Raw genomic sequence first — 56386 nt, forward strand, 5'->3', positions numbered from 1 at the left:
TGGCGGCGAAACCCCCCTCCCCCTATCCCCCTCCCGCGAGGGGAGGGGGGACTCATTTGGTTTCTGGCGGAGGTCCAATCTCTCCCACCCCTCCGACCTCTCCCGCCCCGCGGAAGCGACCGCCCCACACCAAGCACCGCTGACAGGAAGGGCCGACCCGCATGCAGTCGATCAAGTCGAACGCCCTGGAGCCGACGCGGCTGGAGCTCGCCGCGCTCAACCCGGCACAGCGGGCGGTGCGGCTGCTGCCGGTCTACGGCCTGCCGATCCTGACCGTGCTCCTGATCCTGGTCTTCTCGCTGCTGCTGCCGCGCACCTTCCCGACCATGCTGAACCTGCGCTCGATCCTGGGCGACAAGTCGGTGATCGCGCTGCTGTCCCTGGCCGCGATGATTCCGATGATGGCGGGGCGGATCGACCTGACCGTCGGCTACGGCATCGTGCTGTGGCACATCGTGGCGATCGCGCTGCAGACCCAGCTCGGCCTCGACTGGGGCGTGGCCGTGGTCGTCGTGCTGCTGCTCGGCTGCGCCCTCGGCCTCGTCAACGGCCTGCTGGTCGAGATCGCGCGGATCGACAGCTTCATCGCCACGCTGGGCACCGGCACGGTGCTGTACGCCATCGCCCTCTGGTACACCGAGGGCCGCCAGGTCATCGGCGTGCTGCCGAACGGCTTCCTGGCGCTGTACACGCTGCAGGTCTTCGGCATCCCGATCGCCGCCTTCTATGTCCTGGCGGTGGGGCTGATGCTGTGGATCGCGGCGGAGTTCCTGCCGGTCGGACGCTGCCTCTACGCCATCGGCGCCAATCCGCGGGCGGCCGAGCTGAACGGCATCCCGACCCGGCGCTACGTCATCGGCGCCTTCGTCGCCTCCGGCCTGCTCGGCGCCCTCGCCGGCATCGTGCTGGCGGCGAAGCTCAGGATCGGCCAGGCCTCGGTCGGGCTCGAGTTCCTGTTGCCCGCCCTGGTCGGCGCCTTCCTCGGCTCCACCACGATCAAGCCCGGCCGGGTCAATGTCTGGGGCACGCTGATCGGCGTCGCCATCCTGGCGGTCGGCATCTCCGGCATCCAGCAGCTGGGCGGCGCCTTCTATGTCGAGCCGCTGTTCAACGGCCTGACCCTGCTGCTGGCGATCGGCCTGGCCGGCTATGCCCAGCGCAAGCGCGGCCTGGCCCGCCGCCGGCGTCCTGACGATGCCGAAGCATCGACCACAACCGGCCCCACGACGGCGGCCGGACAACCAGGCGAACCAGGGAGGATCTGAGATGGCGTGGCGTTCGGTATCGGCATCGGCCCTTCTGCTCACGGCCCTGATGGCGGCCCCCCTTCCGGCGGCGGCGCAGGACGCCGTGGCCGCGGCCAAGGCGGTGATCGAGAAGGTGACCAAACCCAACCCGCCCTGGGACGGGCCGACCAGCGGGCCGAAGCTGCAGTCCGGCAAGACCGTGGTCTATGTCTCGGCCGACCAGCGCAACGGCGGCGCCCGCGGCGTCGCCGAGGGCATGGACGAGGCGGCGAAGCTGGCCGGCTGGGACTTCCGCGTGATCGACGGCCAGGGCACCGTCTCCGGCCGGTCCGCCGCGATGAACCAGGCGATCGCGCTGAAGCCGGACGCGATCGTGCTGGGCGCGCTGGACGCCGCCGAGCAGGCGGCCCCGATCGAGGATGCGGCGAAGCAGAAGATCGTCATCGTCGGCTGGCATTCCTTCGCCAAGCCGGGGCCGAGCGACACGCTGCCGGTGTTCACCAACATCACCACCGACCCGCTGGAGGTGGCGCGGGCCGCCGCCTCCTACGCCATCGCCGATTCCGACGGCAAGGCCGGCGTCGTGATCTTCACCGACTCGGTCTACCGCATCGCCATCGCCAAGTCGGACGCCATGGCCGAGGTGATCCGCGGCTGCCCCGGCTGCAAGGTGCTGTCGGTCGAGGACACGCCGCTGAGCGACACCGGCACCCGGATGGGGCCGCTGACCACGGCGCTGCTGCAGCGCTTCGGTGACGAATGGACCTACGCGCTGGGCATCAACGACCTGTATTTCGACTTCATGGCGCCGTCGCTGGCCTCGGCCGGCATCGGCGGCGACGGCGTGCCGCACAACGTCTCGGCCGGCGACGGCAGCGAGGTGGCGTTCCAGCGCATCCGCGCCGACCAGTACCAGGTCGGCACCGTGGCCGAGCCGCTGCGCCTGCACGGCTGGCAGCTGGTCGACGAGCTGAACCGCGCCTTCGCCGGCGAGAAGCCCAGCTTCTATGTCGCGCCGGCGCACCTCTTCACCCCGGCCAACATCAAGTTCGATGGCGGGCCGGACAATGTCTACGACCCGGAGAACGGCTACCGCGACGCCTACAAGAAGATCTGGGGCGTCAACTGACCCGGGGGCGCCCTGCGCCCCCTTCCTCACAACCAGGGCAGAGCCAATGAGCGACCTCCCGACCCCCGACCATGCCCGGAATCTGACGCTGATCGGCCACAGCGACCAGGGCGGCCGCCCGGACGGCGTGCAGCTGATGATCCATCGCGGCCACGCCTATACCGGGCACATGTTCTCCAAGGGATTCAGCGTCATCGACGTGCGCGACCCGCGCGACCCCAAGGCCGTGGCCTATGTGCCGGCGCCGCCCGGCACCTGGAACATCCACCTGCAGACCCATGACGACCTGCTGCTGGTGATCAACGCCAAGGACATGTTCGCGGCGGCGGAGTTCCAGGACGAGCGCGCCTATTACAAGGGCGCGCTGGGCGAGAAGGTCGGCACCGCGGCGACGACGCAGCCGGCCGAGCGCAACTGGACCGCCGGGATGGCCGTCTACGACATCTCCAGGCCGGCGGAGCCGCGGCAGATCGGCTTCATGCCGGTCGACGGCGGCGGCGTGCATCGGATCTGGTACACCGGCGGCCGCTGGGCCTATGTCTCCGCCCTGCTCGACGGCTTCACCGACTACATCTTCATGACCGTCGACATGAGCGACCCGACCAGGCCGCGCGCCGCCGGCCGATACTGGCTGCCCGGCATGAACCTGGCGGCGGGCGAGACGCCGGACTGGCCGGCGCAGCGCCGCTACGGCCTGCACCACCCGATCATCCATGGCGACACCGCCTATGCCGCCTGGCGCGACGCCGGGCTGGTGATGATCGACGTGGCCGACCGCGCCGCCCCGAAGCCGATCGTGCACCGCAACTGGAGCCCGCCCTTCGGCGGCGGCACCCACAACTGCCTGCCCCTGCCCGACCGCGACCTGCTGGTGGTGCTGGACGAGGCGGTGCTCGACCACCAGGAGGACGGGGTCAAGCACATCTGGATGTTCGACATCCGCGAGCCGGCGAATCCCATCAGCATCTCCACCTTCCCGCAGCCGGACGAGGCCGACTACGCCGCCAAGGGCGGGCATTTCGGGCCGCACAATGTGCACGAGAACCGGCCCGGCAGCTTCGTCAGCTCCGAGCTGATCTTCTCCACCTGGCAGAATGCCGGAATCCGGGTGCACGACATCCGCGACCCGTTCCGCCCGGTCGAGACCGCGGCCCTGGTGCCGGCCACGCCGACCCGGCTGGTCGACCACCGGCCGAACCGGGCCCGGGTGATCCAGTCCTGCGACATCTTCGTCGACGCCCAGGGGCTGGTCTACGCCAACGACTACAATGGCGGCCTGTCGATCATGGAATACACCGGCTGAGCGGCCGCGTCGCTGCGTCTCTCCGCGATCAACCCGTGGCCATGGGCGGGGTCATCTTGCTATGAATGCGGGATCGTCCGGCCGGGGCGCGCCCACCCGGCCGGCGCGGAGAGAAAAGATCGATCGGGGAGACCCCATGAGCACCGATGCCAGCCTTTTTCCCGTGTCCGACGACTGGGCCAAGCGCGCCTGGGTGGACGAGGCCAAGTACAGGGCGATGTACGAGCGCTCCGTCCAGGATCCCGAGGCCTTCTGGGCCGAGCACGGCAAGCGGGTCGACTGGATCAAGCCCTTCACCAAGGTCAAGAACACCAGCTTCGACGGCGACGTCCATATCCGCTGGTTCGAGGACGGCACGCTGAACGCCGCCTATAACTGCATCGACCGGCACCTGGCCAAGCGGGCCGACCAGACCGCGATCATCTGGGAAGGCGACGACCCGAAGGACAGCCGCCACATCAGCTATCGCGAGCTGCACGAGCAGGTGTGCCGCCTGGCCAACGTCCTGAAGGCCCGCGGCGTCAAGAAGGGCGACCGGGTCACCATCTACCTGCCGATGATCCCGGAGGCGGCCTATGCCCTGCTGGCCTGCGCCCGGATCGGCGCCGTCCATTCCGTGGTGTTCGGCGGCTTCTCGCCCGACAGCCTGAAGGACCGCATCCTCGACTGCCGCTCGACCGTGCTGATCACCGCCGACGAAGGGCTGCGCGGCGGCCGCGCGGTGGCGCTGAAGGCCAATGCCGACGAGGCGCTGAAGAGCTGCCCGGACGTCGACAGCGTCGTCGTCGTGCGCCGCACCGGCGGCAAGGTCGGCTGGACCGAGGGCCGCGACATCTGGCTGCACGAGGCCGCCGCCCGGGTTTCCGCCGACTGCCCGGCCGAGGAGATGGGCGCCGAGGACCCGCTGTTCATCCTCTACACCTCCGGCTCGACCGGCAAGCCGAAGGGGGTGCTGCACACCACCGGCGGCTATCTGGTCTATGCCGCGATGACGCACCAGTACGTCTTCGACTACCATGACGGGGACATCTACTGGTGCACCGCCGATGTCGGCTGGGTCACCGGCCACAGCTACATCCTGTACGGGCCGCTGGCGAACGGCGCCACCACGCTGATGTTCGAGGGCGTGCCGAACTATCCGGACACCTCGCGCTTCTGGCAGGTGGTGGACAAGCACAAGGTCAACATCTTCTACACCGCCCCGACCGCGATCCGCGCCCTGATGCGCGACGGCGAAGGACCGGTGAAAAAGACCAGCCGCGCCTCGCTGCGCCTGCTCGGTTCGGTCGGCGAACCGATCAACCCTGAGGCCTGGCTGTGGTACCACCGCGTGGTCGGCGACGGCCGCTGCCCGATCGTCGACACCTGGTGGCAGACCGAGACCGGCGGCATCCTGATCACGCCCTTGCCCGGCGCCATCGCCCAGAAGCCCGGCTCCGCCACCCTGCCCTTCTTCGGGGTCAAGCCGCTGATCGTCGACGGCGACGGCAAGCCGCTGGACGGCGCGGCCGAGGGCAATCTCTGCATCGCCGACAGCTGGCCCGGCCAGATGCGCACGGTGTTCGGCGACCACGAGCGCTTCGTGCAGACCTATTTCTCGACCTTCAAGGGCCTGTACTTCACCGGCGACGGCTGCCGCCGCGACGAGGACGGCTATTACTGGATCACCGGGCGGGTCGACGACGTGCTCAACGTCTCCGGCCACCGCATGGGCACCGCCGAGGTCGAGAGCGCCTTGGTCGCCCACCCGAAGGTGGCCGAGGCCGCGGTGGTCGGCTATCCGCACGACATCAAGGGCCAGGGCATCTACGCCTATGTCACCCTGATCGCCGGCGAGCAGCCGACCGAGGAGCTTAGGCGCGAGCTGGCGCAGTGGGTGCGCAAGCAGATCGGCCCGATCGCGACGCCGGACCTGATCCAGTGGGCGCCGGGCCTGCCGAAGACCCGCTCCGGCAAGATCATGCGCCGCATCCTGCGCAAGATCGCCGCGAACGAGCACGAGGCGCTGGGCGACACCTCGACTCTGGCCGACCCGGCGGTGGTGACCGACCTGGTCGACAACCGGATGAACCGGGGGTAGGCGCTCACAGTCTCCGGCTCGCCATGAGGCCTGGGGCGGGCATAGTCTATTGTCTTGATCGCCCGTGTCCGGAGACCGCCATGTGGACCGTCCGGGATGCCAAGAACCAGCTGTCCGAGATTCTGCGGCGCGCCAGGGCTGGCGAGCCGCAGGTGATCGGAACGCGAGAGCCCTGCGTCGTCATCTCCGCCGAGGCTTTCAAGGCGTTGGCGAGAGCCGACGAGCAGCATCTCGGCCGCTGGCTGATTGAGCACGCGCCGTCCGGGACCGAGATAGAGCTGCCCCCACGCGATTGACCTATTATCGTCATCGCGAGCCCCGAAGGGGCGTGGCGATCCAGCGGCACCGCCCCCTGGATCGCCACGTCGGCTTCGCCTCCTCGCGATAACGGTTTTGGACGCCTCTTTGAACCCGGTCAGGCCCGGGCCGGCGCCTCGCGCAGCTTGACGTCCGCCCGCGGGCCGGCGCCGGGGCGGAGCAGCGTCACCAGCAGCGCCGCGGCAAGGCCGGCAGCGGCCAGCACGTAGAGCCCGGCGGCGGTGGACTGGAACCCCTCCTCCACCGCGGTCTTCACGTTCGGGGCGAAGAAGCCGCCGAGATTGCCGATCGCGTTGATCGCGGCGATCCCGCCCGCGGCCGCCGCCCCGCCGAAATAGCCGGTCGGGAAGGTCCAGAAGATCGGCTGCGAGGTGATGATCCCCATCGTCGTCAGGCACAGGGCCGCGATCGCGATCGCCGGCGGGGCGTTGGCCGAGATCACGAGCCCGGCCGCGATGCCCAGCAGCGAGACGAAGGCGAAGCTGCGGCGATAGCCGGTGCGCACCGCCAGCCCGGGCCAGACCGTCGCCGCCACGATGGCGCAGGCCCAGGGAATCGCCGAGACCAGGCCGACCAGGAGGCCGACCTTCATGCCCAGGAGGGCGCCGACCTGGGTCGGCAGGTAGAAGGCGACGCCGTAGCCGCTGATCTGGATCAGGAAGTAGATCGCCGCGAAGTGCAGCAGCCTGGGGTCGGTCAGCACCGCGCGGAAGCCGACGCGGCCGGCCGCCTGCTTCTCCCGCTCCTCCGCCGCGATCGCCCGGCCCAGCGCCTCGCGCTCGTCGGCCGGCATCCAGCGCGCCTCGGACGGGCGGTCGGTGAGGTAGAAATAGGCCCATATGCCGACCAGGGAGGCGAGCAGCCCCTCGATCAGGAACATCAGCTGCCAGCCATGCAGGCCGAACAGCCCGTCGAGGTCAAGCAGCACGCCGGAGATCGGGCCGCCGAGCATCAGCGCCAGCGGCGAGCCGAAATAGAACAGCCCCATCACCCGGCCGCGCGCCCTGGCCGGGAACCAGTAGGTCATGAACAGGATCGCGCCGGGAAAGAAGCCGGCCTCGGCCGCGCCGAGCAGCAGCCGGATCACCGAGAAGGAGGTCTCGCCATGGGCGAAGGCCATGGCCGCCGCCACCAGCCCCCAGGTCACCATGATCCGCGCCATCCAGACCCGCGCCCCGACCCGGTGCAGGATCAGGTTGCTGGGTACCTCGAAGGCGGCATAGGTCAGGAAGAAGATGCCGGCGGCGAAGGCGAAGACCGCGTCGCTGAGGCCGGTCGTGGCCTGATAGGCCTCCTTGGCGAAGCCGATATTGGCCCGGTCCAGATAGGCCATCATGTACATCAGGATCAGGAACGGCACGAGCCGCCACGTCGCCCGCCGGATCGCACGATCCAGCACGGCCTCCTCCGAGGCCGCTGGTGGTGTCGTCGTCATCTTGGCTCCCTCTCGGCTGTTTTGGTTTCGCCCGGGCCGGTCCGGGCGACGGGGCTACAGGACCTTGCCGGGGTTGAGCAGCCCGCGCGGGTCCAGCGCGTCCTTCAGCCGGCGCATCAGCGCCAGCTCCGCCTCGCTGCGCACATAGGGCAGGTACGGCTTCTTGGTCAGGCCGATGCCGTGCTCGGCCGACACCGTCCCGCCGAATTCGCGGACCATGGCGTAGACGGTCTCGACGATCTCCTGCTTCGGCTGCGGCTCGGCGCCGGGGACGCCGGCGACGATGTGCAGGTTGCCGTCGCCGATATGGCCGTAGAACAGCGCGAAGATGCCGGGCAGGCGCTGCTCCAACGCCGTGCGGCAGGCCTGGACGTAGTCGTCCATCCTCGCCACCGGCAGGCCGATATCGAAGGATTCGTGCGGGCCCAGCACCTGCTTGAACTCGGCCGCAGCGTCGCGCACGCCCCAGAAGGCGCGGATGTCGCTGATCGACTGCGCCACCGCCGCGTCGGCGATCACGCCCTCCTCGGCCTGGCGCTCGAGCCAGGCCTGGAAGCGCGGGCCGTCCACCGCCTCGTCGGTGCCCTGCGCCTCGACCAGCACGTAGCCGGCATGGCCGCCGGAGATCGGGCTGCGCAGGCCCGGCACCCGCGTCGTGACCACGTCCCAATAGTCCGGCCACATCACCTCGAAGGCCGACAGCAGCGGCCCCAGCCCGCGCCGGGCCGCGTTCAGCAGCTTCACCGTGTGCTCGTAGCTCGACAGGCCGCACAGCGCGGCCATGGTGCAGCCCGGCTTCGGGAACAGGCGCAGCACCGCCCGGGTGATCACGCCGAGCGTGCCTTCGCTGCCGATGAACAGGTGCTTCAGGTCGTAGCCGGCGTTGTTCTTGAGCATCTTGTTGAGGCTGGTGACCACCTCGCCGCCCGGCAGCACCACCTCGATCCCCAGCACCATCTCGCGCGCCATGCCGTAGCGGATCACCCGGTTGCCGCCAGCATTGGTCGAGAGGTTGCCGCCGATGGCGCAGGAGCCGCGGGCGCCGAGGTCGAGCGGGATGAAGAAGCCGGCCTCGTCCGCCGCCTGCTGCACCGCCTGCAGCGGCGTGCCGGCCCGCACCGTCATGGTGGCCGAGGCGGTGTCGATCTCCTCCACCCCGGTCATGCGCTCCAGCGACAGGGCGACCGAGCCCGCCACCGGCCGGGCGCCGCCGCACAGCCCGGTCAGCCCGCCCTGCGGCACCACCGGCACGCCGTGCTCGGCGCAGATCCGCATCGCCGCGGCCACGCCCGCGGTGTCGGCGGGGCGGACCACCACCAGCGGCCGCAGGGGGCCGAGCGTGCTCCAGTCGGATTCGTTGCGGGCCGGGATGTCGGGGCCGGCGAGGACCGAAGCGGCGCCGAGCGCGGCGGTCAGGGACGGGATGAGGGCGTCCGGGATCTGGGTCGCTGCCTCTTGCACCAAGCTGTCCTCCCTCGCGCCCGGACCTGACCGTCCAGGCTTCGCCTCGCCGGGATGCGATGCCTATTCCGGGCACCAAATCCACAGCCTCATGTCAGACATATCATCTGACATGTTAGTGAGGCAATGCTGAATGTCGGACAAATCGTTCGGGCACGTCCGAGCGTCACGCCAGTCGGCGCGGCGACCAGGCAACGAGAGGGGGAGAAGGAAAGCCGTCAGCCGAAGGCGCGCAGCGCCACCACCGCCGCCACCCCGACCAGGATGGTGGCGAGCAGAGGCAGGCGGGTGGCGGCGACCGCGGTGACCAGCGCCGCCGCGGTCTCGGGCCAGCCGGTGGCCAGCACCATCGGCGCGATGACCGCGGTCAGCACCGCCGGCGGCGCCGCGTCGAACGCCGCCTTCAGCCGACCCTGCAGCCGCAGCCGCCCGGCCAGGAACAGGCCGGAGATCCGGGTCAGGTAGGTGACGGCCGCCATGCCGAGGATGGCGGCCAGGGTGGTCGGATCGATGCTCATGCCGGCACCTCCTCGGGCTCCGCGGCCAGCCAGGCGGCGGCGATGCCGGCCAGGGCGCCGGCCGCGACATGCCAGGGCGGGCCGGCCAGGTGGTAGACCAGGGCGGCGGTGACCAGGCTGGCGGCGATGGTGAAGGTGCTGCGATGGCCGCGCCAGAAGCCGACGACCAGGCCGATGAACAGGGCGGTGAAGGCGAAGTCGGCGCCGATCCGGGCCGGATCGCCGATCGCCGCGCCGATCACGGCGCCGAGCGTTCCCCAGACCAGCCAGTTCAGGTAGAAGAAGCCGCCCATCCCCAGGAAATAGGCCGGCGTCAGCGCGCGCCCCGCGGCCCGCCGCTCCGCCATCGCCCAGTTCTCGTCGGCCAGCACCGCATAGCCCAGCAGGCGCTGGCCCCAGGTGAAGTGGCCGGTGCGGCGGGCCAGCGACAGGCTCATCAGGATGTGGCGGGAGTTGATCAGCAGGGTCGACACCACCAGCGTCGCCACCGGCACCGGCCAGGACCACAGGTCGATCGCCGCGAACTGCGCGCCGCCGGCGAAGACCAGGGCGCACATCAGCGCCATCTCGGCCGGCGACAGCCCCTTGGCGGCGCCGAGCGCGCCGCAGAGCAGGCCGATCGGGATCGCGGCGATGGCGGGCGGGAGGATGTCGCGGATGCCGTCCAGGGCATCGCGCCGGAGGTCTCGGGTCATGCGGAAGCCGATGCTGGGATCAGAGGTTGAGGCCGGCCCGGTAGGCGCCGGGGGCGACGCCCAGCCGCGCCTTGAAGGCATGGGTCAGATGGGCCTGGTCGCAGAAGCCGGTGGCGGCCGCGACCTCGGCCGGCGCCTCGCCCGCCCGCAGCCGGCGCCGGGCGGCCTGGACGCGCAGGCTCAGCAGATAGGCGTGCGGCGTCATCCGCAGCTCGCGCCGGAAGGCCCGGATCAGGTGGTGGCGCGACAGCCCGGCCTCGGCCGCGAAATCGTCGAGCGACAGCTCCTCGGCGTAGCGGTCGCGCATCAGCCGGGTCACCCGGGCGATCCGGCTGGAATCCGACGCCGTCTCGGCCGGGCGGAACGCGGCGTGGCGGATCAGGCAGCTTCCATAGGCGCGCAGCAGCAGCTCGTCCATCGCCAGGGCGTCGCCCCGGGCCTGGGCGGCGAAGGCCTCGGCGAACAGGGCCACGGTGTCGGGGTCGTGCACCGCCGGCTGTGGGAAGAACGGGGTCTCGGTCACCGGCCGGCCGGCGATCTCCGACGCCAGGCGCCGCATCAGCGCGACCGAGGGATAGGTCATGCGGTAGCGGTAGCCGCCGCCATAGGGCTCGCCGTCATGCGCGTCCTCCGGATTGACCAGGGCGAGGTCGCCAGGGCCGCCATAGCGCTGCTCACCGCGGGCCAGGAAGGTCTCGCAGCCGGCGAAGATGCCGCCGATGGCGTAGGTCTCGTGCATGTGCAGGGCATAGCGATGGGTGCGGAACGTCGCTTCAAGGCATTCCAGCCCGTCGAAGCCCGACGCCGTGAAGAACCGCGACCGCTCGCCCTGCGCGAGCGGCTCGGCCGCCACCGCCTGTTCCTGCGTGATGCTGTCCATCGGGCCGATCATAGGGCCGGGGCCGGCGCCGTCTTGTAGAAAATCGGCATGGCGGAACAGCTCCGCTTTGCGCCGTCACGACCGATACACCCATCGGGCATTGGCCGGAGGATGCCCCCCGGCGCGATAGTCTGCCGGTACAACAGGGAACGACCGCCATGAGCACGATCAAGGAAGCGCAGTCCTGGAGCGCCGAGGGCTATGCCCGCAACGCGCGCTTCGTCGCCGATCTGGGCCAGCCGGTGCTCGAGCTGCTGGCGCCGCAGCCGGGCGAGCGCATCCTCGATCTCGGCTGCGGCGACGGCGCCCTGACCGCCAGGCTGGCCGCGGCCGGCGCCGAGGTGGTCGGGGCCGACGCCTCGGCCGAGCTGGTGGCCGCTGCGCGCGCCCTGGGCCTCGACGCCCGCATCGCCGACGGCCAGGCCCTGGCCTTCGCGGCCGAGTTCGACGCCGTGTTCAGCAATGCCGCGCTGCACTGGATGCGGCAACCCGACGCCGTGATCGCCGGCGTCCGGCGGGCGCTGAAGCCGGGCGGGCGCTTCGTCGGCGAGTTCGGCGGCCACGGCAATGTCGCGGCGATCGTGACCGCCCTGGTCGCGGCGCTGAACGCCCACGGCCTGGACGGGGCCGCCCGGATGCCGTGGTTCTTCCCCACCCCGGCCGAATACGCGGCGAAGCTGGAGGCACAGAGCTTCCGGGTCGACACGATCGGCCTGGTGCCGCGGCCGACGCCGCTGCCCACCGGCATGCGCGGCTGGCTCGACACCTTCGCCAATCCGCTGCTGGACGGCATCGGCGGCGCGGCGCGGGCCGAGATCCTGGACGAGGTCGAGGCGCTGCTGGCACCCAGCCTGCGCGACCGGTCCGGGAACTGGAGCGCCGACTACGTCCGGCTGCGCTTCGCCGCGACGCTGACATCATGACGGCCGTGGCAAAGGCCGAAGGCGGCCGGCGCGGCGAGGCGATCGGCTACCTGCTGGCGATCCTCGGCGTGCTCGCCTTCTCCACCCGGCCGGTGCTGATCCGGCTGGGCTATGCCGAGGGGGTCGATGCCGAGACGCTGCTGGCGCTGCGCATGGGCCTGTCCCTGCCCTTCTTCGTGGCGATGTGGGCCTGGGCCCGGCGCCGCGCCGCGGGGCCGCTGGCGCCGGGCGACCTCTTGCGCACCGTGGCGCTGGGGCTGCTCGGCTACTGGATCGCCAGCTATTGCGACTTCCTGGGGCTGCGCACGGTGCCGGCCGGGCTGGGCCGGATCATCCTGTTCCTGTACCCGACCTTCGTGCTGGCGCTGTCGGCCGTGGTGCTCGGCCGGCGGCCGCAGCGGCGGGAGATCCTGTGCCTGGCCGTCGCCTATGCCGGGCTGTTCCTGGTGCTGGACGCCGCGGCGGCCAGCTTCGACGCGGCCCGGCTGGGCGGCGCCGGGCTGATCCTGCTCAGCGCCCTCGCTTATGCCGCCTATCTGGTCGGGGGCGCCAACACCGTGCCCCGGATCGGCAGCACCCGGTTCACCGCCATCGCCATGATGGCGGCCTGCGTCGCCTGCATCGCCCAATTCTTCGTGCTGCGCCCGGCCGACCACCTGCTGGTGTCCGGCAAGGTGCTGGGCATCGCCGCCTGGATCGCGGTGATCGGCACGGTGCTGCCGGTCTGGGCGACCAGCGAGGCGCTGAAGCGGATCGGCGCGGCGCGGGCGGCGCTGCTGGGCGCGCTCGGGCCCGTCTCGACCATCCTCCTGGCCTGGGCCGGGATGGATGAGGCATTGACCGGGCTGCAGGTGGTGGGGGCGCTTCTGGTGCTGGGCGGCGTCGGGCTGCTGACGCTGCCGCGACGCTGACCGGAGGCTAAGACAACAGGGCGATGACCGCCGTGACGGCGCCGAGCACAACGGGTACGGCCACCCAGGCGACCGCGACCTCGGACCAGGACACCCGGGCGGACCGGGCTTCCGTCCCCCATCCTTCGCTCTGCGCCATCGAATCGTCCGGCTCGAGGCCGGTCATTCCGATGAGGCTCATGTTTCAGCTCCGCGCTTCATTCCAGCGCAACGCCCCGGCCGGACATCCGACCGAGGCGCATCCATGACTATGGCGAAGTCGGTGAGCCGGTGCTGTGACCGGGGGCACAGCCGACGCGGAGAAAATCGGCCTCGCGCCGGGCGGGGGTCAGCTCAGCGCCAGTGGCCCTCGATCCAGGCGCCCCGGCTCCAGTAGCCGGGCACCCAGATCCGGGCCGGCGGCGCGGCATAGACCACGCGCGGGGGCGGCGCGTAGACGACGGGCGGCGGGGCCGCATAGACCACCGGCGGGGGCCCGTAGTAGACCGGCGGCGGCCGGTAATAGACCGGAGGCGGCGGCGCATACACCACCGGCGGCCCGACCGGCACGCCGATGCCGATGCTCACGCCGGGATGCCAACCCCAGCCGCCGCGCCACCAGGCCTCGGCCGGGGTGGAGACCATCAGCGGCAGGGCCAGGGCGGCGCCGAGCGCCGCCATCAGCGTGGCACGGCGCGGGGTGATGCGGAACAGCTTCAGCATGGTCACACCATCTGTCTGAACGCGGCACGCCGAAGCGGGCGTGTCCCCAATCACACGGACAGATGGTGCTACGCCGTCGCCGGCGGCAAGGCAATTTACCGCGATTTAATGGGATGGGCGGCACGGGCGCCGGACGGCGCCCGTGCCGGCGTCGTCAGGCCTGGACCGTCTTCTGGGCCTGCTCGCCCAGCTTTTCGATGCCGAGGCGGATGGTCTGCCCGGCCTTCAGGTACTTCGGCGGCTTCTGCCCCATGCCGACGCCCGGGGGGGTGCCGGTGGAGATGATGTCGCCGGTGCGCAGCCCCATGAACTGGCTGAGATAGCTGACCAGGAACGGCGTCTTGTAGACCATCGTCCTGGTCGAGCCGTTCTGGTAGCGGTGGCCGTCCACCTCCAGCCACATATGCAGGTTGTCGTAGTCGCCGACCTCGTCCGGCGTCACCAGCCAGGGGCCGGTCGGGCCGAAGGTGTCGCAGCTCTTGCCCTTGGTCCACTGGCCGTGGCGCTCGGTCTGGAAGGCGCGCTCGGACACGTCGTTGATGACGCAGAAGCCGGCGACATGGCTCATCGCGTCGGCCTCGGACACGTATTTCGCCGGCTTGCCGATGACGATGCCGAGCTCGACCTCCCAGTCGGTCTTCTCGCTGGCGCGCGGGATCTCGACATCGTCGTTCGGACCGACGATGGCGCTGGTGGCCTTCATGAAGATGATCGGCTCCGGCGGCACGGTGGCGCCGGTCTCGGCGGCGTGGTCGGAGTAGTTCAGGCCGATGCAGATGAATTTGCCGGTGCCGGCGACGCAGGCGCCGAGCCGCGGATTGCCGGGAACGACCGGCAGCGAGGACGGGTCGAGGCCCTTCAGCCGGGCGATGCCGGCCGGGGTCAGCGCGTCGCCGGAGATGTCGGGCACGACGCCCGACAGGTCGCGGATCCGGCCCTCGGCGTCGAGCAGGCCCGGCTTCTCCTGCCCCGCGGGGCCGTAGCGCAACAGCTTCATCGATGTTCTCTCCCTAGGAACGCGGGTGTTGGGCGGCTCGGAGCCGCGGTCAGATGGTGATGCCGCCGTCGACGTTGATCGCCTGGCCGGTGAGGTAGGAGGCCTCGTCCGAGGCCAGGTAGATCGCCAGCGACGCGATCTCCTCGGCGGTGCCGAGGCGGCCCATCGGCTGCCGCGCCACGAAGGCGGCGCGCGCCTTCTCGACATCGCCCTGCGCCGCCATCCGGTCGTGCAGGCTCGGCGTCTCCACCGTGCCCGGGCAGATGGCGTTGCAGCGGACGCCCTGGCCGACGAAATCGGCGGCGATCGACTTGGTCAGGCCGAGGACGGCGGCCTTGGTGGCGCCGTAGACGAAGCGGTTCGGCAGGCCCTTGATCGAGGAGCAGACCGAGGCGACGTTGACGATGGCGCCGCCGCCGGCCCCGATCATCGCCGGCAGGAAGGCGCGGCACATGTGATAGGCCGACCGGACATTGAGGTCGAAGGAGAAGTCCCAGTCCTTCTCCTCGCAGTCGAGGATGGTGCCGGCATGGACGAAGCCGGCGCAGTTGAACAGCACGTCGACGGCGCCGCGCTCGGCCGCATAGGCCTTGATCGCATCATGGCTGAGCACGTCGAGCCGGCTGACCGTGATGCCGGGAGCCTCGGCCGCCAGCGCGTCGAGCGCGGCCTGGTTGATGTCGGTGGCATGGACCGTCGCCCCTTCGCGGGCGAAGGCCAGCGCCACCGCCCGGCCGATCCCCTGCCCCGCCGCGGTCAGCACCGCCGTCTTGCCCGCCAGCCTGCCAGCCATTGTCGCAACCCGCTTGTTAAGTCGGACGTATTCCTCGCCCCGAGCGGCGCGCCCGTCAAGCGGAAGCGTATCACCGCTGGTCAAAGCGTAGGCAACAGCGTTAGGAAGGCGGAGGATCATTGTGACGAGCGTGGAGTTGTCATGAAGCGGACCCGGACCGCGGTGATCGGGGCGGGCTATTTCGGCAGCCTGCACGCCGCCAAGCATGCCGAGCTGCCCGAGGCCGAGCTGGTCGCGGTCTGCGACACCGACCTCGGCCGGGCCGAGGCGCTGGCGGCCAAGCTCGGCGCCCGGGCGGTGACCGACCTGTCCGAGCTGATCGGCCAGGTCGACGCGGTCAGCGTCGCCACGCCGACCAATGCCCATTTCGACACCGCGCGCACCTGCCTGGAGGCCGGGATCCACGTGCTGATCGAGAAGCCGATCAGCAACACGCTGGAGGAGGCCGACGCGCTGACCCGCCTGGCCGCCGACCGCAAGCTGGTGCTGCAGGTCGGCCATCTGGAGCGCTTCAACCCGGTGGTGCAGGGCTTGGCCAAGATCCTGGACCGGCCGCGCTACATCGAATGCCAGCGCATCTCCGCCTTCAAGCCGCGCGGCACCGACGTCAATGTCGTGCTCGACATGATGATCCACGACATCGACCTGGTGCTGAAGATCGTGGGGTCGCCGGTCGACCGGATCGACGCCGTCGGCGCGCCGGTGCTGAGCGAGGCCGACGACATCGTCAACGCCCGGCTGCAATTCGCCAATGGCTGCACCGCCACGGTGACCGCCAGCCGGGTCAGCTGGAAGCGCCACCGCACCATGCGGATCTTCCAGCAGGACGGCTACATCATGGTCGACCTGAGCGAGGCCAAGCTGACCTTCATCCGCAAGACCCGCGGCCGCGACGGCCAGCCGGAGCTGTACCAGGAGGAGCAGCAGTTCGAGACCGGCGACCCGCTGAAGCTGGAGATCCAGAGCTTCCTCGACAGCGTCGGCAACGGCCGTCCGCCGGCGGTCAGCGGGCCGGAAGGCCGGGCGGCGCTGGCCGCGGCGCTGGACATCACGCATCAGCTGGCCGACTGGCGCCGGCGCTTCCAGGACGGCGACGCGCCGCAGATTGACGGGACGCAAGGGGCAGAGGGGGCGCGTTGAAACCGAGGCGGCACGACATCATCTATCCGGATCAAGGACTTATCTCCCGAGATCCGAGCCATGGATGACCCGTATGCCGTGCTGGGCGTGCCCCGCACCGCCAGCGAGGACGAGATCCGGCGGGCCTATCGCAAGCTCGCCAAGAAGCATCACCCCGACCTGAACCACGGCGACGCCCGCGCCGAGGAGCGGTTCAAGGCGGTGTCGAGCGCCTATGACCTCTTGAGCGACGCCGAGAAGCGCCGCCGCTTCGACGCCGGCGAGATCGACGCCAACGGCACCGAGCGCGGCTATGCCCGCCGGCCCGGCGGCGGCTGGGCCGGAGCGGGGGCCGGAAGCGGCGCCGGCGGCACGCGCTACCAGCGCTACGACAACTACGATGCCTTCACCGATCCCGGCGACATCGACGACATCCTGCGCGGCATGTTCGGACGGGGGGGAGCCCGAGCCGGCACCGCCAAGGGCCGCGACATCAGCTATACGCTGCGGGCCGAGTTCCGCCTCGCGGTCGAGGGCGGCGAGACCACGGTGACGCTGGCCGATGGCCGGTCGCTCAAGGTCACCCTGCCGGTCGGGCTGACCGACGGCCAGACCATCCGCCTGCGCGGCCAGGGCGAGCGCGGCCCCCGCGGCGCTCCCGGCGATGCGCTGATCGAGGTCCGGATCATCCCCGACCCGGTGCTGGAGCGCGACGGCAGCGACATCCGCATGACCCTGCCGGTGTCGCTGCAGGAGGCGGTGCTGGGCGGCCGGGTCGAGGTGCCGACGCTGCTGGGCCCGGTGATGCTGACCATCCCCAAGGGGTCGAACAGCGGCGCGGTGCTGCGGCTGAAGGGCAAGGGCGTGCGCAGCCCGACCAGCGGCGGCCGCGGCGACCAGTATGTCCGGCTCGCCGTCACCCTGCCGGATCCGGCCGATCCTGAGCTGGCCCGCTTCGTCGAGGACTGGGGCGCCCGCCACCCCTACGACCCGCGCAAGGGCAAGGTGCGGTAAGGTTTCGGCACAGATGTGCCGTAGGTTGGGTTCGCGTCCGCGAACCCAACATCGCGCCGCCGAACCGGTGTTGGGTTCGCCAGGGCGAACCCAACCTACAACGTGATCACATCCCTGCGACAAAAGCAGATTTGACGCCGTCGCGGGCCGGCGCGATAAGCCGATTCATGCACTCCGCCCCCGCCGCCGCGGCCCTGCGCCCTGCCGTCGCCTCCCCCACGCGCCCGATCGCGCTGTGGCTGTTCCTCTGCGCCGCCATGGTCTTCGCCATGGCGGTGATCGGCGCCGTCACGCGGCTGACCGAGAGCGGCCTGTCGATCGTCGAATGGGCACCGATCAAGGGCGCGTTGCCGCCGCTGTCGGACCAGGCCTGGCAGGACGCCTTCGCCGCCTACAAGGCGACGCCGGAATATCTCTACAAGAACACCGGCATGTCGCTGGAGGCATTCCAGCAGATCTTCTTCTGGGAATGGCTGCACCGGCTGTGGGGCCGGCTGATCGGTCTGGTCTTCGCCGCCGGCCTGGCCTGGTTCTGGTGGCGCGGCGGGCTGGACCGCGGCCTGCGGCTGCGCCTGCTCGGCCTCCTGGTCCTCGGCGGGCTGCAGGGGGCGCTGGGCTGGTTCATGGTGATGAGCGGCCTGGTCGACCGCCCCTCGGTCAGCCATTACCGCCTGGCCGCGCATCTCGGCCTGGCGGTCCTGCTGTACGCCCTGATCCTGTGGACCGCCTACGGGCTGGCGCTGCCGCGGCTGGGCGGCTTCGCCGGGGCGCGGTCGCTGCGCCGGCACACGTCGGTCGCCATCGGCTGCGTCGCCGTCACCATGTGCTGGGGCGCCTTCGTCGCCGGGCTCGACGCCGGCCAAGTCTACAACACCTTTCCGCTGATGGACGGGCGGCTGCTGCCGCCGCCGGAATCCTTCAGCATCATCCCGGCCTGGCTGAACTGGTTCGACAACACCGCCCTGGTGCAGTTCACCCATCGCTGGCTGGCGATCGGCACGTCGCTCGTGGTGCTGGCCCTGGCCGTCCGCTGCACCCGTACGCCGGTGGTCGGCTGGGGCCACCTGGCCGGCCTGATGGTGGCGGTCCAGGTCGGCCTCGGCATCTCCACCCTGCTGGCGCAGGTGCCGGTCTGGCTGGGGGCGATGCATCAGGCGGGGGCCCTGCTGCTGCTCGCCTTCCTGCTCGCGCTTCGTTTCGTCACCCGGCCGGTTTCGGAATCGCGGCTCAGATGAGGCCAAGAAGAAAGTAAAGAACAAGCACGACGCCGATTCGAAACTTTCCTTTTTGCGACTTTTGCAAGGCTTGAAACCCGCGCCGGATTCATAGCAGACCCGCGAATTCGATTGCTCAAATGCGGTCGAAACGATACCGTCCACGCCATCACTCCTCGCTGGTGGGAGACGGACGAGAGCGCGCCCGTTGGGGCGTGCCTTGCAAACAAACCAGTGACCGGGAAACCGGAAACAGTAGGGGCGAACACATGCACAGTTTCACCAAGATCCTGGCGCGCGGGCTGCTCGCCGCCGTCCTTTTGGGCGGCGTTTCGAGCGTGGCCCTGGCCGAGATGGTGCTCAACCGCGGCAACGGCTCCGAGCCGGAGACGCTGGACGTTCACAAATCCTCGGGCGTGCCCGAATCCTTCATCCAGATGGACCTCTACGAGGGCCTTCTGATGGCCGACGCCAAGGGCGAGCCGGTTCCCGGCCAGGCCGAGAGCTACACCATTTCCGACGACGGCCTGACTTACACCTTCAAGCTGCGCCAGAACGCGAAGTGGTCGGACGGCACCCCGGTGACCGCCGACGACTGGGTGTTCTCGATGCGCCGGCTGATCGACCCGAAGACGGCCAGCGACTATGGCTACTTCCTCGACCAGGTCGTCAACGCCCGCGACATCCGCGAGGGCAAGAACGGCAAGACGCTCGAGGACATGGGCGTCAAGGCGATCGACGACCACACCCTTGAGATCAAGCTGGTGGCGCCGACCCCGTACTTCGCGTCGTCGCTGCTGCACCACTCGACCCACCCGATCAGCAAGGCCAATTACGAGAAGTTCGGCGACGACTTCGTCAAGCCGGGCAACATGGTCTCGAACGGCGCCTACATGCTGGCCGAGGCGGTGCCGCAGGGCTATGTCAAGGTGGTCAAGAACCCGTATTACTGGGACGCCGCCAACGTCAAGATCGACACGGTCATGTTCTACCCGACCGAGGACATCGACGCCGAGCTGCAGCGCTTCAAGGCCGGCGAGCTCGACATGACCTATGAGCTGCCGAGCCAGCAGATCCCGACCCTGAAGAAAGAGATCGGGGACCAGATCCACATCACGCCGTATTTCGGCACCTACTTCTACGCGTACAACCTCACCAAGGAGCCGTGGAAGAGCAACGCCGACCTGCGGCGCGCCCTGTATCTGGCGATCGACCGCGACACGCTGATCAAGCATGTGACCCAGGCCGACCAGCTGCCGGCCTACAGCTTCGTGCCGCCGGGCACCGACAACTATCCGGGCTTCGAGCCCGACGTGGCGAAGATGACCCAGGCCGAGCGCGACGCCCAGGCCAAGGAGCTGTTCGCCAAGGCCGGCTACGGCCCGGACAAGCCGCTGAAGCTGGAGATCACCTACAACACCAGCGAGAACCACAAGAAGGTGGCGGTCGCCATCGCCGCGATGTGGAAGAAGACGCTGGGCGTCGACGTCACCCTGCAGAACCAGGAATGGGGCACCTTCCAGGAGACGCGCGACAAGAAGCAGTTCCCGGACATCGCCCGCCACGGCTGGATCGGCGACTACAACGACGCCAACAACTTCCTGGAGCTGGAGACCCAGTACATCGGCGAGCAGAACACCTCGGAGTACGACAATCCGAAGTTCGACGAGCTGATGAAGAAGGCCGGTCTCGAGACCGACCTCGGCAAGCGCGGCGAGCTGATGGTCGAAGCCGAGAAGATGATGATCCAGGATCTGCCGATCATCCCGATCTACTTCTACACCACCAAGCATGCCGTCTCGCCGGCCGTGAAGGGCTGGCAGGACAACGTGCAGGACTACCACCTGTCGCGCTGGCTGTCCGTCGAGCGGTAAGACCGGTTCCGTGACGATGCCCGCCTTCCGGTTCGCGCCGGTGGGCGGGCATCGCCCTTTTCACCCCCACGACATGTCCGGCATTCGGGCGGGGGCAGGGATTTGAAACGATGCTGACCTATACCGTGCGCCGCATCCTCGGCGCCATCCCGACCATCCTCGTGATCATCGCGATCGCGTTCTTCATGATCCGGCTGGCGCCGGGCGGCCCCTTCGCCAACGACCGGCCTCTGCCGATCGAGATCAAGCGGAACCTGGAGAAGGCCTATCATCTCGACGAGCCGCTCTACATGCAGTTCGGCCGCTATATGGGCAACGTCCTGCAGGGCGATTTCGGGCCGTCGTTCAAATACAAGGACTATTCGGTCAACGACCTGATCTATCAGGGCTTTCCCTATTCGCTGCAGCTCGGCCTGATCGCGATCGTGATCGCGTCCTTCTTCGGCATCCTGTTCGGCACTATCGCCGCGCTGAAGCAGAACACGCCGGGCGATTACGGCACCATGGCGATCGCCATGGTCGGCATCACCATCCCGAATTTCGTCGTCGCGCCGCTGCTGATCCTGATTTTCGCCGTGACCTGGCGGATCCTGCCCGCGGGCGGCATCGCCGGCGGCTGGACCTCCTTCATCCTGCCGATCGTGGCGCTGTCGCTGCCGCCCACCGCCTATATCGCGCGGCTGACCCGGGCCAGCATGATCGAGGTGCTGCGCTCGAACTTCATCCGCACCGCCCGCGCCAAGGGCTTGCCGGAGCGGATCACCATCGTCCGCCACACGCTGAAGGCCGGGCTGCTGCCCGTCGTCTCCTATCTCGGCCCCGCCACCGCCGGCATCATCACCGGCTCGGTCGTGATCGAGCAGATCTTCGGCATTCCCGGCATCGGCCGTTACTTCGTGCAGGCCTCGCTGAACCGCGACTACACGCTGGTGATGGGCACGGTGATCTTCTTTGCCGTGCTGATCATCCTGTTCAATCTCATGGTCGACCTGCTGTACGGCGCGCTCGACCCGCGCGTGCGCTACGATTGAGGATGCGGCGATGACCGACGCCACCATCGGGACCCTTCCCGCCGCCCAGCCGATCAAGGGCCGCAGCCTGTGGCAGGACGCCTGGCGGCGCCTGCGCGGCAACAAGGCCGCCATCGCCAGCGTGGCGGTGCTGGCCCTGATCGCCATCGCCTGCATCGTCGGGCCGTATCTGCTGCCGTGGGGGCTGGACGAGGTCGACTATACCGCCTTCACAGCGCCGCCGAGCTTCACAGCCGCGGACGACGGCACGGCCGCGCATTATTTCGGCACCGAAGCCAACGGACGCGACCTCCTGGTCCGCACCCTCTATGGCGGCCAGATCTCGCTGATGGTCGGCATCGTCGGCACCCTGGTCAGCCTGGTGATCGGCGTCGCCTACGGCGCCACCTCCGGCTTCCTGGGCGGCCGGGTCGACAGCATGATGATGCGCATCGTCGACGTGCTGTATTCGCTGCCGTTCATGTTCTTCGTGATCCTGCTGATGGTGTTCTTCGGCCGGCACATCTTCCTGATCTTCGTCGCCATCGGCGCGGTGAACTGGCTGGACATGGCGCGCATCGTCCGGGGCCAGACCCTGTCGATCAAGCGCAAGGAGTACATCGAGGCGGCGCATGCCTGCGGCGTGTCGAGCTGGGGCATCATCCGCAAGCACGTGATCCCGAACACGCTCGGCCCCGTCATCGTCTACATGTCGCTGACCGTGCCGCAGGTGATCCTGCTGGAGAGCTTCCTGTCCTTCCTCGGCCTCGGGGTGCAGGAGCCGATGACGAGCTGGGGCGTGCTGATCTCCGAAGGCGCCCGCAGCATGACCATCGCCTGGTGGATGCTGGTGTTCCCGGCCGTGTTCCTGGCCGTCACCCTGTTCTGCCTCAACTTCATCGGGGACGGGCTGCGCGACGCCCTCGACCCGCGCGATCGCTGAGCCCCGAGGCCAACGAACAATGACCGCTACTCTCGTGACCACCCCCACCCCGAGCGCCGGCACCGTGGCCTCCGCCCCCGCCCAGGCCGAGACCATCCTGGCGATCCGCAACCTCGTCACCCGCTTCCAGACCGGCGACGGCGTCGTCGCCGCGGTGAACGGCATCTCGCTCGACATCGCCGCCGGGGAGACCCTCGGCGTCGTCGGCGAGAGCGGCTCGGGCAAGAGCCAGCTGTTCATGTCGGTGATGGGGCTGCTGGCCTCGAACGGCCGCGCCACCGGCAGCGTCCAGTATCGCGGGCAGGAGATCCTGGGCCTGCCGCCGGCGAAGCTGAACCGCTTCCGCGGCTCGAAGATGTCGATGATCTTCCAGGATCCGATGACGTCGCTGAACCCCTACCTGCCGATCTCCCGGCAGATGACCGAGGTGCTGGTGCAGCACAAGGGGATGACCCAGGGCCAGGCGCTGAAGCGGTCGATCGAGATGCTGGACCTGGTCCGCATCCCGGAGGCGAAGCGGCGCATCGGCATGTATCCGCACGAATTCTCCGGCGGCATGCGCCAGCGCGTGATGATCGCCATGGCCCTCCTGTGCCAGCCCGACCTGCTGATCGCGGACGAGCCGACCACCGCGCTGGACGTCACCGTCCAGGCCCAGATCCTGGACCTGATGCGCGACCTGAAGCGCGAGTTCAACACCTCGATCGTGCTTATCACCCACGATCTCGGCGTCATCGCCGGCCTCGCCGACCGGGTGATGGTGATGTATGCCGGCAACGTGATCGAGACCGGGTCGGTGCGGGACATCTTCTACACCCCGCAGCATCCCTACACCGAGGGGCTGCTGCAGAGCATGCCGCGGCTGAACTCCGACCGGCACGCCGAGCTGCCGTCGATCGGCGGCCAGCCGCCGAACCTGCAGAACCTGCCGCCCGGCTGCAACTTTCAGCCGCGCTGCCGCTATGCCCATGCCCGCTGCGTGGCGGAGGAGCCGGTGCTGCGCCCCTGCGGCGGCGGCCACGAGCCGGGCGACGTGCGGCGGGCCAAGGCCTGCCACCTGGCCCAGTTGCCCCTGACCGAGGCCGACCGCGCCGTCATCGACGCCGATCGCGCCGCCCGGACCCGTCATTGAGGCCCGCGCCATGACCGACATCCATCAGCCGGCCAATCCTTCGTCCGACGGCAAGACGATCCTGTCGGTGCGCGATCTGCGCGTGCATTTCTCGATGCCGAAGCGGCACATGTGGTCCAGCCACCGCGACAGCCTGAAGGCGGTCGACGGCATCAGCTTCGACCTCAAGGCCGGCGAGACGCTCGGCATCGTCGGCGAATCCGGCTGCGGCAAGTCGACCCTCGGCCGCGCCGTGCTGCAGCTGATTCCGCCGACCGCGGGCCAGGTGGTGTGGATGGGCGAGAACATCGCCAATCTCGACAGCCACGCGATGCGCGAGAAGCGGCAGGACCTGCAGATCATCTTCCAGGACCCGCTGGCCTCGCTGAACCCGCGCATGACGGTGGGCGAGATCATCGGCGAGCCGCTCGACGTGTTCGAGGGCAAGCTGAGCAAGAAGGAGCGCCGGGCCAAGGTCGAGGAGATCATGGGCCTGGTCGGGCTGCGGCCGGAGATGATCAACCGCTATCCGCACGAGTTCTCCGGCGGCCAGGCACAGCGCATCGGCATCGCCCGGGCGATGATCCTGAACCCGAAGCTGATCGTGTGCGACGAGCCGGTCTCGGCCCTCGACGTCTCGATCCAGAGCCAGATCGTCAACCTCTTGATGCGGCTGCAGCGCCAGTTCGGCCTGTCGCTGATCTTCATCAGCCACGACCTGTCGGTGGTGCGCCACATCAGCCACCGGATCATGGTGCTGTATCTCGGCAAGCTGGCCGAGATCGCCGACCGCGACGACATCTACGACAATCCGCGCCACCCCTACACCCAGGCGCTGATCTCGGCGGTGCCGCTGCCCGACCCGGATGCGGAGCGCAGCAAGAAGCGGATCGTGCTGACCGGCGACCTGCCGAGCCCGCTGAACCCGCCCTCCGGCTGCTATTTCCGCACCCGCTGCCCGAAGGCGCAGGACCTGTGCGCCCAGGTGGCGCCGCAGCTGACCGAGGTCGGCGGCCCCGGCCACCAGGCCGCCTGCCACTTCTGGGACACCCCGACCCCGGCCCGGCGCGACGAGGCGGCGTAGCGCACCGCAGGCGCTTACGCGACCGGCGCGGCTTCCGCCGCGGTCGGACGTTCCGGCACCGGCCGGCCCGATCTCCGCCGGTGCCGGGCGCGGCGCCTCGATACCACCGATGCCCGTCCGCCAAACGGGATGCCGAGCCGCCTGGCCGATCATCGTTCGGCATCGCCATCGGCCGTCCGGCGTAGCGAGCGGACGATTCACCGGGACATATATTATATTTTATAGACTTTCGATCCATCGGATGCCGCCCGATCAGGGCTTTGAGTGAGCCCGCTCACACGGAATGGTATGTAGGGATCTATCCCTCGCCCGTGACATCAAAGTCTTTGCTCCACCCGCACCACCGAAGCCCTTGGACGCGGCGGCCCGGCAGAGAGCGCAATTTGTTCGGCGAGGACATGATGGCAGTTATTCCGACACTCGATGACGATGTGATCTACGGCACCGCGGGCCCGGATGCGATCGACGCCCTGGCCGGGGACGATCACATCGAAGGGCTCGACGGCAATGACGTCTTGGCCGGAAACGACGGCAACGATTTCATGCTGGGCGGCGGCGGCAACGACACCGTGAAAGGCGGCAGCGGTACCGATTATCTGCACGGCGGCAGCGGCGACGACCGTTTGTCCGGCGATGGCGAAGCCGATACCCTGATCGGTGCGGAGGGCAACGATCTCATCGATGGCGGCGACGGCGGCGACTACCTGGATGGAAGCACCGGCGACGACATCGTCTATGGCGGCCTGGGCTCCGACCAGATCTACGGCGGCGACGGGCTGGACATCCTGGTGGGGAACGCCGGCGGCGACACGCTGGACGGCGGCGCCGGCACCGATCTACTGGGCGGCTATGAAGGCGACGATCTGATCCTGGGCGGCGCCGGTGACGACGTGCTCGCCGGTGGCCTTGACCAGGACGCCCTCCATGGCGGCGACGGCAAGGACTCGATCGACGGCGGGGAGGGCAACGACGAGGCCCATGGCGATGCCGGCGACGACGCGATTTCCGGCAGCCTCGGCGACGATCGGCTGTTCGGCGACGTCGGCAAGGACATCATCCTGGGCGGCGACGGCGCCGACACGGCCGACGGCGGCGCCGACAACGACACCATCGAAGCCGGGGCCGGCAACGACCGGATCGACGGCGGCACGGGCAACGACCTCCTGCGCGGCGGCACCGGAAGCGACATCCTGACCGGCGGCGACGGGAACGACACCCTCGTCGGGAACAGCGGCGCCGACATCGCGACGGGCGGCCTGGGCGACGACGTCTACTACATCGACAACCGCTGCGACGTGGTGAACGAACAGCCCGGTGAAGGCAGCGACTGGGTCGTGACCTGCTACTCGACCACCTTGGACAGCGCGGTCCAGAATATAGAGAATATCCAGTTCTACGGGCTGTGGGGCCTGACCGCCATCGGCAACGCCGGAGCCAACCGGCTGGTGGGCAACGACGGCAACAACACACTCGCCGGGCTGGACGGCAACGACATCCTCAGTGGCGGCTTGGGGGCGGATCTGCTGGACGGCGGGGCCGGCAAGGACACCCTCGCCGGCGGCGGGGGAACGGACACGTTCCGCTTCATGAGGCCGGCGCAGTCCGCCGTCGGTGCCGATCGCGACGTGATCACCGACTTCACCGCCGGGGAGGACAAGATCAGCCTCTCCTACATCGACGCGGTCGCGGGCGTATCGGGCGACCAGAGCTTCGGCTTCATCGGCGGCGCCAGTTTCAGCGGCCATGCCGGCGAGCTGCGCTTCGCGGGCGGGATCGTCAGCGGCGACGTCAATGGGGACGGCCATGCCGATTTCGAGATCAGCGTGTCCGTGGCGACGCTGAATGCCACCGACTTCGTGCTCTGAATCCAGCCTGGAAAGGAGATCGAAAAAGGGCGCCGGAAACCGGCGCCCTTCGAATCCGATCCTGGTCCCGGAGGATCAGGCGGCCGCGGCCACCGACGCGGCGACGGTCGTGAAATGCTCGACGATCGAGGCCTTGAACGCGGCCATGTCGAGGTCGTCGCGGGCGGTGATCAGGTTGCCGTCGACCACCACGGTGTCGTCGACCAGCTTGGCGCCGGCGGCCTCGAGCGTCTCGCGGACGGCGTCGCTGGCGACCACGGTGCGGCCCTGGATCCGCTCGGACAGCGCCAGCAGCTGCGGCGCGCCGCCGAGGGCGGCGATCGGCTTGCCGGCATCGGCGAAGCCGCGGAGGATGCGCTTGGTGTGCGGGTTGGCGGCCAGCTTGGCCACGCCGCGCTCGCCGCCCGGGATCAGGACGGCGTCGAAATCCGCGGCCAGCGCGTTCGACAGCGGCACGTCGACGGCGAAGTAGTGACCCCACGCCTTCTCGTGCCAGCCATTGACCAGCCCCTGCTCGGTCGAGACGATCTTCAGGGTGGCGCCGGCGGCGAGCAGGGCCCGCTGCGGCTCGGTCATCTGGACTTCCTCGAACCCGTTCGACACGAGGATGGCGATCGTCTTGCCGGCGAGAGGCTTGTCGTTCTGCATGTATTATTCTCCCTTGCTGAAGCCGGTCCCGGCGGATCCCCTCCGGACCCACATGGCGGCCATCGGGACGCGCGCAAGGCGTCGTCCTGCGCTGCAGATCGCGTATCGCGGGGCAGCGGCGAAACCATGCCGGGATGGTGATTGAATTCGACCGTAGAAGTGGCGGTGGGGGCGTCGAAAGTCAATGCCGGAGACCCATCGCATGGGTGCATTGCACAATGCTGGGGCTCGCCCCGCTTCCGGAACCGCCGTCCGACACGGAACAGCCGCCCTGTCGGCGGCGGAAGGTCGACGCAAAACCGCCGCCCCGGAGGGCGGCGGTTCGGAGTTCAACGTTCGGTGAGGCGCCGGTCTTGAGTGCCGGCGCTCGCGGATCACCGCGACGAAATGGTCGGTGTCAGGCCGGCAGACCGGAGGTTGCCGACATCGCCCGATCCGACGCACGTCCCATCAGGGCCGCCGCGGAGATCATGGTCACCGGAGCGCTAGACATCGGATCACCTCCTTTCATTTGTTGCACCTGCGACAAAGGTCGGGCGAATGGGCTGCTCTGTCAAGGCGGGTCGTCAATGGGCAAGGCCGGCCGCGATATTGACCGCCAGCGCCAGGATCACGGTGTTGAAGACGAAGGACAGCACGCCGTGGCCGAGGGTCAGCCGGCGCATGTAGGAATCCGTCACCTGCACGTCCGAGACCTGGGCCGTCATGCCGACGACGAAGGCGTAGTAGAGGAAGTCCCAGACCCCGGGTTCCCCGTCGCCCGGGAACTCCAGCCCGCGCGCATCTTGGCGCCTGCCGCGTTCGACGCCCGCCTTGCCGTAGTAGAGATGGGCATAGCGGAAGGCGAAGACGGTGTGCAGTGTGGCCCAGCCCAGCGCCACGCCGGCGATCGCCAGGACCAGATGCGGCGCCGCCGGCGCCTCCGCCTGGTTCAGCAGGCTGAAGATCGAGGCCACGCCGAGGCCGGCCGCGATCAGCGTGATCAGCACGATCAGCGGCAGGCCCTCGTCGTCGATGTCGGCCCGGCGCCGGATGGTGTCGGGCGTCGCCCGGGCGGCCATGACCGCGGTCCATGCGAGATACAGGCCGAAGAAGGCGTCGCCGGCGACGACCACGGCGATCGGCCCGCGGGCGCTGCCGCCCAGGGCGAACCACAGCGCCACGCCCAGCAGCACGCCGGCATAGAAGCGGGTGTGGTGCCGCAGATGGTTGCGGATCGAACCGAACAGGGCGGCCTCCCTTCGCAGCATCGCTTCCGCGAGGAACGCATTCCCCTGCCCGGCTGTCCAGAGGCGACTCGGGCCGCTCCGCCCCAAGCCCGCGTAGGTTGGGTTCGCGACAGCGAACCCAACATTGGACGAGCGCTCCTGGCCGTGTTGGGTTCGCTCCGCGAACCCAACCTACGACGTTCAGCCGAACCGCTTCGCCAGCCGCGCCAGCGCTTCGTCCAGCACCGCATCCTGCTTGGCGAAGCAGAAGCGGGCGACGGTCGACAGCGGGGACTCGGCATAGAAGGCCGAGACCGGGATGGCGGCGACGCCGACCTCCTCGATCAGGTGCCGGCAGAAGGCCTGGTCGTCGCCGTCGAAGCCGGTCGAGCCGATGTCGAGATTGACGAAATAGGTGCCGTCGCAGGGCAGCGCCGCCAGCCCCAGCCGCGCGAGACCGGCGGCGAAGCGGTCGCGCTTGCCCTGCAGCTCGGCGACGAAGCCGTCATAATAGTCGTCGCCCTTGGCCAGGCCGTAGGCCACGGCGGTCTGCAGGTTCGGCGGGGTGGTGAAGGTCAGGAACTGGTGCGCCTTGCCCAAGAGCGTCGCCAGCGCCGGCGCCGCGGTGACGTAGCCGACCTTCCAGCCGGTCAGCGAGAAGGTCTTGCCGGCCGAGCCGATCTTCAGGCAGCGCTCGCGCATGCCCGGCCGGGCGATCAGCGGCTGGTGCCGCCGGCCGTCGAACACCAGGTGCTCGTAGACCTCGTCGCAGATGACGGTGGCGTCGGAGCCCTCGACGAACTCGGCGAGGAGGTCCAGCTCGGCCGCGCCGAACACCTTGGCCGCCGGGTTCAGCGGGTTGTTGAACAGCACCGCCTTGGTCCTGGGCGAGAAGGCGCGGGCCAGGGCCGCCCGGTCGAACGACCAGTCGGGCGGCGTCAGATGCACGAATTTCGGCACGCCGCCGGCGCGGCGGACCAGCGGCAGATAGGCGTCGTAGAGCGGCTCGAACAGCACCACCTCGTCGCCCGGCTCGATCAGCGCGAACAGCGCCGCCGCCAGCGCCTCGGTGGCGCCGGAGGTGACCACGACCTCGGTGTCGGGATCGACCTCGAGCCCGTAGAAGCGCTTGTCATGCGCCGCCACGGCCTGGCGCAGCTCCGGCAGGCCCAGCATCGGCGGGTACTGGTTCCAGCCGTCGGTCACGGCGGTGGCGGCGACCCGCAGCACGTCCTCCGGCCCCTTCCCGTCCGGGAAGCCCTGGCCGAGATTGACCGCGCCGTGCTGCCGCGCCAGCCGGGACATGACCTCGAACACGGTGGTGCCGAGGCCGGAGAAGACGGCGTTTCCGGGCTTCATCTTATGGTTGTTCAGGTCGCGTCAGTGCCGGGTGGCCGGGGAGTCGTCGAACTCGTCGTCCTCCGGCCCTTCCTCGACCACGTCCAGCATCTCCTCGAACCGGTCGAGCAGGTCGGAATAGTCGCGGTTGGCCCGCAGGAACTTGCGGAACGCCTTGTCGTTGCGGATGTCGGCGTCGAACCAGGCGTCGGCGGCGCGCTGGTGCTCCGGATGGGCGGAGAGGTGGTAGAAGGCGGCCTGCTCGACCGTCGTGACCTCGCGCTCGTCCAGCATCTCCAGCACCGCGCCGACATAGGTCGGCAGGCCGGTGAGGAAGGCGATCTCGTTGGCCGCGGCGGCCAGTTCCTCCTCGTCCAGCGGCTCGTCCGGCGCCTCGCCGGCGGCGGCCGCGGCGGCCTGGGCCGCCTCCTCCATCTTGCGGATCTCGTCGCGCAGCGCGGCGAAGTCGCTGTCGTCGCCGATCAGCGCCTCGTTCGGCGTGCCGCCGATCGCCGCCTCGATCGCCAGCAGCGTGTCGAGCAGCTTGCGCTTGCGCACCACCCAATTGGCACCGCTGCGGACGTCCTCGGCGATCGACCGCAGCCGCTCCTGCTCCTCCGGCGCCATGTCGGCGAGCAGCGATGTTTCGGGCTTGGCTATCGCAGTCACGGCTCTCGTCCTGTCTGTCGTCCTGCGCCCCGGCGGCGCGGGGCGCACCCTAACACAGCAGGCCCGCGGATGGCGAAGCTTGACCCCTGTTCGCCGCATGCCTATCTGGATCGCGCCATGGCCAAGCTCCCGATCCTGATCGCCCCCGATTCCCGTCTCAAGACCAAGGCGAAGCCGGTCGCCGCGGTGGACGACCGCGTCCGCCAGCTGACCGACGACATGCTGGAGACGATGTACGCCGCGCCGGGCATCGGTCTCGCCGCGCCGCAGATCGGCGTGCTGGAGCGGGTCATCGTCATCGACGTGGCCGGCAAGGACGAGCCGCCGGCGCCGATGCGCCTGATCAATCCGGAGATCACCTGGGCGTCGGAGGAGCTGCAGACCGCGGAGGAAGGCTGCCTGTCGCTGCCCGAGCAATGGGCCGAGGTGGTGCGCCCTGCCGAGGTGAAGATCCGCTATCTGGACGAGACCGGTGCTCAGCAGGAGACGCACGCGACCGGCCTTCTGGCCACCTGCGTGCAGCACGAGATCGACCATCTCAACGGCGTGCTGTTCGTCGACCACATCTCGGCGCTGCGCCGGAACATGATCCTGCGCAAGGTCCAGAAGTGGAAGAAGGACCACGCGTCGTAGCGGCGCGGGGCCTGTCCCGCAACCCCTCGCGCATCGCGTCCTCGCCGTCGCGCAGCGCCTGGACATAGGCCGGCAGCTCGGGCGAAGGCCCCTGCCAGCCGAGGGCGGCGGCGATCTCCGCCGTCGGCACCGTGCCGCCGCGGCGGCGGAACACGGCCCTGACCACGGCATGGGCGGCGACGGCACCGCCGGCATCCTCGAAGCTTTGCTCGAGATACAGCCACTTCTCGTCCCAGCCGAGCAGCCGGCTGCGCAGCCGGTAGCCGGCGAAGGCGGCGAGCGAGCGGCGATAGCGGATGGTCGCCCCGCCCAGCACCGGCGCCCAGCGCCGGCGCCACAGCAGCCCGGCCAGCCCGGCCCGCAGCATCAGGTCGGTGCGGCCGAGATCCATCACCGTCAGGTACCGGCCGTTGTTCATGTGCAGGTTGAAATCGAGGTCGTTCGGCCAGACCCGGAACCGCACCACGCTGTCGCCGAACAGGGTCAGCCGGCACCCGAGCAGCGCCGCGACCACGACACGGATGAGGCGGAGATAGAGGTTCATCGGCGGCGGCCGCCCCCTCCCGTCAGAACGCCTCGGCCTCCAGCGCCATCAGCGGCGCCTTGCCGGCCATGATCTGGATGAACAGCGAGCCGGTCTCCGGCAGCATGCGCTGGATGAAGAAGCGCGCCGTCTTCAGCTTGGCGTCGTAGAAGCCGGCGCGGTCGCCGGCCTCCGGCGCGCGCTGCAGGGCGACCTTCGCCATCCGCGCCCACATCCAGCCCAGCGCCACCAGGGCGAACAGCTTGAGGTAGTCGGACGAGGCGGCGCCCGCTTCCTCCGGGTCCTTCAGCCCCTTCTGCGCGATCCAGGCGGTGGCCTGCTGCAGCTTGCCGAAGGCCTTGGCCAGCGGGCCGACGAACTCCAGCATCGCCTCGTCCTCCGCCGCCTCGCGGATGAAGGCGTCGACCGGGTGGAAGAAGCTGCGCAGCAGACGGCCCATGTCCTGCGGCATCTTGCGGCCGACCAGGTCCAGCGCCTGGATGCCGTTGGCGCCCTCGTAGATCTGGGCGATGCGGGCGTCGCGCACGAACTGCTCCATCCCCCATTCGCGGATGTAGCCGTGGCCGCCCAGCACCTGCTGCGACCGGACCGCGACCTCCAGCCCCATATCGGTGAAATAGGCCTTCAGGATCGGCGTCATCAGCGAGACGAAGTCGTTGGCGTTCTGCCGGACGGCCGGGTCGGGGTGCTTGGTGTAGAGGTCGATGTTGATGCCGACCAGGTAGCCCAGCGCCCGCGCGCCCTCGGCGAAGGCCTTGCCGGTCAGCAGGTTCTTGCGCACGTCGGGGTGGACGATGATCGGGTCCGCCGGCTGGTCCGGCGCCTTCGGGCCGGCGAGGGAGCGGCCCTGCACCCGGTCCTTGGCGTAGGCCACGGCGTTCTGGTAGGCGACCTCGGCGATGCCGAGCCCCTGCATCGCGACGCCGAGCCGGGCGGTGTTCATCATCACGAACATCGCCCGCATGCCCTTGTGCTTCTCGCCGACCAGCCAGCCGATGGCACCGTCGAGATTCATCACGCAGGTGGACGAGGCCTTGATGCCCATCTTGTGCTCGATCGAGCCGCAGGCGATGCCGTTGCGGGGGCCGGCGACGACCGCCCCGCCCTCCTCCTTCGGCAGGAACTTCGGCACCACGAACAGGCTGATACCCTTGATGCCCGGCGGGGCGTCGGGCAGGCGGGCCAGCACCAGGTGGACGATGTTCTCGGTCAGGTCGTGCTCGCCGGCCGAGATGAAGATCTTGGTGCCGGTGATGCTCCAGGCGCCGTCGGCCGCCGGTTCGGCCTTGGTGCGGATCAGGCCGAGATCGGTGCCGCAATGCGGCTCGGTCAGGCACATGGTGCCGGACCAGCTGCCGTCCGTCAGCTTCGGCAGGTAGGTCGCCTTCTGCCGGTCGTCGCCATAGACCTCGAGCGCGTTGTAGGCGCCCTGCGACAGGCCGGGATACATGCCGAAGGACATGTTGGCGGAGGACAGCACCTCCTCGATCACGACGTTCACCGCCTTGGGCATGCCCTGGCCGCCGAAGGCGGGGTCGGCGGACAGGCCGGTCCAGCCGCCCTCGGCGAAGGTGCGGTAAGCCTGCCTGAAGCCCTTCGGCGTATAGACCACGCCGTTCTCGAAGCGGCAGCCCTCCTCGTCGCCGGGCTGGTTCAGCGGCGCCAGCTCGTTCTCGGCCAGGCGCGCCGCCTCCTCCAGGATCGCGTCGACGGTGTCGGGCGTCGCCTCCTCGTAACCTGACAGCTCGGCGAGCCGGCCGGCATCCAAGAGCTCGTGCAGCACGAAGCGGATGTCGTCGAGCGGGACCTTGTAGCTGGGCATCGTCAGATCCTCTCAGTTCCGCAGCGGCTTGCCGGTGGCCAGCATGTGCTCGACCCGGGCGATGGAGGCGGGGGCGCGGACCAGCTCGGTGAACGCCTCGCGTTCCAGCGCCAGCACATCGTCCTCGGTCAGCGTCTCGGTGATGTCGGTGTCGCCGCCGGACAGCACCGTCGCCAGCTTGTCCGAGACCACGATGTCGTGCGGCGTCGCCTTGCCGCTGCGGGCCAAGTCGGCGACCGCCAGGGCCAGCGCGGTCCGCGCGGTCGGGCCCGGCAGCCGGATCTCCTCGGCCGGCTTCGGCGGCTGGTAGCCCTCGGCCAGCGCCAGGGCGCGCGCCTTGGCGTCGGCCAGCAGCCGGTCGCGGTTCATGGTGATGCCGTCGGCCGGACGGAAATACAGCAGTTCCTTGGCCTCGAAGGCGGATTTCGCCACCCTGGCGGTGCCGATGGTCTCGAACACCTGCCCGATCGGCGGCATCGGCCCGCCGGGACGCCGGGCCTGGCCATAGGCGCGCAGCAGCATCTCCTTGCAGCCGCCCCAGCCGGGGATCAGGCCGACGCCGACCTCGACCAGGCCGCAATAGGTCTCGGCATGGCCCTGGATCGCGCTCGAATGCAGCAGGATCTCGCAGCCGCCGCCGAGCGCCATGCCGGAGGGCGCGGCCACGGTCGGGAACGGCGCGAATTTCAGCGCCTTGTAGGCATCCTGCCCGCCCTTCACCAGCGCCTCGATCTGCGGCCACAGGGCGATGTTGATGCCGAACAGGGCGAGGCCGAGATTGGCGCCGACCGAGAAGTTGGCGCCCTCGTTGTAGATCACCATCGCCTTGTATTTCGACGCGGTGATGCGGATCGCCTCGGCCAGCAGCGCCATGGTCTGGTCGTCGAGGCTGTTCATCTTCGAGGTGAACTCGAAGCAGGTGACGCCGTCGCCGATGTCCCACAGCGCCGCCGACCCGTTCCTGGCGAGCGGCTTGGCGGTGCGCTTGATGTCGGCCAGCAGCAGCACGCCGTCCGGCCGCTTCACCTCGGCATAGTCGCCGCCGGTGGTCAGGTATTGCAGCCTGCCGTCCTGGACCCGGTAGAAGCTGCGGCCCCGTGCTGACTTCAGCAGCGCCGGCACCGGCCTGCCCTGGCCTTCCAGCCAGCCGATCAGCCAGTCGGCGCCGACCTGGTCGATCAGCTCGAACGGGCCGAAGCTCCAGTTGTAGCCGAGGCGCATGGCCTCATCGACCGCGACCACCGTGTCGGCGATCTGCGGCACCAGCCCGGCGGCGTAGGACAGGGTCCGGCCCAGCACCTGGGCGGCGTATTGGCCGGTCTTGTCGTCGAAGGCGACCAGCGCCTTCAGCCCGCCCTGGCGTGCCGCCTCCACGCTGTCGAGCTTCGGCTTGTCCGACTTCGCCCAGGCACCGGTCCGGAGGTCGATGCTCTCCTTCACCCGGCTGCCGTCGGCGGCCTTGGCAAGACGATAGAAGCCGCCCTTGCCCTTGCGGCCGGTGTAGCCCTCGGCGATCAGCTTCTCGATCGCCGGCTCGACCCGGTAGATCTCGCGATACGGGTCGTCCTTCGGCAACGTCGCCAGCAGGCTCTTGGCGATGTGCGGCATCAGGTCGAGCCCGACCAGGTCGATCAGCCCGAACACGCCGGTCTTCGGCACGCCCATCGGCCGCCCGACCACCGCATCCGCCTCCTCCACCGTCAGGCCGAGGTCGAAGGCGCCGTTGACCGCCGCCTGGATCCAGTAGGTGCCGATCCGGTTGGCGATGAAGCCGGGCGTGTCCTTGCAGTCGACCACGCCCTTGCCGAGACGGAGGTCGGCGAAGCCGCGGATGCTGGCGACCAGCGCCGGATCGGTCTCCGGCCCCGTCACCAGCTCCAAGAGGCGCATGTAGCGCGGCGGGTTGAAGAAATGGGTGATCAGGAAGCCGCGCCGGAACGCCTCCGACCGGCCCTCGGTCAGGATCGCCAGCGGGATGGTCGAGGTGTTGGAGGAGACCGCCGCCCCCGGCTTCATCACCCGCTCGATCCGGGCGTAGAGGTCCTGCTTGACCTTGGGGTCTTCCAGCACCGCCTCGACGATCCAGTCGCAGCCGGCCAGCTTGTCCAGGTCGTCCTCGGTGTTGCCGGGGGTGACCAGCTTCGCCGCCGCCTTCGACATGAAGGGCGCCGGATCGGCCTTGGCCATGCGCGCCAGCGCGCCCTCGGCGACGGCGTTCCGGTTCGTCGCATCCTTGGGCACGATGTCGAGCAGCAGCACCGGCACGCCGGCATTGGCGAAGTGAGCGGCGATGCCGCTGCCCATCACGCCGGCGCCGATCACCGCGACTTGCTTGATGTCCATGGTTCAGCTCCCTGAGGTCGCGGCCTGCCCCTCACCCGGCTGCGGATGAGGGGCGGCGCTGACGTCGTGTCGGGTTGGGTTGGATCAGGCGGCCTCGAGCACCGTGGCGATGCCCTGGCCGCCGCCGATGCACATGGTGGCGAGGGCCAGCGCCTTGCCCTCCCGCTTCAGGATCGACGCGGCCTTGCCGGTGATCCGGGCGCCCGAGGCGCCGAGCGGGTGGCCGAGCGCGATGGCGCCGCCGTCGATGTTGGTCTTGTCCCAGTCCAGCTCGAGGTCGCGGCCGACCGCCAGCGCCTGGGCGGCGAAGGCCTCGTTCAGCTCGACCACGTCGATGTCCTGGAGCGACAGCCCGGCGCGCTGCAGCGCCTTGCGGCTGGCGCCGACCGGGCCGATGCCCATGATCTCCGGCGCGCAGCCCGACACCGCGATCGACCTGATCCGGGCCAGGATCGGCAACCCGGCGGCCTTGGCGAAGGCCTCGCTGGTCACCAGCGTCGCCGAGGCACCGTCGGTCAGCGGGCTGGAGGTACCGGCGGTCACCGTGCCGTTCTGGTCGAAGGCCGGCTTCAGCCCGGACAGGCCTTCCTGGCTGGTGTCGGGGCGGATGGTGCCGTCGCGCTCGACCGTGCCGTCCTTCGTGGCGATCGGCACGATCTCGGCGGCGAAGCGGTTCTCGGCCCAGGCCTTGGCCGCCCGCTGCTGCGAGCGGACGGCGAAGTCCTGCTGGCTCTCGCGGGTGATCTGGTACTTCACCGCCAGGTTCTCGGCGGTCACGCCCATGTTGAAATAGGCCTGCGGCATCTCGGCCGCGAGCTTGGGGTTCGGTGCCGGGTTGAAGCCCATCATCGGCACCCGGGTCATGCTCTCGACCCCGGCGCAGAGGAAGGCCTCGCCCGCGCCCAGCTGGATCGCGCCGGCCGCCTGGTGGATCGCCTGCATCGACGAGCCGCAGTAGCGGTTGACGGTGACGCCGCCGACCGACTGCGGCAGCCCGGCCAGGAACACGACCATGCGGGCCATGTTGAAGCCCTGCTCGCCCTCCGGGAAGGCGCAGCCGAGGATCAGGTCCTCGATCGCCTCGGGGTCGACCTTGGTCTCGGCCACCAGCGCCTTGATCACTTCGGCGACCAGGTCGTCGGGCCGCACCCGGCGCAGGTCGCCCTTGTTGGCGAAGTGATGCGGCGACCGCTTGAACCCGGCGATGACGACGCTCTTGTCCATGTCAGGCTCCTCAGAGTTTCTTGTCGCGGGCCGCGCCCGCGGATTGGGTGGCGGCTCAGCCTTCCGGCAGCGCGCCTTCCCGCTTCAGGAAGGTGGTGATCTCGTCCTCGATGCCTTTCAGGTCCTCGATGGTCTGCTGCACGTCGACCAGCTGGGTCTCGAGGGCGGCACGCCGGGACCGGGCGCGGCCGAGGAAATAGGACATCTGCTCGACCTGGCCGTGCTCGCGGTCGTAGAGGTCGAGGAACTCCTTGATCTCGGCCAGGGAGAAGCCGAGCCGCTTGCCGCGGCAGATCAGGGCCAGCCGGGCCCGGTCGCGATGGCTGTAGATCCGGGTCAGCCCGGCCCGTTCGGGCGACAGCAGGCCCTCGTCCTCATAGAACCGGATACTGCGCGGGGTGATGTCGAACGCCGCGGCGAGATCGCCGATCGAATAGCTGCGCTGCTCGACCTCCGTCTTCTCCCTGGTATCCGCCTCCATGGCGCCCGAGCCTCCGACCGCGTTGCTGCATGCCGTTTACGTAAACGTAAAGTACCGCGGTCGGGGGTCCGGGTCAATCGGAAGCGGGTCAGGTGCCGGTGCGGACCTCCTGCGGCGCGGCCGCCGCCTTCGCCGCCTCCTCCTCCAGCACCGCCTTGCGCGACAGCTTGCCGATCAGCGTCTTCGGCAGCGGCGCGTCGCGGAACTCGACCAGCTTCGGCATCTCGATCGGCGACAGCTTGTCCTTCAGGAACTCGACCAGGCCGTCGGCCGTCAGGCTCTGCCCGGCGCGCAGCTTGATATAGGCCTTCACCGTCTGGCCGCGATAGGGATCCGGCAGGCCGGCGACGATGCATTCCTCGACCGCGGGGTGGAGGTAGATCGCCTCCTCGACATTGCGCGGATAGACGTTGAAGCCGGAGCACAGGATCATGTCCTTGATCCGGTCGACGATGAAGGTATAGCCGTCCTCGTCCATGGTGCCGACGTCGCCGGTGTGCAGGCGGCCGTCGCGCAGCACCTCCGCCGTGTCCTCCGGCCGGTTCCAGTAACCCTTCATCACCTGGGGACCGCGGATGCAGACCTCGCCGCGCTCGCCGGCCGGCACCACCGTGGTGCGGTCCTCCAGCGACACGATCTCGACGATCGTCTGCGGCAGCGGGATGCCGATCGAGCCGGTCTTGTTGACGCCGAACAGCGGGTTGCAGGTGGCGATCGGCGAGGCCTCCGACAGGCCGTAGCCCTCGACCAGCTTGCAGCCGGTCGCCGCCTCGAAGGCGTGCTTGACCTCGACCGGCAGCGGCGCCCCGCCCGAGATGCAGCGCTTCAGCGAGGACAGGTCGTATTTCGCCCGCTCGGGGAAGTTGGCGATCGCGGTGTAGATGGTCGGCACCGCCGGGAACAGCGTCGGCTTCCTGTCGTGGATCGTCTTCATGACGGTCTCGAGCTCGAAACGCGGCAGCATGATGATCTCCGCCCCCGCCCAGATCGCCAGGTTCATCGCCACGGTCATGGCGAAGACGTGGAAGAAGGGCAGCACCGCCAGCATCCGGTCCTGGCCCGGCACCATGCCCTCGAACCAGCAGCCGGCCTGCACCGCGTTGGCGTAGAGATTGGCATGGGTCAGCATCGCCCCCTTGGGCGTGCCGGTGGTGCCGCCGGTGTATTGCAGCACCGCAAGGTCCTCCTCCGGCGCGATCGGCACCGGGGCGAAGCGCCCGTCGTTGCGCACCAGATCGGCCCAGCGCAGGTGCCGCTCGTCCTTCGGCACCCTGGCCACTTCCCGCCGCTTGACGATCGGGAACAGCAGGTTCTTCGGGAAGGGCAGCACGCCCGCCATCGGGCAGACCAGGATCCGCTTCAGCGCGGTGCGGCCGAGGAGCGGCAGCAGCTTGCCGTGCAGCTGCGCCAGGTCCAGCGTCACCATCAGCTCGGTGCCGCTGTCGTCGATCTTGGTGATCAGCTCGCGCTCGGCATAGAGCGGGTTGAAGTTGACCACCACCGCGCCGCATTTCAGCAGCGCGAAGTAGCAGATCACGTAATAGGGACAGTTCGGCAGGAACAGGCCGACCCGGCTGCCCTTGCCGATCCCGGCCGCCTGGAACCCCTTGGCGGCGCGGGCGACCAGGTCGCCGATCTGGCCGTAGCTGAGGGTCTTGTCCATGAAGGTGGCGCAGGGGCGGTCGGCGAACCGCGCCACGGCATCGTCGAGGATGGCGTAGAGCGGCCGCGGCTCGATCGGCCGGCTCCAGTCGATCTTGGGCGGGTACAGCTTGGCCCAGGCATTCGGGCGTTCCGAGGCAAACGCCTCCGTCATATCGGTCTCCCCAAGGTCTTTCTCGGGCCACAGCGCGGCCTTATCGCATGATGGTGCCGATCAGCGGAACCGGCCGCAAGGTTGAAGCGGAGCCGGGGCCGTGGTTTAAACAGCGCGCCCGATACTGGATCCGGAAAACCTTGGCCAAGCACAAGGACAAGAAGCCGCAGCCGCGGCGGCTGAGCGACCGCGAGATCAGCCAGCGGCTGCTGCGCAACTACATCCGGCCGCATTGGCCGAAGGTGGTGCTGGCGCTGTTCTGCATGGCGCTGACCGCGGCCTCCACCGCCGCCTCGGCCTATGTGATGAAGCCGGTGATCGACGGCATCTTCACGGACAGGGACGCCGCCCTCTTGTGGCCGCTGGCCACCGCGGTGATGGTGATCTTCGTGGTCAAGGGCGTCGCCGGCTACTTCCAGGGCGTGATCCTGAACAATGTCGGCCGGCTGATCATCGCCGAACTGCAGGTGCGGATGTTCCGCAACCGGGTGCGGGCCGACCTGGCCACATTCCACGAGACCACCTCGGGCCGGATGGTCAGCCACTTCACCAACGACGTGCAGTCGATGTACGGCGCGGTGGCGACCGGCATCACCGGCATCGGCCGCGACCTGCTGTCGCTGGTCGCGCTGATCGGGGTGATGTTCTACACCGATGTCGAGCTGGCGGCGGTGACCTTCGTGATCTTCCCGCTGACCGTGATCCCGGTGCTGCAGATCGGCAAGCGCATCCGCAAGATCACCGGCAAGACCTTCACCCAGTACGGCTCGCTGAACAACCATCTCGGCCAGGTCTTCCAGGGCATCCGCCACGTCAAGGCCTACAACGCCGAGGAGCGCGAGACCGGCCGCGCCGCCAAGATCATCTACGAGGTGTCGCGGCTGCGGCAGAAGTCGATGCGGATCAGCTCGGCCACCAACCCGATCCTCGAGATCCTGTCGGGCGTGGCGATCGTCATCGTCATCCTCTACGGCGGCAACGAGGTCATCTCGGGCTCGCGCACCACCGGCTCCTTCTTCGCCTTCATCGCCGCGCTCCTGATGGTGTACGAGCCGCTGAAGCGGCTGGCCAACCTGCACAACACCCTGTCCTCCGGCTTCGCCGCGGCCGAGCGGGTGTTCGAGACGATCGACGCGGTGCCGGCGATCCGGGACGCCGCGGACGCCATGGCGCTGACGCAGTGCCAGGGCCGCATCACCCTGGCCGACGTGCATTTCGCCTACAGCCCGAAGATCCCGGCGCTGCGCGGCGTCACGATCGAGGTGCCGGCCGGCAAGACGGCGGCGCTGGTCGGGCCGTCCGGCGCCGGCAAATCGACCATCCTGAACCTGATCCCGCGCTTCTACGACGCCACCCAGGGCACGGTCGCGATCGACGGACACGACGTCCGCGGCCTGACCCTGCATTCGCTGCGCGACCACATGGCGCTGGTCAGCCAGGAAGTGACCCTGTTCGACGACACCGTCCGCGCCAACATCGCCTATTCCCGCCCCTCGGCGACGCAGGAGGAGGTGGAGGCCGCGGCCAGGGCGGCGGCGGCGCACGAGTTCATCCAGCGCCTGCCCAAGGGCTACGACACCATGGTCGGGGAGCAGGGGGTGAAGCTGTCGGGCGGGCAGCGCCAGCGCCTGTCGATCGCCCGCGCCATGCTGAAGAACGCGCCGATCCTGCTGCTGGACGAGGCGACCTCGGCCCTGGACACCGAAAGCGAGCGGCAGGTGCAGGCGGCGCTGACCCAGCTGATGGCCGGCCGCACCACGCTGATGATCGCGCACCGCCTGTCGACCGTGCGCAACGCCGACCTGATCTATGTGCTGGACCATGGCCGCGTGGCCGAGGTCGGCAGCCATGCGGAGCTGATCGCCGGCGGCGGCCTGTACGCCCGCCTGTGGGCGATGCAGACCGCCGATGACGAGGAGCCGGCCGCGATGGCGGCCGAGCCGATCTGAGGGGGAAGAGGATGGACGAGGCCGAAGCGCTGCGGCAGCGGCTGCGCGGAATGCGGTGGTTTGCCGTCTGGGCGCTGATCTTCGGCCTCGGCATCGGCTTCTATGCCGGCTTCACGCTGGGCGTCGACACCGCCCGCGACGCCGCCGCGATGACGGCGCCGAAGGCGGGTTAGGTCAAGCCGCGGCCTTCGCGAGCGTCGGATAGTCGGTATAGCCGCGGGCGTCGCCGCCGTAGAAGGTCGCCTGGTCCGGCGTGTTCAGCGGCGCGTCGCGGCGCAGCCGCTCGACCAGGTCCGGATTGGCGATGAACGGCTTGCCGAAGGCGATGAGGTCGGCGCGGCCGCTTTCCACCGCGTCGATCGCCAGGCCGCGGTCGTAGCCGTTGTTGGCGATATAGCTGCCGCGGAACAGCCGGCGCAGGGCCTGGATGTCGGCGCCGGGCGGCAGGTCGCGGGTACCGCCGGTCTGGCCCTCGACAAGGTGCAGGAAACCGAGGCCGAGCCCGCTCAGCCCCTCGATGGCGTGGCCGAAGGTCGCCATCGGGTCGCGGTCGGCGATGTCGCCGAAATGGGAGAAGGGCGACAGCCGCACGCCGACCCGGCCGGGCGTCCAGACATCGGCCACCGCCTCCGCCACCTGCAGCAGCAGCCGGGCCCGGTTGGCGGCCGGGCCGCCATAGGCGTCGGTCCGCTTGTTGGTGCCGTCGGCCAGGAACTGGTGCAGCAGGTAGCCGTTGGCGGCGTGGATCTCGACCGCGTCGAAGCCGGCTTCCCTGGCATTGCGCGCCGCCCGGGCGTAGTCGCGGACGATGCGCGGCAGCTCATCCGTCTCCAGCGCTCGCGGCGCCGAGGCCGGGACGAAGCCCTCGCCGTCATAGACCCGGGTATCGGCCGTGATCGCGGACGGCCCGACCGGCGCCGCGCCGCCCGGCTGCAGCACGGCGTGCGAGATCCGGCCGACATGCCAGAGCTGCGCCGCGATCCGCACGCCGGCCTTGTGCACGGCATCGGTCACCAGCCGCCAGCCGGCCACCTGCTCCGGGCTGTGGATGCCCGGGGTCCAGGCATAGCCCTTGCCCTCCGGCGAGATCTGCGTGCCTTCGGAGATCAGCAGGCCGGCCGTGGCGCGCTGGGCATAGTATTCGGCGTTCAGCGCATGCGGCACGTCGCCGTCGGGCCGCGCCCGGTTGCGCGTCAGCGGCGCCATCACGATCCGGTTCGGCAGCTCCAGGTCGCCGATCCGGGTCGGCGTGAACAGCTTCGGGACAGTCATCATTCTCTCCGGTTGGATGCTCGATTCAGGACCGATCGGTCCAAAATTGAGCCGAAAAACACAGGGACGGGATTGTCGCCGACCTCACCGCATCAGCGGCTCGGCGGCGGACAGGAGGTCGTCGATCGCGGCGGGCGCGGTGCCCGCCTTGTGCATCACCGAGGCGCCGACCGCGATGGCCAGCAGGCTGCGCGCCCTTGCCGCCTCCTTCGCCGCATCGGTGCCGGAGCGCCGGGCCAGCAGCCCGGCCAGCAACGCCTCCAGCCGCTCCAGATGGCGGCGGCCCAGCGTCTCGACCTCAAGGTCATGCGGCGCCAGCTCGACCGTGCAATTGATCAGGAAGCAGCCGTCGCGGGTGCCGCCGGCATTGGCGATCGCCTCGATCGCGAGCCGCAGCGCACGGCCGGGATCCGGCTCCGCCGCGACCCGCTTCTCCAGCGCGGCGAAGCGCTGGTCGCCATAGCGCCGGATCGCCGCCACCAGGGTATCGCGCTTGGAGCCGAAGCAGCCGTAGAAGCTGCTGCGGCTGAGATCCATCGCCCGCGTCAGGTCATCCAGCGACGTCGCCTCGTAACCCTGGCGCCAGAACAGCGCCATCGCCGCGTCGAGCGCGGTGTCCTTGTCGAATTCGCGGGGACGGCCGGGTTGGGAAACCATGGCTGAAATATGGACCCCCCGTTCCGGAATGCAAGTCGCCGCCGCGTCGCTTCGCACCCTCGCCTGGAACTCGGGGTCGTGCGAAGCGATATGAGAGAGGGGCGGTGGAGGCACGGATGAGCGGTCCGCGATACCTGTTCGACCCGGCGGCGCTGGAGCGCAACCTGTCCGGGTTCGACGACGCCGCCCGCCGGGCGATGGTCGACGACCTGCTCGAGGAACTGCGCGAACGCGCCGACGCGATCACGGCCGCGGCCGGCGCCGGCGACCGCGAGGCTTTGGCGCTGGAGGCCTACGCCCTGCGCTCCTGCGCCGCGATCTGCGGTGCCGGGTCCCTGATCGACCTCGCCGAATCGCTCGGCGACAAAGGCGACAACCGGCCCGGCCGCCCCCAGGAGCTGGCCAAGGTCGCCAGGGCCCGGGTGGCCGAGACCGTCAGGGCGCTGGAGCTGTGGCGGAGCGGCGAGACGGAGCGGAGACAGGAGGAGTGCTAACGGGCTGGGGCGGGATCGCGTCGTAATCGGCTTCGCCCAGGATCTCGATGCCCTCGATCAGCAGCGCCGCGCGGGCCTCGGCCAGCGCCGGATCGGCCAGGGCGTCGCGCAGGGCCGACCGCAGTGCCTCCACCGTCGCGTCCGCCGTATCCCGACGGGTCACGAAGGGCAGGCCCGGCGCGAGCGCGGTCCGGCCGATCACCCGCAGCCCGGCCGTCGCGGCGGGGCGGTGCCGCTGCAGCAGCGCGTAGGTGACGCAGTCGATCGCGGCGATGTCCGCCTCCCCCGCCGCCACCGCCGCCATGCTGTCGGCATGGGCGCTGGTGACCAGCGCGGCGCGGAAGAACCGCGGCTCCGGCAGCGCCGCGGCCAGGGCCACCCAGCCGGACAGGCTGCCCCACTCGTTGACCGCGCAGACGGCGCCGCGAAAATCCGCCAAATCCTCGCCCGGCGCGTCCGTGCGCACGACCAGCAGGCTGCGATAGCGCGGACCGTCGCAGCCCGGCGCGGCGTAGCGGGGCGTCGCCACCAGCCGCAGCCGGTCGTGATAGTGCCGGACATAGGGGTTGCCGCAGGTCTGGCTGAGCAGCAGCGCCGGGTCGGTCCACAACTCGTGCAGTGCCGGGTCGCGGGCCAGGACCGGCGCCGCCGCGACGCCCGCGGCCGACAGGCGCGCGGCGACCGCCGCCCACAGCGCGTCGGTGGCCCAGCGGATCTCCGGCAGGTCGTACATCGGGAGGCTGGCCGTGCCGGGCACGGCCGCAGCCGCGGCCGTCACTTGGCGCGCCGTTCGGTGTCGAAATCGGGATGCACCGGCTCGTCGACCGGGCGCAGCAGGAAGCGCCGCACGACCTCGCCATAGCCGCGATAGAGCCCGGCGCCGCGCGCGGCGACGGCGGCGGAATCATTGGCGGCGGCGAAGCGCGGCAGCCGATACCAGGCGAGGCCCGGGCGGGCGTGATGCGCCACATGCAGGTTGTTGTTCAGGAACAAGAGCGAGAAGAACGGCCCGGAGGCCACCACGGCGGTGCGCAGCCCTTCCGGCCCGGCGCGGTGCTCGGCGAAGGAGCGCAGCAGCGACAGCGCGGTGCCGGCGTAGCAGGTGGCGACATAGAGGATCGGTGAGACCCCGAACCCGATCGAGACCACGGCCAGCACGGCGGCGGCGCCGGCCAGATGCGCCACCCAGACGATGCGCGCCTTGCGATCGCGGCGCAGCTTCGGCAGGGCCGAAGCCCATAGCCCATACCAGGCCAGGGCCGGGCCGATCAGGAAGCGGCCCAGCAAGGTGCGGTTGAAGCGCAGCACCGCCCGCCCGGCCGGGCTGAGGGCCGACCAATGGTCGTCGGTGACGTAGTAGCTCTCGGGATCCTCGACCGGCGAGGTCAGATGGGCCTCGCGATGATGGTGCAGATGCAGGTCGCGGTAACTCTCGTAGGGCAGCCACAGCGACAGGGGCAGCCAGCCGACCGCCGTGTTGATCCGGCGCGACCGGGTCGGGTGGCCGTGGATGGTCTCGTGCTGCAGCGATCCGTGCCAGGCCAGCAGCACCGCGCCGATGGCGATGAAGAGGGGCGCCGGCAGCATCGCGTGGAACCACAGCAGCGCCGCCCAGCCGCCATAGACCGTGGCGGCCACCGCCCAGGTCGGCCCTTCGAAATTCGCTCGTCTCACCGTCTCTGCCATCGACCCGATCCCCTTCGGATCCAGGCTGTCGCGAAATGGTCATGTCGGACAATGCGATAATGCGCACAAAACAACGCGATCGATGTACTATCATCCATACTGTTGCGAAACCGCACAATTTGTTTTGGGAACCCCGCAATGGCGCAGTCCCGCCACGAAATGATCGAGACCTTCCGCGCCCGGCTGGAGGAGATCATCGCCGCCTCCGGCCAGAGCCGCAGCGCCTTCGCCGCGGCAGCCGGGATGGACCGGTCGACCCTGTCGCAGATCCTGTCGCCGGCGAACGACCGGCTGCCGCGGGCCGAGACCCTGGCGGCGATCGCGGCCTCGCGCCAGGTCAGCATCGACTGGCTCCTGGGGCTGAGCCAGCGCGGCCCCCTCTCCGCCGACATCCTGCCGGAGCGGATGGCGATCGAGCGCGACGCGCAATGGGCCGACGACGAGCGGCTGATCGCCTGGCACCGCGAGGCGATCGGCTACAAGATCCGCCACGTTCCGACCACCCTGCCCGACATCCTCAAGAACCGCGACGTGATCCGGCACGAGCTGGAGCATTTCGCCGGGGCGGGGCCGGAGCAGCGGATCGAGACCGCGGCCGCGCGCCTGGCCTATCAGCGCCGGCCGGAGACCGACATGGAGGTCTGCAACTCGATCCAGGCGATCGAGGGCTTCGCCCGCGGCGAGGGCATCTGGCACGACCTCGACACCGCGGTCCGCGCCCGCCAGCTCGACCACATGATCGCGCTGGTGGAGGAGCTGTATCCGACCTTCCGCTGGTTCTTCTACGACGGACGGCAGCACTATTCCGTGCCGGTGACGGTGTTCGGGCCGCTCCGGGCGGTGCTCTATCTCGGCGGCATGTACTTCCTGTTCAACTCGACCGAGCACATCCGCGCCCTGTCGGAGCATTTCGACAGCCTGATCCGCGGCGCCATCGTCCAGCCGCCCGACGTCCCCAAGCTGCTGCGCCGGCTGCGGGCGCGGCTGGGGTAGCCGCGCCGAACCCTCAACGCTGCCATGCCGGACTTTTGTGCGCTGCAACGACACGGGACGGCCTATATTTGATCCTTCTCTGACCGATCCCGTTGCCGAAGAGGCGTCGCCATGGGCGAGCGCGCGCATCCTGCCGTCCCGGCGATCACGCCGGCGATGATGTTCCTGATGGCGGTCGCCTGCGGCGCCATCGTCGCCAACCTGTACTACGCCCAGCCGCTGATCGCGCTGATCGCGCCTTCGGTCGGGCTCGGCACCATGGCCGCCAGCCTGGTCGTCACCCTGACCCAGATCGGCTACGGCGTCGGGCTGATCCTGCTGGTGCCGCTGGCCGACATGGTCGAGAACCGGCGGCTCGTCGTGCTGACGCTGTCGGGCACGGTGGTCGCGCTGCTGGTCGCCGCCCTGGCGCCGACCGCCGGCGTCTTCCTGTTCGCGGCGCTGCTGATCGGCCTGAGCTCGGTCGCGGCGCAGATCCTGATCCCGATGGCGGCGCATATGGCGCCCGACGCGACCCGCGGCCGGGTGGTCGGCAACATCATGAGCGGCCTGCTGCTGGGCATCCTGCTGGCCCGGCCCGTCGCCAGCGTGGTGGCCGAGCTGTTCGGCTGGCGCGCCATCTTCTTCCTCTCGACCCTGCTGATGGCCGGCCTGCTGGCGGTGCTGGGCTGGCGCCTGCCGCAGTACCGGCCGGCGCCGGGCCCCGGCTATGGCCAGGTGCTGCGCTCGCTCGCCACCCTGTTCCGCCGCACGCCGATCCTGCAGCGCCGCGCCGCCTACCAGGCCGCGCTGTTCGCCGGCTTCAGCCTGTTCTGGACCGCGGTGCCGCTGGAGCTGGCCGGCCCGCGCTTCGGCTACAGCCAGGCCGGCATCGCCGTCTTCGCCCTGGTCGGCGCCGCCGGCGCCCTGGCCGCGCCCCTGGCCGGGCGCATCGCCGACCGCGGCTGGACCCGGCCGGCCACCTTCGGCGCCCTGGCCTCGGTCGCCGCCGCCTTCGCCATGGCCTGGGCCGGCGGCGCCGCAGGGTCGGTGGTGCTGCTGGCCGCCGCCGGCATCCTTCTCGACTTCGGGGTGCAGGCCAACATGGTGCTGGGCCAGCGCGCCATCTACGCCCTGGCGCCGGAGGCGCGCGGCCGGATGAACGGCCTCTACGTCGCCAGCGCCTTCGCCGGCGGCGCCGTCGGCTCCGCCATCGCCAGCGGCACCTTCAGCGCCGGCGGCTGGTCTCTGGTCAGCTGGGTCGGCCTCGCCTTCCCCGCCGTGGCGCTGCTGCTGTATACGACCGAGCTGTTCTGCCGCCGGCCGGTGCCGCGCCGCGCCTGACGGCCGGCCCGGGGTCGGCCCGCATGGGAGGAGCCGGCCGTGACCGACATCGCCGAGGCCTGGTGGCGGGATCTCCGCCGCGACCGGCCGGATCTCGGCCTGCCCGAGCGCTACGACCTCTGGTATTTCGGCGACAGCGAGGAACTGGCGCGGGAGCTGCTGGACCTGGTGCTGGCCGGCACCAAGACCGCCACCGCCGGGCTGGTCTGGGGCGCCGACGAGGCCGGCACGCCGAAGCCGGGCGGCTACAGCCTGATCACCGATTTCGCCGGCACGCCGCATTGCGTGCTGCAGACGGTGGAAGTCCGCATCCTGCCGTTCGACCAGGTCGACGCCGCCTTCGCCCATGACGAGGGCGAAGACGACCGGTCGCTGGCCTTCTGGCGCGAGGCGCATTGGAGCTATTTCGGCCGCCGCTGCGCCGAGATCGGCCGCCGGCCGGCGCTCGACATGCCGGTGTTCTGCGAGCGCTTCCGCTTGGTGTATCCAGAGCCGACGTAGGTTGGGCTCGCGGTAGCGAACCCAACATCGCGCCACCCGAGCCCGTGTTGGGTTCGCAAGAGCGAATCCAACCTACGAAGCTGGCTCACCCCCGCCCCTCGGCCTCCCAGTTCAGCCGCTTGCGGTAGATGGTCGAGGCGCTGATCCCGAGCAGCGCCGCGGCGCGCGGCACATGGCCGTCGCAGGCCGCGATCGCGCCCTCGATCGCCTCCTTCTCGATCATCCACAGCGGCCGGATCGGCGCCTCCTTGCCGTTCGCAGCGCCAGGCGGCGGCCCGGCCGCCGGACGGCCGGGCTGGGCCGCCGGGATCAGGGTCCTGACCGGAGGCGGCAGCATCGCCCGCGTCACCAGCGGCCCGTCATGCAGCACGACGATGTTGCGGATCACGTTCTGCAGCTGGCGGACATTGCCCGGCCAAGCGTAGCGCTGCAGGTCCTCCGCCACCTCGATGTCGAAATCGGAGAAGCTCCTGCCCTCCTCCGCCGCGTAGTCGTGCAGGAACTGCCGGGCGATCAGAAGCACGTCGTCCTCGCGCTCGCGCAGCGGCGGCAGGCTGATCGGGATCACCAGCAGGCGGTAGTACAGGTCCTCGCGGAACCGGCCCTGGCGCACCTCCTCGGCCGGGTCGCGGTTGGTGGCGCAGACGATGCGCAGATCGACCTTGCGCTCGCGGCTGCCGCCGACCGGCAGCACCACCCCGGTCTGCAGGAAGCGCAGCAGCTTGGTCTGCAGCTCCGGCGGCAGCTCGCAGATCTCGTCCAGGAACAGCGTGCCGCCTTGGGCGCGGACGGCGGCGCCGTCGCGGTCGGCGACGGCGCTGGTGAAGGCGCCCTTCACATGGCCGAAGATCTCCGATTCCATCAGGTCGCGCGGGATCGCGCCGCAGTTGAGCGCGACGAAGGGCTCGTCGCGCCGCGGGCTGCGGCGGTGCACCGCCTCGGCGCACAGCTCCTTGCCGGTGCCGCTCTCGCCGGTGATGAAGACGGTGGCCTTCGACGCCGCCGCCGAATCGATGATCCGGTACACCGCCTGCATCGCCAGCGACCGGCCGATGAAGCCGTGGTAGCGGTCGCGGCCGAGATCCTCGCGCCAGGCCTCGACCTCGCGCTGCAGCCGCATCCGCTCCAGCGTGTTGCGGACGGTCACGGTCAGCCGGTCGCCGGGAAAGGGCTTGACCAGGAAGTCGAAGGCGCCGAGCCGCATCGCCTCGACCGCGGTGTTGACCGAGCCATGGGCGGTGATCACGACCGCCGCGACCGGGATCTGCTGCTCGCGGATGTGCTGCAGGATCTCCATGCCGTTCATGTCCGGCAGGTTGAGGTCGAGCAGCACGGTCGCATAGCGCCCCTGCGCCAGCGCCGCGAGCGCATCGGCCCCGGTCTCGGCATGATCGACGGCGATGCCGGCCTTCGACAGGGTCTCGATGTAGAGCCTGGCGAGCGCCGGCATGTCCTCGACCAGGAGCACGGCCGCGGGATCGGCTATCGGCGTTTCGGCGAGGGGAGCCATGGCGATATCGTGGCCCATGGAGGCATCCATCTTCAACAATAGCCCGCAAGAAGAATTCGTCTTAAACGCAACGACGTGCCGAGCCTGCCCCATCGCGACGAACGGTCCGGAGACAGAAAGAGCATCATGATAGGTCCGAAAACGATTCTGATCGATGGAATTTGGAACGGCGCGGAGGATGGCCGCACGATTCCGGTGGTCGACCCGTCGACCGGGATGGAGTTCGACAGCCTCGCCCGCGGCGGCGCGGCCGAGATCGACGCCGCGGTGCGGGCCGCGCGCCGGGCGTTTGACGAGGGGCCGTGGGGCCGCATGCCGGCGGTCGAGCGCGGCCGCATCCTGACCCGGATCGGCCGGGCCATCGAGGCGGATTTCGAGACTCTGTGGCGGCTCGAGGCCGCCGATGCCGGCAAGCCGGTGAAGCAGGCCAAGGCCGACATCACCGCCTGCGCCCGCTACTTCGAGTTCTACGGCGGCGCCTGCGACAAGCACCACGGCACCACGCTGCCCTATCTCGACGGCTACACCGTGCTGACGGTGAAGGAGCCCTACGGCGTCACCGGCCACGTCATCCCGTGGAACTACCCGGCGCAGATCTTCGGCCGCACCATCGGCGGTGCGCTGGCCGCCGGCAACGCCTGCGTGCTGAAGCCGGCGGAGGATGCCTGCCTGACGCCGCTGCGCATCGCCCGGCTGGCGCTGGAGGCCGGGCTGCCGCCGGGCGCGCTGAACGTCGTCACCGGCCTGGGCGCCGAGGCCGGAGCGGCCCTGGCCGCGCATCCCGGCATCGACCACATCAGCTTCACCGGGTCGCCCGCCACCGGCGCCGCGATCCAGGCCGCGGCGGCGCAGTTCAACCGGCCGGTGACGATGGAGCTGGGCGGCAAGTCGCCGCAGCTGATGTTCGACGACGCCGATGCCGAGGCGGCCCTGCCCTTCGTCACCGCGGCGATCGTGCAGAATGCCGGCCAGACTTGCTCGGCCGGCAGCCGGCTGCTGCTGCAGGACGGCATCGCCGACGCCTTCCTCTCGGCCCTGGCCGACCGCTTCAGGGCGCTGGAGACCGGCCCCTGGGACCGCGACCCGGATTGCGGCCCGCTGATCAGCGCCCGGCAGCGGGAGCGGGTGCGCGGCCATCTCGACCGCGCCCGGGCGGACGGGCTGCCGGTGCTGGCCGAGGGGCGCCTGTCCCCGAACGCCCCGGCCGGCGGCTTCTACCAGGTGCCGACCCTGATCGGCGACGTGCCGCCCGGCCACCCGCTGGCGCAGGAGGAGGTGTTCGGCCCGGTGCTGGCGGTGCTGCGCTTCCGCGACGAGGAGGAGGCGATCCATCTCGCCAACGGCACCGAGTTCGGCCTGGTCGCCGGGGTCTGGACCCGCGACGGCGCCCGCCAGCTGCGCTGCGCCCGCCGGATCCGGGCCGGCCAGGTCTTCGTCAACAATTACGGCGCCGGCGGCAGCGTCGAGCTGCCCTTCGGCGGCATGAAGCGCTCCGGCTTCGGCCGCGAGAAGGCGATGGAAGGGCTGGACCATTTCAGCGTGACGAAGACCATCGCGATCAGGCACGGGTAGGGAACGGTCCGGGGCCCTATTCTGTCATCCTCGGGCTTAACCCATTGCTGTCCGGCTGAGCTTCTACTTTCATTGTCATTGCCGGGCTTGACCCGGCAATCCAGGGGCCACCAAGAGCCGCTCTGGCCGCCCCTGGATCCTCGGGTCAAGCCCGAGGATGACAACAAAAATTGACCTTCATCCCTCCTCAACGCCCCGAAAGCGCTGGCAATGACAGGGAGAGGGGACCGGCGACCGAAGATCCGCGCCCGGCTCATACCTCCTCGGCGGACATTCGCCTGCTGCCCCGGCCGCCCTGCCCCTATAGTCCGGCCATTCGACGGTCCGGCACTTCACCGGAAGAGACGGCGGGCCGGGCGCCCGGCATCGAGCGGCGCCCCTCCCGCGGCACGACCACCACACGACCAGGACAGAGGGACAGGGCATGCGGCTCGAAGGCAAGGTGGCCATCGTCACCGGCGCGGCGTCGGGGTTCGGCAAGGGCATCGCCGAGCGCTTCGTGCGGGAAGGCGCCAGCGTGCTGATCGCCGATCTGTCGGCCGAGGCCGGCGAGACGGTGGCCGCGGCGCTGAACGAGGAGCGGCCGGGCGCGGCCCGCTTCGTCCGCACCGACGTGTCGCGCGACGCCGACACCGCGGTCGCCATCGCCACCGCGGTCGAGGCCTTCGGCGGGCTCGACATCGTCGTCAACAACGCCGGCTACACCCATCGCAACAAGCCGATGGCCGAGGTCAGCGAGGACGAGTTCGACCGCATCTTCGCGGTCAATGTGAAGGCGATCTTCCTGTCGGTCCGGCACGCCGCGCCGCATCTCTCGGCCAAGGGCGGCTCGATCCTCAACATCGCCTCGACCGCGGGCATCCGGCCGCGGCCCGGCCTGACCTGGTACAACGCCTCGAAGGGCGCGGTGATCACCGCCACCAAGTCGATGGCGGTCGAGCTGGCGCCGAAGATCCGGGTCAACTGCCTGTGCCCGGTGCTGGGCCAGACCGGGCTGACCTCGACCTTCCTCGGCGACGACACGCCGGAGCGGCGGGCCCAGTTCCTGGCGACCATCCCGCTCGGCCGCATGAGCACGCCCGAGGACATCGCCAACGCCGCCCTGTACCTGTCCTCCGACGAGGCCTCGATGGTCACCGGCGTGGCGCTGGAGGTCGACGGCGGCCGCTGCATCTGAGAGGCCGCTGACCGAGGCCGACCGCAGCCGGGGCTTGCCTCGGCGCCGTGATCCCCGCACCCTCGGCGCTCAGGGTAGCGAGGGGGCATAGGCATGCATACCAGCAACGGCCGGGTTGTCGACGACGCGCCGTCCGACTAGGAAGGCGCGATGACGACCCTCGCTACCGATTCGCGCGACGGCCAATCGCTCGCCCCCAAGCTGCTCGGCGTCATCGGCGTCGTGTATGGCGACATCGGCACCAGCCCGCTCTACACCATCCGGGAGTGCTTCACCCATCCGGGGGCGCCCGGCGTCTCCGAGGGGGCGGTGCTCGGCGTGCTGTCGCTGATCTTCTGGGCGACGACGCTGATCATCACGGTCAAATACGTCTCCTTCGTGATGCGCGCCGACAACCGCGGCGAAGGCGGCGTGCTGGCCCTGACCGCCCTGGCCTTCCGCGCGCGCCGCGGGAAGAAATGGGGCCATTTCATCGTCCTTCTGGGGATCATCGGCGCCGCGCTGTTCTATGGCGACGGCGTGATCACCCCGGCGATCTCGGTGCTCAGCGCGGTCGAGGGGCTGAAGGTCGCGACACCGGTCTTCGACCCCTACATCATCCCGCTGACGCTGGTCATCCTGACCCTGATCTTCATGGTCCAGGCGCATGGCACGGCCAAGGTGGGCTCGGCCTTCGGCCCGATCATGTGCCTGTGGTTCCTGACCATCGGCCTGCTCGGCGCGGCCCAGATCGTCGGCCGTCCGGACGTGCTGGCGGCGATCTGGCCGAACCACGCGATCGAGCTGTTCGCCACCAGCCCCTGGGCCGCCATCGTCGTGCTCGGCTCCGTCGTGCTGGCGGTCACCGGCGGCGAAGCGCTCTACGCCGATATGGGCCATTTCGGCCGCGGCCCGATCCGCATCGCCTGGGTCAGCTTCGTCTGGCCGGCCCTGCTGCTGAACTATTTCGGCCAGGGCGCGCTCTTGATCGAGAACCCCGCGGCGATCGAATCGCCCTTCTATCTGCTGGCCCCCTCCTGGGGCCTGTATCCGATGGTGATCCTGGCCACCATGGCCACGGTGATCGCCTCCCAGGCTGTGATCTCCGGCGCCTTCTCGGTCAGCCAGCAGGCGGCCCAGCTCGGCTACATGCCGCGGCTGGAGGTGCGCCACACCTCGGCCGAGGAGAAGGGCCAGATCTACATCTCGCGGGTCAACTGGTCGCTCTACGCCGCGGTCGTCATCCTGGTGGTCGGCTTCGGCTCCTCCAGCGCCCTGGCCGGCGCCTACGGCATCGCCGTGACCGGCACCATGGCGGTGACCAGCGTGCTGGCCTATCTGGTCGCCCGCCACCGCTGGGGCTGGAGCCGCTGGACCGCGCTGCCGCTGTTCGCGGCGTTCCTGTTCATCGACCTCGCCTTCTTCGGCGCCAACACCATCAAGATCCTGCATGGCGGCTGGTTCCCGCTGGTGCTGGCGGTGGCGCTGACGACGCTGATGTGGGTCTGGCGCAAGGGCCGCGAGATCCTGTACCGGCGCCGCTACCGCGACGCCATCCCGCTGGCCACCTTCGTCGACGGCAAGATGTACAAGCGGGCGCACCGGGTGCCCGGCACCGGCATCTTCATGACCGGCAATGTCGGCGTCGTGCCCTTCGCCCTGCTGCACAACCTGAAGCACAACAAGATCATCCACGAACGCGTGGTGCTGCTGAAGGTCGAGACCACGGACGAGCCGCGGGTCGACGACGACCAGCGCATCGAGATCAAGGATCTCGGCGACGGCTTCTACACGGTGATCGTGCGCTACGGCTTCCAGCAGCAGCCGGACATCCCGCGGGCGCTGGCCGCCTGCGCCGCCAAGGGCCTGGGCTTCAACATGGCCGACACGTCCTTCTTCATGAGCCGGGAGTATTTCGTGCCATCGTCGCGGCCGGAGCTGCCGCCCTGGCAGGAATGGCTGTTCATCCTGATGTCGAACAACGCGCTGAGCGCCACCGAGTTCTTCCGCATCCCGGCCAACCGGGCGGTCGAGCTGGGTTCGCATCTGGAGATCTGATACCGGCGGTCTTTGAACCGGCCCTTCCACCCTTCTCCGTCATGGCGAGGAGCGCAGCGACGTGGCCATCCAGTGGGCCGGTGCCGCTGGATGGCCACGCCCCTTCGGGGCTCACCATGACGGGTCGATATTTCGGGCCGCTGGTATCACCTGCCCAAGCGGCACAAGCGGAGCCGCTATGTGATCGAGGTGTTTCCCGGCACGAAGGACCCGAAGACGCCGGTATAGGGCTTCGGCCGTGGCGGGGCGTAGCCGCCGGTCTTGGCGGTGCGCAGGCCGAGGCGGGCCAGACCCTCGACCAGCGTGACCGCGGCGGCAACGCCGTCGACCACCGGCACGCCGTGGCGGGCCGACAGCCGCGCGGCGAGGTCGGCCATGCCGGCGCAGCCCAGCACGATCGCCTCGGCCCGGTCGGCCTCGAGCGCCGCCGCGATCTCGGCCGAGATCCGTGCCTCGGCGGCCGAGCCCGGGCGCTCCAGGTCCAGCACCGGGATCTCCGCCGCCCGGACCCGGGTGCAGCGGGCGGCCAGGCCGTAGCGCTGGAGGTTCGCCTCGATCACCGGGATCGACTGCGCCAGCGTGGTCACCACCGAGAAGCGGCCGGCGAGCAGCGAGGCGACATGGAAGCCGGCCTCGCCGATGCCGACGACCGGCGCCGCCGCGAGGCTGCGGGCGGCGTCCAGCCCGGTGTCGTCGAAGCAGGCGATGACGTGTCCCGCGACGCCGCGCGCCTCGCCGCGCGCGATCTCCTGCAGCAGGCCGGGCACCGCCAGGGCGCCGTCGACCCAGCCCTCGATCGAGGCCGGCCCCGTCTCCGGATTCACCGCGGTGACGCGGGTGCCCGGCGCCGCGGCGGCCGCGGCGGCGGCGCCGATCTTGGCGGTCATACCGGCCGTGGTGTTCGGGTTGACGACGAGGATCTCCATGAGGTCAGGCCGCGGTATGCTTGGCAGATACGATGGCCTTCCCAACACTGTCATGCCCGGGCTTGACCCGGGCATCCAGAGAGCGTCGACATCTTCTGGATTGCCGGGTCAAGCCCGGCAATGACAATGAGAGAAAACCGAGCGTTTTCATCATCCTCACACCAGCCCCTTTCCGGCGTCGGTGCCGTGGCGGGTGCGGCGGCGGCGCAGCAGCGCCATCAGGCCCAGCGCGGTCAGCACCACCGCCAGCGACACCGCCGTGGTCACCGTGCCGAGGGCGTAGATCTCCGGCGTCGTCACCGTGGTGGTCAGGCCCTGCAGCTCCAGCGGCAGGGTGTTCTGCTCGCCGATCGCCTGGGACGACCGGGCGATCTCGTCCCAGGACAGGGTGAAGCCGAAGAGGCCGACGCCGACCACGCTGGCGCCGACGATCGGCAGCACGACATGGCGGAAGCTCTGCCAGGACGAGGCGCCGAGGTCCCGCGCGGCCTCCTCGTAGCGGCGGTCGAAGCGATTGAACACCGCGAACATGATCAGGAGGCCGAAGGGCATGGTCCAGGTCAGATGCGCGCCGAGGCCGGAGCGGAACAGGCCCATCGCCGTGGTGAACTCGTCGTTGATCCAGGCGATGTCCCAGTCTTCGCCCAAGGCTTTGATCGCCTCGTCGAGCAGCCGGAATTCGAGCGCGATGCCGAGCGAAACCACGATCGACGGCATGATCAGGCTGGCGATGGCGGTGTAGAACAGCGCCGACTGGCCCGGGAAGCGCCGGCGGAAGGCCAGGCCGGCCGACACCGAGAAGGCCATGGTCAGCACCATGACCACGAGGCCGAGCTTGAGCGAGCGCCAGAAGGCGGCGCCGATGTCGACCACGCCCATCCCGGCCCACAGCCGCTCGAACCAGAAGGTCGAGACGCCGTTCATCGGAAAGGTCAGC

52 protein-coding genes (1 of these 52 cut by a window edge) are annotated in these 56386 nt (G+C 69.7%); 26 read left to right on the top strand and 26 right to left on the bottom strand.

Annotated elements, in window-relative coordinates; translation table 11 throughout:
• Positions 1-161: 161 nt before the first annotated feature.
• From ACFW16_RS22145 to ACFW16_RS22165, 5 genes are all read left to right on the top strand, one after another.
• The gene (locus tag ACFW16_RS22145) at positions 162-1265 is read left to right on the top strand and encodes an ABC transporter permease (protein ID WP_380309030.1); all 1104 of its coding nucleotides are present in this window, start codon (positions 162-164) and stop codon (positions 1263-1265) included.
• A 1-nt stretch (position 1266) separates the two neighbouring features.
• Entirely contained in the window at positions 1267-2376 is a 1110-nt protein-coding gene (locus tag ACFW16_RS22150; protein WP_380309032.1) for a substrate-binding domain-containing protein, read from the top strand.
• A gap of 46 nt (positions 2377-2422) precedes the next feature.
• Positions 2423-3679 (top strand): LVIVD repeat-containing protein, encoded by a 1257-nt coding sequence (locus ACFW16_RS22155; protein ID WP_380309034.1) that lies wholly within the window; start codon positions 2423-2425, stop codon positions 3677-3679.
• 136 nt (positions 3680-3815) lie between these two features.
• The gene (acs, locus tag ACFW16_RS22160) at positions 3816-5759 is read left to right on the top strand and encodes an acetate--CoA ligase (RefSeq protein ID WP_380309036.1); all 1944 of its coding nucleotides are present in this window, start codon (positions 3816-3818) and stop codon (positions 5757-5759) included.
• Positions 5760-5839: 80 nt separating this feature from the next.
• The gene (locus tag ACFW16_RS22165) at positions 5840-6055 is read left to right on the top strand and encodes a type II toxin-antitoxin system prevent-host-death family antitoxin (RefSeq protein WP_380309038.1); all 216 of its coding nucleotides are present in this window, start codon (positions 5840-5842) and stop codon (positions 6053-6055) included.
• A gap of 119 nt (positions 6056-6174) precedes the next feature.
• Here the strand turns inward: ACFW16_RS22165 and ACFW16_RS22170 are convergent, their stop codons facing one another.
• The 5 genes from ACFW16_RS22170 to ACFW16_RS22190 all read right to left on the bottom strand — a co-directional run bounded on the left by ACFW16_RS22170 (position 6175) and on the right by ACFW16_RS22190 (position 11066).
• A complete protein-coding gene (locus tag ACFW16_RS22170; protein WP_380309040.1) occupies positions 6175-7512 on the bottom strand; it encodes an MFS transporter in 1338 nt (445 codons plus the stop codon).
• 54 nt (positions 7513-7566) lie between these two features.
• Positions 7567-8973 carry an FAD-binding oxidoreductase gene (locus tag ACFW16_RS22175; protein WP_380309042.1) on the bottom strand — a complete coding sequence of 469 codons (1407 nt, stop codon included), beginning with the start codon at positions 8971-8973 and terminating at the stop codon, positions 7567-7569.
• A 218-nt stretch (positions 8974-9191) separates the two neighbouring features.
• Positions 9192-9491, bottom strand: coding sequence for an AzlD family protein (locus ACFW16_RS22180; protein WP_380309044.1), 300 nt, complete (start codon positions 9489-9491; stop codon positions 9192-9194).
• A complete protein-coding gene (locus tag ACFW16_RS22185) occupies positions 9488-10186 on the bottom strand; it encodes an AzlC family ABC transporter permease (RefSeq protein ID WP_380309046.1) in 699 nt (232 codons plus the stop codon). The genes ACFW16_RS22180 and ACFW16_RS22185 overlap by 4 nt, the downstream gene beginning before the upstream one ends.
• Before the next feature lie 19 nt (positions 10187-10205).
• Positions 10206-11066, bottom strand: a complete 861-nt coding sequence (locus ACFW16_RS22190; protein WP_380309048.1) for a helix-turn-helix domain-containing protein — start codon at positions 11064-11066, stop codon at positions 10206-10208.
• A gap of 158 nt (positions 11067-11224) precedes the next feature.
• On the opposite strand from ACFW16_RS22190, the gene ACFW16_RS22195 reads away from it, so the two are divergent.
• Both ACFW16_RS22195 and ACFW16_RS22200 read left to right on the top strand, forming a co-directional pair.
• A complete protein-coding gene (locus ACFW16_RS22195; protein WP_380309050.1) occupies positions 11225-11989 on the top strand; it encodes a class I SAM-dependent methyltransferase in 765 nt (254 codons plus the stop codon).
• Positions 11986-12900, top strand: a complete 915-nt coding sequence (locus tag ACFW16_RS22200) for a DMT family transporter (protein WP_380309052.1) — start codon at positions 11986-11988, stop codon at positions 12898-12900. The genes ACFW16_RS22195 and ACFW16_RS22200 overlap by 4 nt, the downstream gene beginning before the upstream one ends.
• Before the next feature lie 7 nt (positions 12901-12907).
• On the opposite strand, the gene ACFW16_RS22205 is transcribed toward ACFW16_RS22200, so the two are convergent.
• From ACFW16_RS22205 to ACFW16_RS22220, 4 genes are all read right to left on the bottom strand, one after another.
• Entirely contained in the window at positions 12908-13081 is a 174-nt protein-coding gene (locus ACFW16_RS22205) for a hypothetical protein (RefSeq protein WP_380309054.1), read from the bottom strand.
• Positions 13082-13233: 152 nt separating this feature from the next.
• Positions 13234-13602 (bottom strand): hypothetical protein, encoded by a 369-nt coding sequence (locus ACFW16_RS22210; protein WP_380309056.1) that lies wholly within the window; start codon positions 13600-13602, stop codon positions 13234-13236.
• A gap of 154 nt (positions 13603-13756) precedes the next feature.
• Positions 13757-14599 (bottom strand): fumarylacetoacetate hydrolase family protein, encoded by an 843-nt coding sequence (locus ACFW16_RS22215; protein WP_380309058.1) that lies wholly within the window; start codon positions 14597-14599, stop codon positions 13757-13759.
• Positions 14600-14648: 49 nt separating this feature from the next.
• Positions 14649-15392, bottom strand: a complete 744-nt coding sequence (locus tag ACFW16_RS22220; protein WP_380309060.1) for an SDR family oxidoreductase — start codon at positions 15390-15392, stop codon at positions 14649-14651.
• Between the two features lie 141 nt (positions 15393-15533).
• On the opposite strand from ACFW16_RS22220, the gene ACFW16_RS22225 reads away from it, so the two are divergent.
• The 9 genes from ACFW16_RS22225 (at position 15534) to ACFW16_RS22265 (ending at position 26626) form a co-directional block, all read left to right on the top strand.
• Positions 15534-16532: a Gfo/Idh/MocA family protein gene (locus ACFW16_RS22225; protein WP_380309062.1), complete on the top strand. Its 999-nt coding sequence runs from the start codon at positions 15534-15536 to the stop codon at positions 16530-16532.
• Positions 16533-16592: 60 nt separating this feature from the next.
• Positions 16593-17525, top strand: coding sequence for a DnaJ C-terminal domain-containing protein (locus ACFW16_RS22230; protein ID WP_380309064.1), 933 nt, complete (start codon positions 16593-16595; stop codon positions 17523-17525).
• A 167-nt stretch (positions 17526-17692) separates the two neighbouring features.
• The gene (locus ACFW16_RS22235; RefSeq protein WP_380309066.1) at positions 17693-18760 is read left to right on the top strand and encodes a COX15/CtaA family protein; all 1068 of its coding nucleotides are present in this window, start codon (positions 17693-17695) and stop codon (positions 18758-18760) included.
• Positions 18761-19008: 248 nt separating this feature from the next.
• A complete protein-coding gene (locus tag ACFW16_RS22240) occupies positions 19009-20613 on the top strand; it encodes a peptide ABC transporter substrate-binding protein (protein WP_380309068.1) in 1605 nt (534 codons plus the stop codon).
• A 110-nt stretch (positions 20614-20723) separates the two neighbouring features.
• A complete protein-coding gene (gene oppB, locus ACFW16_RS22245) occupies positions 20724-21644 on the top strand; it encodes an oligopeptide ABC transporter permease OppB (protein ID WP_380309070.1) in 921 nt (306 codons plus the stop codon).
• Between the two features lie 10 nt (positions 21645-21654).
• Complete coding sequence (locus tag ACFW16_RS22250) at positions 21655-22566, top strand: ABC transporter permease subunit (protein ID WP_380309072.1); 912 nt, start codon at positions 21655-21657, stop codon at positions 22564-22566.
• Positions 22567-22585: 19 nt separating this feature from the next.
• The gene (locus ACFW16_RS22255; RefSeq protein WP_380309074.1) at positions 22586-23698 is read left to right on the top strand and encodes an ABC transporter ATP-binding protein; all 1113 of its coding nucleotides are present in this window, start codon (positions 22586-22588) and stop codon (positions 23696-23698) included.
• A gap of 10 nt (positions 23699-23708) precedes the next feature.
• Positions 23709-24761 (top strand): ABC transporter ATP-binding protein, encoded by a 1053-nt coding sequence (locus ACFW16_RS22260; protein ID WP_380309076.1) that lies wholly within the window; start codon positions 23709-23711, stop codon positions 24759-24761.
• Between the two features lie 383 nt (positions 24762-25144).
• On the top strand, positions 25145-26626 hold the full coding sequence (locus ACFW16_RS22265; protein WP_380309078.1) for a calcium-binding protein: 1482 nt from the start codon (positions 25145-25147) through the stop codon (positions 26624-26626).
• Between the two features lie 75 nt (positions 26627-26701).
• Here ACFW16_RS22265 and ACFW16_RS22270 read toward each other — a convergent pair whose 3' ends face one another.
• The 4 genes from ACFW16_RS22270 to ACFW16_RS22285 form a co-directional block, all read right to left on the bottom strand.
• On the bottom strand, positions 26702-27274 hold the full coding sequence (locus tag ACFW16_RS22270) for a DJ-1/PfpI family protein (RefSeq protein WP_380309080.1): 573 nt from the start codon (positions 27272-27274) through the stop codon (positions 26702-26704).
• A 566-nt stretch (positions 27275-27840) separates the two neighbouring features.
• Positions 27841-28524: a DUF1345 domain-containing protein gene (locus ACFW16_RS22275; protein ID WP_380309082.1), complete on the bottom strand. Its 684-nt coding sequence runs from the start codon at positions 28522-28524 to the stop codon at positions 27841-27843.
• Between the two features lie 159 nt (positions 28525-28683).
• On the bottom strand, positions 28684-29841 hold the full coding sequence (locus ACFW16_RS22280; RefSeq protein ID WP_380309084.1) for an aminotransferase: 1158 nt from the start codon (positions 29839-29841) through the stop codon (positions 28684-28686).
• Between the two features lie 21 nt (positions 29842-29862).
• Complete coding sequence (locus ACFW16_RS22285; RefSeq protein WP_380309086.1) at positions 29863-30489, bottom strand: hypothetical protein; 627 nt, start codon at positions 30487-30489, stop codon at positions 29863-29865.
• Between the two features lie 117 nt (positions 30490-30606).
• Here ACFW16_RS22285 and def point away from each other — a divergent pair, with 117 nt between their 5' ends.
• Positions 30607-31122 carry a peptide deformylase gene (gene def, locus ACFW16_RS22290; RefSeq protein WP_380309088.1) on the top strand — a complete coding sequence of 172 codons (516 nt, stop codon included), beginning with the start codon at positions 30607-30609 and terminating at the stop codon, positions 31120-31122.
• Here the strand turns inward: def and ACFW16_RS22295 are convergent.
• From ACFW16_RS22295 to ACFW16_RS22320, 6 genes are all read right to left on the bottom strand, one after another.
• Positions 31028-31666 (bottom strand): thioesterase family protein, encoded by a 639-nt coding sequence (locus tag ACFW16_RS22295; protein ID WP_380309090.1) that lies wholly within the window; start codon positions 31664-31666, stop codon positions 31028-31030. The genes def and ACFW16_RS22295 overlap by 95 nt on opposite strands.
• A gap of 22 nt (positions 31667-31688) precedes the next feature.
• Complete coding sequence (locus ACFW16_RS22300) at positions 31689-33488, bottom strand: acyl-CoA dehydrogenase C-terminal domain-containing protein (protein WP_380309092.1); 1800 nt, start codon at positions 33486-33488, stop codon at positions 31689-31691.
• Between the two features lie 12 nt (positions 33489-33500).
• On the bottom strand, positions 33501-35831 hold the full coding sequence (locus tag ACFW16_RS22305) for a 3-hydroxyacyl-CoA dehydrogenase NAD-binding domain-containing protein (protein ID WP_380309094.1): 2331 nt from the start codon (positions 35829-35831) through the stop codon (positions 33501-33503).
• Positions 35832-35915: 84 nt separating this feature from the next.
• Positions 35916-37055: a thiolase family protein gene (locus ACFW16_RS22310; RefSeq protein ID WP_380309096.1), complete on the bottom strand. Its 1140-nt coding sequence runs from the start codon at positions 37053-37055 to the stop codon at positions 35916-35918.
• Positions 37056-37110: 55 nt separating this feature from the next.
• Positions 37111-37536, bottom strand: coding sequence for a MerR family DNA-binding transcriptional regulator (locus tag ACFW16_RS22315; RefSeq protein WP_380309098.1), 426 nt, complete (start codon positions 37534-37536; stop codon positions 37111-37113).
• Positions 37537-37624: 88 nt separating this feature from the next.
• Positions 37625-39352, bottom strand: a complete 1728-nt coding sequence (locus ACFW16_RS22320; RefSeq protein WP_380309099.1) for a long-chain fatty acid--CoA ligase — start codon at positions 39350-39352, stop codon at positions 37625-37627.
• A 140-nt stretch (positions 39353-39492) separates the two neighbouring features.
• On the opposite strand from ACFW16_RS22320, the gene ACFW16_RS22325 reads away from it, so the two are divergent.
• A complete protein-coding gene (locus tag ACFW16_RS22325) occupies positions 39493-41301 on the top strand; it encodes an ABC transporter ATP-binding protein (protein ID WP_380309101.1) in 1809 nt (602 codons plus the stop codon).
• Positions 41302-41312: 11 nt separating this feature from the next.
• On the top strand, positions 41313-41474 hold the full coding sequence (locus tag ACFW16_RS22330) for a hypothetical protein (protein ID WP_380309103.1): 162 nt from the start codon (positions 41313-41315) through the stop codon (positions 41472-41474).
• Between the two features lies 1 nt (position 41475).
• Here ACFW16_RS22330 and ACFW16_RS22335 read toward each other — a convergent pair whose 3' ends face one another.
• Positions 41476-42573, bottom strand: coding sequence for an alkene reductase (locus tag ACFW16_RS22335; RefSeq protein ID WP_380309105.1), 1098 nt, complete (start codon positions 42571-42573; stop codon positions 41476-41478).
• An 84-nt stretch (positions 42574-42657) separates the two neighbouring features.
• Positions 42658-43230, bottom strand: coding sequence for a TetR/AcrR family transcriptional regulator (locus tag ACFW16_RS22340; protein WP_380309107.1), 573 nt, complete (start codon positions 43228-43230; stop codon positions 42658-42660).
• Between the two features lie 116 nt (positions 43231-43346).
• On the opposite strand from ACFW16_RS22340, the gene ACFW16_RS22345 reads away from it, so the two are divergent.
• Positions 43347-43724, top strand: a complete 378-nt coding sequence (locus ACFW16_RS22345) for an Hpt domain-containing protein (RefSeq protein ID WP_380309109.1) — start codon at positions 43347-43349, stop codon at positions 43722-43724.
• Here ACFW16_RS22345 and ACFW16_RS22350 read toward each other — a convergent pair.
• Both ACFW16_RS22350 and ACFW16_RS22355 read right to left on the bottom strand, forming a co-directional pair.
• The gene (locus ACFW16_RS22350) at positions 43666-44502 is read right to left on the bottom strand and encodes a phosphate/phosphite/phosphonate ABC transporter substrate-binding protein (RefSeq protein ID WP_380309111.1); all 837 of its coding nucleotides are present in this window, start codon (positions 44500-44502) and stop codon (positions 43666-43668) included. The genes ACFW16_RS22345 and ACFW16_RS22350 overlap by 59 nt on opposite strands.
• A complete protein-coding gene (locus ACFW16_RS22355; protein ID WP_380309113.1) occupies positions 44499-45410 on the bottom strand; it encodes a fatty acid desaturase in 912 nt (303 codons plus the stop codon). Before ACFW16_RS22355 ends, ACFW16_RS22350 begins: the two co-directional genes overlap by 4 nt.
• 138 nt (positions 45411-45548) lie before the next feature.
• On the opposite strand from ACFW16_RS22355, the gene ACFW16_RS22360 reads away from it, so the two are divergent.
• The 3 genes from ACFW16_RS22360 to ACFW16_RS22370 all read left to right on the top strand — a co-directional run bounded on the left by ACFW16_RS22360 (position 45549) and on the right by ACFW16_RS22370 (position 48227).
• Positions 45549-46403, top strand: coding sequence for a helix-turn-helix domain-containing protein (locus ACFW16_RS22360; protein WP_380309114.1), 855 nt, complete (start codon positions 45549-45551; stop codon positions 46401-46403).
• Positions 46404-46514: 111 nt separating this feature from the next.
• Complete coding sequence (locus ACFW16_RS22365) at positions 46515-47726, top strand: MFS transporter (protein WP_380309118.1); 1212 nt, start codon at positions 46515-46517, stop codon at positions 47724-47726.
• Positions 47727-47765: 39 nt separating this feature from the next.
• Positions 47766-48227 (top strand): ASCH domain-containing protein, encoded by a 462-nt coding sequence (locus ACFW16_RS22370; RefSeq protein ID WP_380309120.1) that lies wholly within the window; start codon positions 47766-47768, stop codon positions 48225-48227.
• 85 nt (positions 48228-48312) lie between these two features.
• On the opposite strand, the gene ACFW16_RS22375 is transcribed toward ACFW16_RS22370, so the two are convergent.
• On the bottom strand, positions 48313-49737 hold the full coding sequence (locus tag ACFW16_RS22375) for a sigma-54-dependent transcriptional regulator (protein WP_380309122.1): 1425 nt from the start codon (positions 49735-49737) through the stop codon (positions 48313-48315).
• Between the two features lie 126 nt (positions 49738-49863).
• Here ACFW16_RS22375 and ACFW16_RS22380 point away from each other — a divergent pair, with 126 nt between their 5' ends.
• From ACFW16_RS22380 to ACFW16_RS22390, 3 genes are all read left to right on the top strand, one after another.
• Positions 49864-51309 (top strand): aldehyde dehydrogenase family protein, encoded by a 1446-nt coding sequence (locus tag ACFW16_RS22380; protein WP_380309124.1) that lies wholly within the window; start codon positions 49864-49866, stop codon positions 51307-51309.
• A 424-nt stretch (positions 51310-51733) separates the two neighbouring features.
• Positions 51734-52486, top strand: a complete 753-nt coding sequence (locus ACFW16_RS22385) for an SDR family oxidoreductase (RefSeq protein ID WP_380309126.1) — start codon at positions 51734-51736, stop codon at positions 52484-52486.
• A 150-nt stretch (positions 52487-52636) separates the two neighbouring features.
• Positions 52637-54523 carry a potassium transporter Kup gene (locus tag ACFW16_RS22390; RefSeq protein ID WP_380309128.1) on the top strand — a complete coding sequence of 629 codons (1887 nt, stop codon included), beginning with the start codon at positions 52637-52639 and terminating at the stop codon, positions 54521-54523.
• A 176-nt stretch (positions 54524-54699) separates the two neighbouring features.
• Here ACFW16_RS22390 and ACFW16_RS22395 read toward each other — a convergent pair whose 3' ends face one another.
• Both ACFW16_RS22395 and ACFW16_RS22400 read right to left on the bottom strand, forming a co-directional pair.
• Positions 54700-55449, bottom strand: coding sequence for an aspartate/glutamate racemase family protein (locus ACFW16_RS22395; RefSeq protein WP_380309130.1), 750 nt, complete (start codon positions 55447-55449; stop codon positions 54700-54702).
• 156 nt (positions 55450-55605) lie between these two features.
• Positions 55606-56386, bottom strand: the 3' portion of a protein-coding gene (locus tag ACFW16_RS22400) for an ABC transporter permease (RefSeq protein WP_380309132.1). Its footprint extends 122 nt past the window's final position; the window shows 781 of its 903 coding nt (coding positions 123-903); its start codon lies off the right edge, out of view; its stop codon occupies positions 55606-55608.

This window comes from Inquilinus sp. NPDC058860, assembly GCF_042743185.1.
In the GTDB taxonomy this organism is placed as follows: domain Bacteria; phylum Pseudomonadota; class Alphaproteobacteria; order DSM-16000; family Inquilinaceae; genus Inquilinus.

Bases quoted from the DNA above. Each gene is read 5' to 3' on its own strand.
- ACFW16_RS22145 (WP_380309030.1), top strand. From the start codon at position 162: ATGCAGTCGATCAAGTCGAACGCCCTGGAGCCGACGCGGCTGGAGCTC.
- ACFW16_RS22150 (WP_380309032.1), top strand. From the start codon at position 1,267: ATGGCGTGGCGTTCGGTATCGGCATCGGCCCTTCTGCTCACGGCCCTG.
- ACFW16_RS22155 (WP_380309034.1), top strand. From the start codon at position 2,423: ATGAGCGACCTCCCGACCCCCGACCATGCCCGGAATCTGACGCTGATC.
- acs (WP_380309036.1), top strand. From the start codon at position 3,816: ATGAGCACCGATGCCAGCCTTTTTCCCGTGTCCGACGACTGGGCCAAG.
- ACFW16_RS22165 (WP_380309038.1), top strand. From the start codon at position 5,840: ATGTGGACCGTCCGGGATGCCAAGAACCAGCTGTCCGAGATTCTGCGG.
- ACFW16_RS22170 (WP_380309040.1), bottom strand. From the start codon at position 7,512: ATGACGACGACACCACCAGCGGCCTCGGAGGAGGCCGTGCTGGATCGT.
- ACFW16_RS22180 (WP_380309044.1), bottom strand. From the start codon at position 9,491: ATGAGCATCGATCCGACCACCCTGGCCGCCATCCTCGGCATGGCGGCC.
- ACFW16_RS22185 (WP_380309046.1), bottom strand. From the start codon at position 10,186: ATGACCCGAGACCTCCGGCGCGATGCCCTGGACGGCATCCGCGACATC.
- ACFW16_RS22190 (WP_380309048.1), bottom strand. From the start codon at position 11,066: ATGGACAGCATCACGCAGGAACAGGCGGTGGCGGCCGAGCCGCTCGCG.
- ACFW16_RS22195 (WP_380309050.1), top strand. From the start codon at position 11,225: ATGAGCACGATCAAGGAAGCGCAGTCCTGGAGCGCCGAGGGCTATGCC.
- ACFW16_RS22200 (WP_380309052.1), top strand. From the start codon at position 11,986: ATGACGGCCGTGGCAAAGGCCGAAGGCGGCCGGCGCGGCGAGGCGATC.
- ACFW16_RS22205 (WP_380309054.1), bottom strand. From the start codon at position 13,081: ATGAGCCTCATCGGAATGACCGGCCTCGAGCCGGACGATTCGATGGCG.
- ACFW16_RS22210 (WP_380309056.1), bottom strand. From the start codon at position 13,602: ATGCTGAAGCTGTTCCGCATCACCCCGCGCCGTGCCACGCTGATGGCG.
- ACFW16_RS22215 (WP_380309058.1), bottom strand. From the start codon at position 14,599: ATGAAGCTGTTGCGCTACGGCCCCGCGGGGCAGGAGAAGCCGGGCCTG.
- ACFW16_RS22220 (WP_380309060.1), bottom strand. From the start codon at position 15,392: ATGGCTGGCAGGCTGGCGGGCAAGACGGCGGTGCTGACCGCGGCGGGG.
- ACFW16_RS22225 (WP_380309062.1), top strand. From the start codon at position 15,534: ATGAAGCGGACCCGGACCGCGGTGATCGGGGCGGGCTATTTCGGCAGC.
- ACFW16_RS22230 (WP_380309064.1), top strand. From the start codon at position 16,593: ATGGATGACCCGTATGCCGTGCTGGGCGTGCCCCGCACCGCCAGCGAG.
- ACFW16_RS22235 (WP_380309066.1), top strand. From the start codon at position 17,693: ATGCACTCCGCCCCCGCCGCCGCGGCCCTGCGCCCTGCCGTCGCCTCC.
- ACFW16_RS22240 (WP_380309068.1), top strand. From the start codon at position 19,009: ATGCACAGTTTCACCAAGATCCTGGCGCGCGGGCTGCTCGCCGCCGTC.
- oppB (WP_380309070.1), top strand. From the start codon at position 20,724: ATGCTGACCTATACCGTGCGCCGCATCCTCGGCGCCATCCCGACCATC.
- ACFW16_RS22250 (WP_380309072.1), top strand. From the start codon at position 21,655: ATGACCGACGCCACCATCGGGACCCTTCCCGCCGCCCAGCCGATCAAG.
- ACFW16_RS22255 (WP_380309074.1), top strand. From the start codon at position 22,586: ATGACCGCTACTCTCGTGACCACCCCCACCCCGAGCGCCGGCACCGTG.
- ACFW16_RS22260 (WP_380309076.1), top strand. From the start codon at position 23,709: ATGACCGACATCCATCAGCCGGCCAATCCTTCGTCCGACGGCAAGACG.
- ACFW16_RS22270 (WP_380309080.1), bottom strand. From the start codon at position 27,274: ATGCAGAACGACAAGCCTCTCGCCGGCAAGACGATCGCCATCCTCGTG.
- ACFW16_RS22275 (WP_380309082.1), bottom strand. From the start codon at position 28,524: ATGCTGCGAAGGGAGGCCGCCCTGTTCGGTTCGATCCGCAACCATCTG.
- ACFW16_RS22280 (WP_380309084.1), bottom strand. From the start codon at position 29,841: ATGAAGCCCGGAAACGCCGTCTTCTCCGGCCTCGGCACCACCGTGTTC.
- def (WP_380309088.1), top strand. From the start codon at position 30,607: ATGGCCAAGCTCCCGATCCTGATCGCCCCCGATTCCCGTCTCAAGACC.
- ACFW16_RS22295 (WP_380309090.1), bottom strand. From the start codon at position 31,666: ATGAACCTCTATCTCCGCCTCATCCGTGTCGTGGTCGCGGCGCTGCTC.
- ACFW16_RS22300 (WP_380309092.1), bottom strand. From the start codon at position 33,488: ATGCCCAGCTACAAGGTCCCGCTCGACGACATCCGCTTCGTGCTGCAC.
- ACFW16_RS22305 (WP_380309094.1), bottom strand. From the start codon at position 35,831: ATGGACATCAAGCAAGTCGCGGTGATCGGCGCCGGCGTGATGGGCAGC.
- ACFW16_RS22310 (WP_380309096.1), bottom strand. From the start codon at position 37,055: ATGGACAAGAGCGTCGTCATCGCCGGGTTCAAGCGGTCGCCGCATCAC.
- ACFW16_RS22315 (WP_380309098.1), bottom strand. From the start codon at position 37,536: ATGGAGGCGGATACCAGGGAGAAGACGGAGGTCGAGCAGCGCAGCTAT.
- ACFW16_RS22320 (WP_380309099.1), bottom strand. From the start codon at position 39,352: ATGACGGAGGCGTTTGCCTCGGAACGCCCGAATGCCTGGGCCAAGCTG.
- ACFW16_RS22330 (WP_380309103.1), top strand. From the start codon at position 41,313: ATGGACGAGGCCGAAGCGCTGCGGCAGCGGCTGCGCGGAATGCGGTGG.
- ACFW16_RS22335 (WP_380309105.1), bottom strand. From the start codon at position 42,573: ATGACTGTCCCGAAGCTGTTCACGCCGACCCGGATCGGCGACCTGGAG.
- ACFW16_RS22340 (WP_380309107.1), bottom strand. From the start codon at position 43,230: ATGGTTTCCCAACCCGGCCGTCCCCGCGAATTCGACAAGGACACCGCG.
- ACFW16_RS22345 (WP_380309109.1), top strand. From the start codon at position 43,347: ATGAGCGGTCCGCGATACCTGTTCGACCCGGCGGCGCTGGAGCGCAAC.
- ACFW16_RS22355 (WP_380309113.1), bottom strand. From the start codon at position 45,410: ATGGCAGAGACGGTGAGACGAGCGAATTTCGAAGGGCCGACCTGGGCG.
- ACFW16_RS22360 (WP_380309114.1), top strand. From the start codon at position 45,549: ATGGCGCAGTCCCGCCACGAAATGATCGAGACCTTCCGCGCCCGGCTG.
- ACFW16_RS22365 (WP_380309118.1), top strand. From the start codon at position 46,515: ATGGGCGAGCGCGCGCATCCTGCCGTCCCGGCGATCACGCCGGCGATG.
- ACFW16_RS22375 (WP_380309122.1), bottom strand. From the start codon at position 49,737: ATGGCTCCCCTCGCCGAAACGCCGATAGCCGATCCCGCGGCCGTGCTC.
- ACFW16_RS22380 (WP_380309124.1), top strand. From the start codon at position 49,864: ATGATAGGTCCGAAAACGATTCTGATCGATGGAATTTGGAACGGCGCG.
- ACFW16_RS22385 (WP_380309126.1), top strand. From the start codon at position 51,734: ATGCGGCTCGAAGGCAAGGTGGCCATCGTCACCGGCGCGGCGTCGGGG.
- ACFW16_RS22390 (WP_380309128.1), top strand. From the start codon at position 52,637: ATGACGACCCTCGCTACCGATTCGCGCGACGGCCAATCGCTCGCCCCC.
- ACFW16_RS22395 (WP_380309130.1), bottom strand. From the start codon at position 55,449: ATGGAGATCCTCGTCGTCAACCCGAACACCACGGCCGGTATGACCGCC.